Below are 57671 nucleotides of genomic sequence, written 5' to 3' on the forward strand. Positions count from 1 at the left end.
CCGCCCCCCCCGCCCAGGCCGCGGCCGCCGCACGGCCCGCCGCCGCACGGCCCGCCGCCGCACGGCCCGCCGCCGCACGGCCCGCCGCCGCGGCGAGCGACCCGTTCTATACCTACGGCGGCAGCACGCCACTGGCCTCGTTCGCGCCGGGTACCGTCCTCAGGACGCGGACCCTGCCGTACCACCTACTGGGGTTGCCCACCCCGGTGCAGGCGATCCAACTGCTCTACCGCACCACCGACGCCCAGGGCCGCCCGGCCGCCAACGTCACCACCGTGGTGCGGAGCCTGACGGGGGACGGCAGCAGGGCGGTCTCGTACCAGTCGTTCTACGACTCCCTCGACCCGCAGGACAGCCCGTCCCGAGCCGTCGCCGGTGACGTCACCCTCGGCGGGGTGATCCCGAACGCCGAGGCCCTCTTCCTGGTGCCGCTCCTGGCGCAGGGCTACAACCTGGTCATCCCGGACACCGAGGGACAGAGCGCCGACTTCGCGGCCGGCCCGGAGTACGCGACCAACACGCTGGACTCGATCCGCGCCGCGACCCGGTCCGCGGACACCGGCCTCGGCTCCGAGACCACCTTCGGTCTCATGGGCTACTCGGGCGGTGCCATCGCGACCGACTGGGCGGCCGCACTCGCCCCGGCCTACGCGCCGGACGTCAACGGCAAGCTGGTCGGCTTCACCGAGGGCGGCCTGCTCGTGGACCCGGCGCACAACCTCAGGTACGTCGACGGGTCCCTGGTGTGGAGCGGCGTCATCCCGATGGCGGTCATCGGGGTCTCGCGCTCCTTCGGCATCGACCTCAAGCCCTACCTGAGCGACTACGGCCTGACGGTGTACCAGCAGCTGGAGCACGGCTCGATCGTCGACGCCCTGGGCCACTACCCGGGTCTGACCTGGAAGAAGATGGCGAAGCCGCAGTACGCCGACCCGAACTCGGTGCCGGCCTTCCTGGCGGCGGTGAACCGGATCAACCTGGGCTCGGCCCCGGCCCCGACGATCCCCGGTTACATCGCCCAGGGCAACGGCGGCGTCCTGGAGGGGACCTTCAACAGCCCCGCCGGCATCGGGACCGGCGACGGGGTCATGGTGGCCGGCGACGTGCGGGCGCTGGCCCGGCAGTACTGCGCCGCCGGCACCGGCCCGGTCGCGTTCCAGCAGTTCGACCTGCTCAGCCACGTGGGCGTCCCCGTCGTCTGGGCGCCGCAGGCCATCGGCTGGCTGGGCGACCGGTTCGCGGGGCGGACCGCCCCCTCCGACTGCGGCCACATCCCGGCCGGCAACTCCCTGGCCCCGGAACAGCCGGCGCGCACCGGCTGACCGCGCCGCCCGGCCTCCCCGGGTAGCGGGCCCGGGCCCGCTACCCGGGGAGGACCTGGGTGAGCAGCAGGGCGATGTCGTCGGAGCGGTGCGCGGTGCGGCGGGCCTTGCGCAGGAGGTGATCGGCGAGTTCGTCCAGGCTCGCGGCGGGTGCGTGGGCCAGCTCGGCCCGCAGCTCGTCGATGCCCAGGTCGATGTCGCTGCCGCGCTCCTCGACCAGGCCGTCGGTGTAGAGGGCGAGCACCGAGCCGGGCACAAGGTCGAGTCGGGTCTGCGGGTAGCTGCCGGCGCCGTCGACGCCGAGCAGCGGGCCGCCCGCGAGCTCCAGCACTTCGGCGCTCCCGTCGGGACGGCGCAGCAGCGGGGGGCAGTGGCCGGCGCGGACGGCGTGGGCCCGGGCGCCGCCCGGCTCGATCCACAGGTAGCAGCAGCTGGCGAGCAGCCCGGGGTCGAGGTCGACCAGCAGCCGGTTGGTACCGGCCAGGACGGCGTCGGGCGAGTGGCCGGCCGTGACGAAGGCCCTTACGGCGCTGCGCAGTTGGCCCATGATGCCGGCCGCGGCGACGCTGTGGCCCTCGACGTCACCGACCACCAGGGCCACCCCGCCGCCGGTGGGGATCACGTCGTACCAGTCGCCGCCGATGTCCATCCCGCTGGTGCCGGGCAGGTAGCGGCCGGCGGTGCGGATGCCGGGCAGGTGGGGGAGCCGGTGGGGCAGCAGGGCGTTCTGGAGGCCGCGGGCGACGGTGGACTCCTCGTCGTAGAGGCGGGCGCGTTCGAGTGCCTGGGCGATCAGACCGCTGAGCGCGGTCAGGATGCCCCGGTCCCTGGCGGTGAAGTGGTGGACCTCGTCGAACCCGAGGACGCAGGTGCCGACCGGACGGTTGGAGGCGACCAGCGGCAGGTAGGCCCAGGCCCCGATGCCCTCCGCGGAGAGCGCCGGGAACCTGTCGTCGAGTTCCCGCCCGGACTCGACGAAGAGCGGGACGCCGGAACTCAGCGTCTCCGTGCCGGGCAGGGCGGTGTCCAGTGGACGGCCCTCCAGCCCGTGCAGGAACCGGTCGTGGTGGCCGCTGCGGAAGAGCAGGTGCAGCCGCCCCTCGTCGACCACGTGGATGGCCAGGTGCTGACCGCCGAAGGCCGGCAGGAGCTGGTCGGAGACGACGTCGCACACCTGGTGCGTGGTGACCGCCTCCGTCAGCGCGCTGCTGAGCTGCAGCACGTGGTAGATGGCACCCAGGCGCGCGGGCACCTCCGGCGGTGCGTCCGCCGGCGCGTGCGGTGGCGCGTGCGGTGACGCGTGAGATGCCTCGGCGGGGTCCGGTGACGGGTGCGGTGCGGCGGGCAGCACGGTGCCGGTCACGCCGTTCGCGTCCGGGTGCAGGGAGAAGGCGAGCCACCGGTCCGGCGGACGGTGGGCCAGGAAGGTGGTGGGCTGCTGGCCGACCATCGCGGCCCGGTGCCAGTCCTCGTAGCCGGGATCGGAGAGCCACGGCAGGACGTCCCAGGGGCGGCGGCCGAGCAACTCGCGGACGGGTACGCCGAGCAGCTGCTCCAGGCTGCGGTTGGCGTAGCTGACCCGCCCGTCCGGGGCGAGCGAGAAGAGCCCCTCGCGCAGCCGCTCCACGGCGGTGAGGGCGGCCGCGCCGGCCGACGCGTCGAGCACGCATCCGACCAGATGGGCCCGCGCCTCGTCCCCGGGCACCTCCGGTACGCGACCCCAGAGCTCGACGGTGCGGTACCCGTCGGCGACGCGGATGCGCAGGCGGCGGGCGAGCACCCGGCCGTTCGCGACGGCCTCGCGGGCCGCAGCCCGCAGCGAGGCCCGGTCGCCGGGGTGCAGCCGCAGGGCCAGAGTGTCGGCCCGGCCGTCGAAGGCGCCGGGTGTCAGACCGAAGATCGCGCTCAGCTCGTCGTCGGCGACCACCGCGCCGGTGTCGAGCCGCCAGTCGAACAGGCCGACGCGCACGGACGGTGTGGTGGCGGCCGGAACCTCGATGGGCACCGTGGTGGCGTCGTACTCGAAGGCACCGCCGCGCGAGCGGAGGTCGGCGAGGGCGGCGCCGAGCCGGTGGGCGATGGCCCGCAGGTGGCGCAGCCGGGCCCTGGACAGCCCTGGATGCCCGGGCGGCGCCGCCCAGACGACCGCCAGCGCCCCCAGCCGCTCCGGCCCGGCCCTGACCGGCACCGACGCCGACCCGAACGGGTAGGGCAGGGCCACCGCGAGCTGGGGGAAGCGTCGCATCGTCTCGCCGGCGTCGGCCAGCTGGATCGTGCGGCCCGACCGGTAGGCCGCCGCCACCGGGATCGGGCTGCTGACCGGGATCAGCCGCCAGCCGCCGAGGAGCGAGGGCGTCGCACCGCAGGTGGCGGCCAGCACGATCGAGCGGCCGTCCCGGGAGCGCAGGAAGACGCTCGCGGCGTGGGCGCCGGTGTCCGCGACGGCCTTGACGACGGCCGCCACCAGGGCGTCGTCGCGCTCCGCCGACAGACCGTCGGCCTCCCCGGCCCCGGTCCCGGCGTGTGGTGTCGCCCGTTCCACCGGTGTGCGCCGACTCATGTTCCCGCTGTACGTCCGGCCGGCGGCGCTGTCAAGGCGGCACCCTCACGGCGGCACCGTCAGGGTGGCGCGGGCGGTTCAGGCCGGGAGCGGGGCGTGGCGGTACTCCTCCATCGCGTCGAGGAGCCAGTCGGCCAGGTACTGCGCGAAGGACCCCCGCACCAGGAGACGGTAGGTCGGCCCGGCGTCGACCTGGTGCAGGATCACGGTGACCTTGGAGAGCAGCGTCTGCGCGCAGCGACCCGGCCCGAAGGCGCGCGGGTGCAGGTCGAGCGCGCAGCCCTTCTCCAGGACCGGGCGGGCGGCGGGGCCGGACAGTTCGAGTGTCGTGCGGTTGGCGGAGACGTCGACGACCGATCCGGGCTCGTCCCGCAGGGCTTCGCGCAGCAGGTCGGCGGTGGCGGGGCCGGAGCCGTCCGGGCCCACCACGAGCCACTCCTGCGGGCCCAGCCAGAGCACCCGCAGGTCCCCGGAGAGGGTCACGGTGTTCGGGGCGGTCGGCAGCGGCGCGCCGAGCGCGGCGGCGATCCGCCGCGCGGCCGGCCCGTCCGGGTCGAGCTGGACGTCGAGTTGCGCGAGGAAGGGCACCTCGCGCAGTCGAACGCCCCGCTCCGCGCCGGTCGAGCGGGCCGCGAAGACGTCGGACAGGTGTCCGAGCGGGCTGCGCCGCAGGTGGTCAGCCGTCACGGCGGGTTCCCTTCGGGTCGTGGAGGACGGTGTCGGTGACGGTGGCGGCGATCACGCCGCCGGGCAGCGGCGCGTAGACCGTCTCGCCCAGTCGCTCCCGCCCGCCCGCGACCAGGGCCAGCGCGAAGGTGCGGCCCAGTGCCGCACTGCGGTAGCTGGAGGTGACGTGCCCCAACGCCTTGGCGGGTGGTGACACCCCGGCGTCCGCCACCAGCTGCGCGCCCTCCGGCAGCAGCACGGTGGGATCCACGGGCAGCAGGCCGACCAGCTGCCTGCGGTCGCTGCGCGCGGTGTCCGGCCGGCTCAGCGACCGTTCGCCGATGAAGTGCTTCTGCCGGGAGATGACCCACTCCATGCCGAGGTCGCGCGGGGTGACCGTGCCGTCGGTGTCCTGGCCGACGATGGGGTAGCCCTTCTCGGCGCGCAGCACGTGCATGGTCTCCGTGCCGTACGGGGTGATGTCCAGCCCCTCGCCGGCCCGGACGACGCTCTCCCAGGTGGCCAGGCCGTACCAGCTCGCCACGTTGACCTCGAAGGCGAGCTCGCCGGAGAAGGAGATCCGGCAGATCCGGGCGGGGACGCCGTTCGCCAGCCGGGTCTCCCGGGCCGTCATGAAGGGGAAGGCGTCGTTGGACACGTCGAGGTCCGGCGCGAGCGCGGCGAGGACCGCACGGGAGCGGGGGCCGACGACCGCGATGGTGGCCCACTGCTCGGTCACCGAGGTGCACCGCACGCGCAGCTCGGGCCACTCGGTCTGCAGCCACTCCTCCAGCCAGTCCAGGACGCCGGCGGCGTTGCCGGTGGTGGTCGTCATCAGGTAGTGGTCGGCCGCCAGGCGCACGGTCACGCCGTCGTCGAGGACCATGCCGTCGGCGCGGCACATCACCCCGTACCGGGCGGAGCCGACGGCGAGCCTGGCGAAGCCGTTGGTGTACACGCGGTTCAGGAACTCGCCCGCGTCGGGGCCCACCACGTCGATCTTGCCCAGCGTGCTGGCGTCCATCACCGCCACGCCCTCGCGGGCCGCGCGGCACTCGCGCAGCACGGCCGCCTCCATGGACTCGCCGGGCCGCGGGTAGTACCGGGGGCGCTTCCACTGGCCGACGTTCTCGAGGACCGCGCCGTGCTCGTGGTGCCAGGGGTGGATCGCGGTGGTGCGCACCGGGTCGAACAGGGCGCCGCGCTCGCGGCCGGCCAGCAGTGCGAAGGAGACCGGCACGTACGGGCCGCGGTAGGTGGTGGTGCCGACCTCGCCCGGTGAGCGGGCGCCCAGCAGGCGGGCGATGACGCCGGTGGCGCTCACGCCGGACGCCTTGCCCTGGTCGTGCGCGGTCCCGATGGTGGTGTAGCGCTTGATGTGCTCGACCGAGCGCATGCCGGCCCCGATCGCGCGCCGGACGTCGGCGACCGTCGCGTCGCGCTGGAGGTCGACGAGGTGGTCGTGCCACTCGGCGGGCCCGCCCTGCTCGCCGGGCACGATCCAGACCGGCCGTGGCCGGGCGGGCGGGCGGTTCCCGGCCCCGGGCGCCCCCACCGCCGTACCAGGGCCGTCGCCGGCCGCGGTGCCGGGCAGCGTGGTCGGGAAGCCCGCCTGCGCGGCCGCCCCGGCTCCGGCGGCGAAGCCGTCGCCGAGGCAGCCGGCCAGGTCGAGCACGCCCCGGGCGGCGCCGACGCTGACGACGTCCTGCGCGGCCCGCGCGGGGACGAACGCGGCCGCCCCGTCGTCGTAGCGGCAGGTGCCCTGGGACTGGCTCCACAGGTGGACGGCCGGGCTCCAGCCCCCCGAGACGGCCAGCAGGTCGCAGGCCACCTCGCGGACCGGGCCGTCGATCGCGTCGTCGGCGTCGAGCGCGGCGATGCCGACCGCGGCGAGGCGCTCCGTTCCCCGGGTGCCGACGACGGCCGATCCGGCGACGACCTCGATCCCGGCGCCGCGGGCCGCGGCCACCAGGTCGGCCGGCGGCTCGGGCCGGGTGTCGACAAGCGCCGCCACCTGCGCGCCCGCCGCCACCAGGTCGAGCGCGGTGGCGTAGGCGTGGTCGTTGGTGGTGAGGACCACGGCCCGGCGGCCGGGGAGCACGGCGTAGCGGTTCAGGTACGCGCGCACGGCGGCGGAGGACATCACGCCCGGCAGGTCGTTGCCGGCGAAGACCATCGGCCGCTCGTGGGCGCCGGTCGCCAGCACCACCCGGCGGGCCCGCAGGTGCCACAGGCGCTGCCGGGAGATGCCGGGGACCGGGTGCGGGCCGAGGTGGTCGGTGCGGTTCTCGGCGACGAGCAGGTAGTTGTGGTCGTGGTAGCCGATGGCCGTGGACCGGGTGAGGATCCGGGTCTCGGCCTGCGCGGCGAGCTCCGCCCGGACCTGCGCCACCCAGTCGAGTACCGGCCGGCCCTCGATCGACGCCGGCGCGGCGACCGACCCCCGTCCCCCGACCGGCTGGTGCCCCTCGGTCGACTGCCGTTCGGTCGACTGGCGCTCCGCGAGCAGGGATCCCCCGAGTTCCGGCTGGTCGTCGACCAGCAGGACGCGGGCGCCGCCACGCCCGGCCGCGAGGGCCGCGGCGAGTCCGGCCGGCCCGCCACCGACGACCAGGACGTCGGTGTGCAGGTGCATCTTGTCGTACACGGCTTCGTCGGGGGTCGGGTCGAGGCGGCCGAGGCCGGCGATGCTCGTGGCCACCAGGCCCTCGTACAGCTCGATCGTGGTCGCCAGCCGGGTCGGCTCCGAGCACGGACCCTCCACCTGGACCAGGGCGTTGGGCTCCTCCACCCCGGCGGTGACGATGCCGCGCGGCCGTTTGCGGTACAGGCTGGGGGCGACGTGCAGCACGCCGTTGGCGAGCAGTGCGGAGGCGAGCGTGTCGCCGCGCAGGCCGGTGTACCCGACCCCGTCGAAGGTGAAGCGCAGCGGGGCCGAGCGGTCGACCCGTCCGCCGTGGGGGAGCCGGTGGGAGCCGGTCATGCGGTCACCGGCTTCGCGTGGCCGTCCGCCGTGGGGCCTTCGCCCTGCACGGACAGGATCCGGTGGGTGACGGTGTCGCGCACCACGCTGAACCAGCGCCGGCACCCGGCGGCGTGCGACCAGCGTTCCGCGAAGGGGCCCTTGGGGTTGTCGCGGACGAAGAGGTACTCGCCCCACTCGGCGTCGGACAGGCCCTGCGGGTCCGCCGGGTGGGCGACGTGGGCCTGGCCGCCGTAGTGGAACTCGAGCTCCTCTCGTTCGCCGCACCAGGGACAGGCGATCAGCAGCATGGGGACTCCGGCCGAATGAGGTGTTCAGAGGTGTCGGTGAGCCGTGGGGTGTCAGTGCGCCACGGCGGCGGCGCCGTGCTCGTCGATGAGCGCGCCGGTGGTGAACCGTTCCAGTGCGAAGGGCGCGGCCAGCGGGTGCGGTTCGCCGGTGGCGATGGTGTGCGCGTACACCCACCCGGAGGAGGGCGTCGCCTTGAAGCCGCCGGTCCCCCAGCCGCAGTTGAGGTAGAGGTTCTCGACCGGCGTCGGACCGATGATCGGCGAGGCGTCGGGCGTGACGTCGACGATGCCGCCCCAGGTGCGCAGCACGTGCGCCCGGGCGAAGATCGGGAACAGTTCGAGCGCGGCGGCCATCTGGTGCTCGATCAGGTGGAAGGAACCGCGCTGGCCGTAGCCGTTGTAGGCGTCCACGCCCGCGCCCATGACCAGCTCGCCCTTGTGGGCCTGACTCACGTACACGTGCACGTGGTTGGACATCACCACGGTGGGGTGCACGGGCTCCAGCAGTTCGGAGACGAGCGCCTGCAGGGGGTGGCTCTGGAGCGGGAGCCGCAGTCCGGCCAGGTCGGCGAGGACGCTGGTGTGTCCGGCGGCGGCCAGCGCGACCCGGCCCGCGCCGATCGGTCCCCGGTTGGTCCGCACGCCGACCACGCGGTCGCCCTCGCGCAGGAATCCGGTGACCTCGCAGCCCTGGATCAGGTCGACGCCGTACTCGTCCGCCCTGCGGGCCAGCGCCCAGGCGACGTGGTCGTGCTTGGCGATGCCGGCCCGGGGCTGCAGCGTCGCGCCGAGCACCGGGTGGCGCACGTCGGGCGAGGTGTTGACGATCGGGCAGAACGCGCGGACCTGGTCGGTGTCCAGCCACTCGGCGTCGACCCCGCCGAGCCGGTTGGCGTTCACCCGCCGGGTGCCCTCGCGGACGTCCTGGAGGGTGTGGGCGAGGTTGAGCACGCCGCGCTGGCTGAAGAGGAAGTCGTACTCCAGCTCCTGCGGCAGCACCTCCCAGAGCTTCAGCGCGTGCTCGTACAGCGCCGCGCTCTCCTCGCAGAGGTAGTTGGAGCGGATGATCGTGGTGTTCCGGGCCATGTTGCCGCCGGCCAGCCAACCGCGTTCCAGCACGGCGACGTTGGTGATGCCGTGGTTGCGGGCGAGGTAGTAGGCGGTGGCCAGCCCGTGGCCGCCCGCGCCGACGATGACCACGTCGTAGGAGCGCTTGGGGTCGGGGGTGCGCCACAGCCAGTCGGGGTGCTCGGGCAGCTGATGGGACATCGCGGGACTCCTGGGGAGGGGGCGGCGTCGGTGTCAGTGGAAGGCGGCGTGTCAGGGGCGGGTGACGGTGCGGGCGCCGCGAGCAGGACCCGGCGCTGCGCGTGCGGCGTTGTTTCAGACTACGCACACTGTTGCGCCCAACACAACAGTTCGGCACGCGGGGTGGAGGGGGCCTTGACGGGCCCGGAGTGGGTCCCGAAACTGTTGCGCACTATGAGCGCAGTTTCGCCTGGAGAAACTCGTCGCCCAGGTGCCCGGTCGGCCGTCGCGCCTCACCCGGGCCTGCCCGACCGGCCGTAGGCCCCGCAGACCCCGCACCGCAGCTTCTCGCAGCCCCCGCAGCAACCTCGCCAGACTCGCAGAACCGGCGTCAGCGCCCCGAGAGCAACGGCAGGAACCCATGACCTTGCAGCAGCAGTACGACTTCATCATCGTCGGCGGCGGTTCGGCCGGCTGCGCGCTCGCCGCCCGGCTCAGCAGCGACCCGGCCAACCGGGTCCTGGTCCTGGAGGCGGGCCGGCCGGACTACCCCTGGGACGTCTTCATCCACATGCCCGCCGCCCTGACCTTCCCGATCGGCAGCCGCTTCTACGACTGGAAGTACGAGTCCGAGCCGGAGCCCTTCATGAACGGGCGGCGGATCTACCACGCCCGGGGCAAGGTGCTCGGCGGCTCCAGCAGCATCAACGGCATGATCTTCCAGCGCGGCAACCCGCTCGACTACGAGCGCTGGGCCGCCGACCCGGGGATGGAGAAGTGGGACTACGCCCACTGCCTGCCGTACTTCAAGCGCATGGAGAACTGCCTCGCCGACCCGGACGGCGCCTTCCGCGGACACCAGGGCCCACTCGTCCTGGAGCGCGGACCGGTCACCAACCCGCTGTTCTCGGCCTTCTTCGAGGCCGTCCAGCAGGCGGGGTACCCGCTCACCGACGACGTCAACGGCTACCGCCAGGAGGGCTTCGCCGCCTTCGACCGGAACCTGCGCCGCGGACGGCGGCTCAGCGCCGCCCGCGCCTACCTGCACCCGGTCATGAGCCGCCGCAACCTCCAGGTGCGGACCCGGGCGCTGGTCACCCGGGTCCTCTTCGAGGGCCGGCGCGCGACCGGTGTGGAGTACAGCCGGGGAGGGACGACGCACCGGGTGAGCGGCGGCCGGGTGATCCTGTCCGGCGGCGCCATCAACTCCCCGCAGCTGCTGCAACTCTCCGGCGTCGGCAACGCGGAGGAGCTGGACGCGCTCGGCATCCGCACCGTCCACGACCTGCCCGGCGTCGGCGAGAACCTCCAGGACCACCTGGAGGTCTACGTCCAGCACGCCTGCAAGCAGCCGGTCTCCGTGCAGCCGGCCATGAAGCTGTGGCGGCGGCCCTTCATCGGCGCGCAGTGGCTCTTCCTGCGCAGCGGCCCGGGCGCGACCAACCACTTCGAGGGCGGCGGCTTCGTGCGCAGCAACGAGGACGTGGGCCACCCCAACCTGATGTTCCACTTCCTGCCGATCGCGGTGCGCTACGACGGCTCCGCGCCGGCCGGCGGGCACGGCTACCAGGTGCACATCGGCCCGATGTACTCGGACGCCCGCGGCTCGGTGAAGATCCGGTCGAGGGACCCGCGCGAGCGCCCGGCCCTGCGGTTCAACTACCTCTCCACCGCGCAGGACCGCCGGGAGTGGGTCGAGGCGATCCGGGTCACCCGCTCGATCCTCGGGCAGAGCGCCTTCGCCGCGTTCAGCGACGGGGAGATCTCGCCCGGACCCCAGGTGGAGACCGACGAGCAGATCCTGCAGTGGGTCGCCCAGGACGGCGAGACCGCGCTGCACCCCTCCTGCACCGCCCGGATGGGCACGGACGGGATGTCGGTGCTCGACCCGGCCTCCCTGCGGGTGCACGGACTGGAGGGGCTGCACGTGGTCGACGCCTCCGCGATGCCGTACGTGACCAACGGCAACATCTACGCGCCCGTGATGATGCTCGCCGAGAAGGCCGCCGACCTCATCCTCGGCAACACCCCGCTCGCCCCGGACCACACCGAGTTCTACCGGCACCGCAAGGCCGCCTGACCGGCACCGGCTCCTGCCGTCTCACGGCACGAGCGGCACCATCGGCACCAGCGGCGTGAGCGTGCGGCGGAGCCGGGTGAAGGGCTTGGGCCGGTTGACGGCGAGCACGGCGACCTCGTGCCCGTCGCGTCGGTAGAGGGCCACGAAGGACCGGCTCGCCACGTCGCCCTCGACGACCTCGGGCCGGTCCTTCGGGCCGACGTGACCGGCCAGCTGGATCCGGACCCGGTACTGGTCCGACCAGAAGTACGGCGGCCGCGCCGGCGCGGGGACCGAGGTGCCCGACAGCAGCGTGCGGGCGGCGGTCCCCGCCTGCTCCGTCGCGTTGGTCCAGTGCTCCACGCGGTCGTGGCGGCCGGTGAACGGGTCGGGGCAGCGGGCGACGTCGCCCACGGCGACGACCCCGGGGACGCCGGTCGCGCAGCCGGCGTCGCACACCACCCCGTCGTCCACCGTGATCCCCGAGCCCGCCAGCCAGCCGGTCACCGGCCGCACCCCGACGCCGACCACCACCACGTCGGCCGCCAGCAGCCGCCCGTCCGTCAGCCGCACGCCGGTGACCCGGCGCTCGCCGGTGAGGCCCGCGACGCCGGTGCCGCAGAGCAGGCGCACCCCGTGGTCGGCGTGCAGCGCGGAGCAGACCAGTCCCATCTCCCGTCCCAGGGCCCGCTCCAACGGCACCTCGGCGGCCTCCACGACGGTGACGTCCAGGCCCAGCGCGTGCGCCGTGGAGGCGACCTCGGCGCCGATGAAGCCCGCGCCGACGACCACGACGCGGGGCCGGCCCCGGCGCAGGTCCGCGCGCAGGGCCAGGGCGTCGTCCAGGGTGCGCAGCGTGTGGACGCCCGCCAACCGGTCGGTGCCCGCCAGGGTGCGGGGGCGCGCGCCGGTGGCGATCACGACGGCGTCGGCGCGCACCTCCCGGCCCCCGGCCAGCGTGACCGTGCGGGCCGCGGGCTCCAGTCGCACCGCCCGCTCGCCGAGCAGCCACCGCACGCCCAGGTCCGCGTACTCCTGCGGGCTGCCGAGCGCGAGCGCGTCGACGTCCAGGTCGCCCTGGAGGAAGCCCTTGGACAGCGGCGGCCGGTCGTACGGGTGGTGGCGTTCCTCGCCGATGACGGTGATCGAGCCGTCGTAGCCCTGCGCGCGCAGCGCCCGCACCGTGCTCAGGCCGGCCAGCGAGGCGCCGACCACGGCGACGGACCTCATGCCGCCTCGCCCACCGCGACGTGCAGGACGACGAACCCGTCCTCCACCGTGACCTGGTGCGTGCGGAGCGGCGACTTGGCCGGCAGGCAGGTCGGTTGGCCGGTGCGCAGGTCGAAGGAGGCCGCGTGCAGCGGGCACTCGACGAAGCAGTCCTGCAGCCAGCCGTCGGCGAGCGAGGCGTCCTGGTGGGTGCAGGTGTCGTCGACGGCGTAGAGGGTTCCGTCGGCGTTGAACACCGCGACCGGCGCGGGTACGCCCTCGGTGATGCGCAGCGCCTCGCCGGGCGGCAGTTCGTCGATCCGGCACACCGTGATCATGGGAACCTCCAGCTTCCGATCACCGACCCCGCTCGGGGCTTGTATCGCATGACACAACACGATGCGTATGACGCAACATGCTTTCCGGCCGCCGAGGGGTTGTCAAGGGGGCGGCTGCCCGCGGCCGGAAGGTGTGCATAATGTTGCGTCATGAGCAACAATCTGAGCGGTGGGTCCCCCGGGGGGCCGGGCTCCTCGCGGCAGACGGAGTCCCCTGTGCAGTCCGTCGACCGGGCGGTGACGATCCTGGAGATCCTCGCCCGCCGTGGCGAGACGGGTGTCACCGAACTCGCGGTGGAGCTCGGTGTCCACAAGTCGACGGCCTTCCGCCTCGCCGCCGCCCTGGAGATGCGCGGCCTGGTCGAGCAGCCGGGGGAGCGCGGCAAGTACCGCCTGGGCCTGGGGCTGGTGCGGCTGGCGGGTGCCGCCACGGTCCGGATGGACCTGTCCCAGCAGAGCCGTCCGGTCTGCGAGCGGCTCGCCGTCCAGGTCGCGGAGACGATCAACGTGGCGATCCTCGACGGCAACGAGGCCGTCAACATCGACCAGGTCTTCGGCCCCTCCGCGCTGACCACGCACAACTGGGTCGGTCAGCGCACGCCGCTGCACGCGACCTCCAGCGGGAAGGTGCTCATGGCGTACCTGCCGCAGGAGACGCTGAAGGTGCGGCTCGCGGCCCCCCTGGAGCGCTACACCCCGCGCACGGTGACCGACGCGGCCACCCTGCGCACCCAGTTGGAGCAGGCCGTGGCCGACGGCTTCGCCTGCTGCGTCGAGGAGTTGGAGCCGGGACTGAACGCCGTCGCGGCGCCGGTGCGGGCGCACAGCGGGCAGGTGGTGGCGGCCATCAGCGCCTCGGGGCCGTCCTTCCGGCTGACCGAGCGGCGGATCCCCGAGGTGGCGGCCGCGGTCCGTGCCGCGGCCGAGGAGGTCTCGGCCCGGCTGGGGTACCTGCCGCCGCGGTAGCCGGCCGCGGGACCGCTCGGCAGGGTGGGGCGCCGGGTGTGGCGCCGGCGCCCCGCTGCCGTTCCCGCAACCGAGGTCCGGCGCAGGCTCAGCCCTCGGCCGCCAGGGCCTCGTCGGCCGCCGGCCCGACGGTGGCGGGCCGCGCCGGGGCGCCCGGGCGGCCGCGGTAGCGCAGGTACAGCAGCCCGCCGAGGGCCGAGATCGCCCCGGTGAAGACGATGGCGCCCCAGGTGTAGTACCAGTGGTCGTCGCCGTAGACGGAGGCCCGCGGCCAGGCCAGGTTGACGGTCATGGCCAGCCCGTAGACGACGGCCAGCAGGTTCACCGGCAGGCCCCAGCGGCCCAGGCTGAAGTGCGGACCGTGCTCCGGCCCGGGCCACCGGCCGCGCAGGCGGCGCAGCAGCATCGGGGCGGTCACCAGCAGGTAGGGGACGTAGAAGAGGATGATGGCGACCGAGGTCAGGATGTAGAAGACCCGCTGGTTGCCGATGTTGACGAGCAGCAGCGCGATGGTCAGCGCGCCGGTGACGAGGGCGGGCAGCACCGGGGTGCTGGACCGGGGGGAGACCCTGGCCAGGGCGGCGCCGAAGGGCAGGCGCCGGTCGCGGGCCATGGAGAAGAGCAGCCGGATGGCCGCGGTCTGCACGGCCAGGCAGCAGACCGTGACGGCGATCGCCGAGCAGACCAGGAAGGCGTCGCCCAGCGTGGTGCCGAGGGTGGACTTGATCAGGTAGGGCATGCCGAGCGTGCCGAGCTCCTTGGCGCTGATGTTTCCCACCGCCATCATCCCCACCAGCATCAGCAGGCCGCCGGCCAGGAAGGCGGCGGTCAGGGCCCGCAGGATCGCCCGGGGGGCGTGCCGGCGCGGCTCGGTGGTCTCCTCGGCCAGCATGCCGGCCGTGTCGAAGCCGTAGAACACGTACGCGCTCATGATGGAGGCCACCAGGAAGGCGCCCAGGTAGCCCCAGGAGTGCCCGGCGCCGGTGCCCGCGGTCTGCAGGACGACCTGCGGGCCGCGCCGGATGTGCACGGCGAGCATGACGATGAGCAGGGTGACGCCGATGAGCTCGACCGCGACACCGATGTTGTTGATCTTCGCCATCAGGCGGACGCCCACGATGTTGACGATCGTGGTGAACACGACCAGGCCCAGGGCCAGCAGGATCGCGTTCTTCGCGCCGTCGGGGGTGGTGGTCACGCCGGCGTCGGCGGCCCCGCCGACGATCTGGAAGGCCGACGAGACCTGCGGCAGGATCACCTGGTACGCCACGGCGACCGCGGCCGCGGTGACGATCGCGCCGATGGTCATGATCCAGCCGGCCATCCACGAGGTGACCGGTCGCGCGATCTGCTTGGACCACTGGTACACGCCGCCGGCCAGCGGGAACTGGCCCGCCATCTCGGCGAAGCACAGGGCGACGGCTCCCTGGCCGATGAAGACCAGCGGCCAGGTCCAGATCACGGCCGGGCCGCCGGAGGCGAAGCCGAAGCCGAAGAGCTGGAAGACGCCGGTCATGATCGAGATGTAGCTGAAGCCGGCGGCGAAGCTGGAGAAGGAGCCGAGGGAGCGTTCCAGCTCCTGCTGGTAGCCGAAGCGGGCGAGGTCGGTGGTGTCGTCGGTCGTGTCGGCGCCGGGTGGCGGCGCGCCGGTGGTTCCCGAGGTGCTCAAGGTCGCTCCAGTGGCAGGCATGGGGGAGGGGAGGAGGTGCTTGCTGCGCGGACCGGTGGAGTCGTCAGGTGCGGACGGACGGGGAGGGGGGAGTGATGTGACGCCGCGTCAGCCGGCGAACCAGTGCTGGGCGGCGGGGCTGGTGGTGCGCCAGACGTGCTTGGTCTCCTGGTACTCGCGCAGGCCCGAGGGGCCGAGCTCGCGGCCCGTGCCGGACTGCTTGAACCCGCCCCACTCGGCCTGCGGGACGTAGGGGTGGTAGTCGTTGATCCAGACGGTGCCCAGGCGCAGCCGGGTCGCCACCCGCTCGCCGCGTCCGGCGTCCTGCGTCCAGACGGCGCCCGCCAGGCCGTACGGGGTGTCGTTGGCCAGGGCCACCACCTCGTCCTCCTCGTCGAAGAGTTCGACGGTCAGGACGGGTCCGAAGACCTCCTCGCGGACCACCGTCATGCCGGCGTCGCACCCGTCCAGGACGGTGGGCCGCAGGAAGAAGCCCGCCTGCAGCTCGGGCTCGGTGGGCCGGCCGCCGCCGGCCAGCAGCACCGCGCCCTCGGCGAGCGCGCCCGCCAGCAGGCGCTCGACCTTCTCGCGGTGCTCGGCGGTGACCAGCGGGCCGGTCTCGGTGCCCTTGTCGAGTCCGTTGCCCAACCGGATGCGGTCGGCGCGGCGGGCGAGTTCGGCGGTGAAGTCGGCGTGCAGGCTGCGGTGCAGCAGCAGCCGCGAGCCGGCCGAACAGACCTGGCCCGAGTGCAGGAAGGCCGCGGTGAGCGCGAAGTCGACCGCGGCGTCCAGGTCGGCGTCGGCGAAGACGATGTTGGGGTTCTTGCCCCCGAGCTCCAGGGCGACCCGCTTGACCGTGTCGGCCGCCGCCCGCATCACCGAACGGCCGGTGGCCAGCCCGCCGGTGAAGGAGACCAGGTCGACCCCGGGGTGGCGGGCGAGTGCCGCGCCCACCGCGCCGCCGCCCAGCACCAGGTTCACCGTCCCGCTCGGCGCGCCGGCCCGCTCCAACTGCTCCTGGAGCAGCTGGAAGAGACGGATCGTGGTGAGCGGGGTGACCTCGCTGGGCTTGGCCACCACGGTGTTGCCGGCCGCCAGGGCCGGGGCCAGCTTCCAGGAGATCTGCAGCAGCGGGTAGTTCCACGGGGTGATCAGGGCGCAGACGCCCACCGGTTCGTGGACCACCCGGCTGATCGCGTCGGGCCGCCCGGTGTCGATGGTGCGGCCGGCGTCCGTGGTCGTCAGCGCCGCGTAGTAGCGCAGGACGGCGGTGGCGTCGTCGACGTCCATCCGGCTCTCGGCCAGGGTCTTGCCGGTGTCGAGCGTCTCCAGCCGCGCCAGTTCCTCGCGCCCGGCCTGGAGCGCGTCGGCGGTGGCGGTGAGCACGCCCGCGCGCCGGGCGGCCGGGGCGTGGGCCCAGGAGCCCTCGTCGAAGGCGGCCCGGGCGGCGCGGACCGCGCGGTCGGTGTCGGCGTCGCCAGCTTCGGCGACCGTGGCCAGCGTCGAGGCGTCGAAGGGATTGACGACCGCTCGCCGTCGGTCGTCCTCGGCGGGCGTCCAGGCGCCGTCGATCAGCAGACCGGCTGGGTCGAGGGATGGGGGCACGGACCGCCGCCTTTCTCATGAGTTGCGCGATACGAGACGTTTGTCTCCATGCGCAACTTGCGGCGAGTATGGAAGGGCCTCAAACCCCTGTCAAGAGGGCCGACTTGGCCGAGCCGTCGACGCCGCCCCGCGATGGCCGGCGGCGGGCTCTTGACAGCCTGCGGCGCGGGCCCGACTCTGTTTCTCATCGCGCAAAGAGATGCGCCATATGCAACTCGTGCACTGTCCTGGCCGTTCGGGGCCCCGGAACGCCGGCCCACCCGCAGCCCGCCGCAGCCACCTTCCGAGGGGACGGATGCTTTGACAGTCCAACCGAGAGTCGTGATCGTCGGCGCCGGCATCGTCGGCTGCGCCCTGAGCGAGGAGCTCACCGCGCGCGGCTGGACCGACGTCACGGTGCTGGAGCAGGGCCCGCTCTTCGCCACCGGAGGGTCGAGTTCGCACGCGCCGGGGCTGGTCTTCCAGACCAACTCCTCCAAGACCATGACCGAGTTCGCCTCCTACACCGTCCGCAAGTACTCCTCGCTCACCCTCGACGGCCAGTGGTGCTTCCGGCAGGTCGGCGGGCTGGAGGTGGCCACCACCCCCGAGCGGCTCGCCGAGCTGAGCCGCCGGCACGGGCTGGCCACCTCGTGGGGGGTGGCGGGCGACCTGCTCGACCCCGGGCAGTGCGCCGAACTGCACCCGCTGCTGGACCGCGACGCGATCCTCGGCGGCTTCCACGTCCCCACCGACGGCCTGGCCAAGGCGGTGCGCGCCGGCGAGGCGCAGGCCCGGCTGGCGATCGGGCGCGGCGCGCGGTTCCTGGCGCACCACACAGTCACCGGGATCGAGTCCGCGCACGGCCGGGTGCGCGCGGTCGTCACCGACCGGGGCAGCTTCCCCGCCGACGTGGTGGTCTCCTGCGCGGGGTTCTGGGGACCGAGGATCGGTGGGATGGCCGGGCTCACCGTCCCGCTCGTCCCGCTGGCCCACCAGTACGTCAGGACCACCCCGGTCCCGGCCCTGGCCGGCCACACCACCGAGGAGCTGGAGGCCGTCAAGCCGATCCTGCGCCACCAGGACCGCGACCTCTACTACCGCGAGCACGTGGACCGGATCGGCATCGGCTCCTACGCCCACCGCCCGATGCCCGTCGACCTCGACGCGGTGCCGGCCCCCGGTGGCCCGGTGATGCCCTCGATGCTGCCCTTCACCGCGGAGGACTTCGAGCAGTCCTGGGCCGACTCGCGGGCGCTGCTGCCCGCGCTCGCCGGGAGCCGGATCGAGGAGGGGTTCAACGGCATCTTCTCCTTCACCACCGACGGCTTCCCGCTGCTGGGCGAGTCGCCCGAGCTGCGCGGCTTCTGGGTCGCCGAGGCGGTCTGGGTGACCCACTCCGCGGGCGTGGCCCGGGCGATGGCGCAGTGGCTGGTGGAGGGCACGCCGCGCACCGACCTGCACGAGTGCGACCTCAACCGCTTCGAGCCGGTCCAGCTCGCCCCCGCCTACGTGCAGCGGCGCGGCTGTCAGAACTTCGTCGAGGTCTACGACGTCATCCACCCGCTGCAGCCCATGGAGGAGCCGCGCCCGCTGCGGGTCAGCCCCTTCCACGCGCGCCAGCGGGAGCTGGGCGGGTACTTCCTGGAGGCCTCCGGCTGGGAGCGGCCGCACTGGTACGAGGCCAACGCCGAGCTGCCCGAGCTCGCCGGCATCCCCGGACGCGGCGCCTGGGCCTCGCGCTACTGGTCCCCGATCGCGGGCGCCGAGGCGCTGGCCACCCGCCGGCGCGTCGCGATGTACGACATGACCGCGCTCAAGCGCCTGGAGGTCACCGGCCCCGGCTCGCTGGACTTCCTGCAGTACCTGACCACCAATCAGCTCGACAAGCCGGTCGGCTCCGTCACCTACACCCTGCTGCTGGACGAGAGCGGCGGTGTGCGCAGCGACCTGACGGTGGCCCGGCTGGGCCGCGGCGGCGGATTCGGCGAACGCTGGCAGATCGGCGCCAACGGCAACCTCGACCTCGACTGGCTCACCCGTCACCTGCCCGGCGACGGGTCGGTCCAGGTCCGCGACATCACCGCCGGCACCTGCTGCATCGGCCTGTGGGGCCCGCTCGCCCGCGACCTGGTCCAGCCGCTCGCCGACGCGGACTTCTCGCACCGGGGCTTCGGCTACTTCAAGGCCAAGCAGGCCCACCTCGGTCACGTCCCGGTCACCGCGATGCGGCTGTCCTACGTCGGCGAGCTCGGCTGGGAGCTGTACACCACCGCCGACCACGGGCAGAAGCTCTGGGACACGCTCTGGGCGGCCGGGCAGCCGCTGGGCATCGTCGCCGCCGGGCGCAGCGCCTTCAACAGCCTGCGCCTGGAGAAGGGTTACCGCTCCTGGGGCACCGACCTGACGGCCGAGCACAACCCCTACGAGGCGGGGCTGGGCTTCGCCGTGCGGATGGACAAGGGGGACTTCCTGGGCCGCGAGGCCCTGCTCGGCCTGAGCGAGGAGACGGTGACGCGCCGGCTCGTCTGCCTGCTGCTGGACGATCCGCAGGCCGTGGTCATGGGCCGGGAGCCGGTCTTCGTGGACGGCGCCCCCGCCGGTTACGTCACCAGCGCCGCCTACGGCTACAGCATCGGCGCCTCCATCGCCTACGCCTGGCTGCCGCGCTCCGCCGCCGAACCCGGGTGCCGGGTGGAGGTGGAGTACTTCGGCGAGCGGCTGAGCGCCACCGTCACCGCCGAGCCGCTGTTCGACCCGAAGATGTCGCGCATCCGCCGCTGACCGGGCATCCCCCTGACGAAAGGCCCACCGCCGTGACCTCGACCGAGCTCCCGTCGAGCCTGATCCGCACCCTCCCGGGCACCGCCTACACCGACCCGCAGGTCTTCGCGCTGGAACAGGAGAAGCTCTTCGAGCAGCTGTGGTTCTGCGCCGTGCGCGCCGGTGACCTGGCCGGGCCGGGCAGCTTCGAGACCGTGCAGGTCGGCCGGGAGAGCGTGCTGATCACCCGGTCCCGGGACGGCGGCGTCAAGGCGTTCCTCAACATCTGCCGCCACCGCGGCGCGCGGCTGTGCACCGAGGAGAAGGGCGAGGTCAAGCGCGCCTTCCAGTGCCCGTACCACGCCTGGACGTACGGCCTGGACGGCCGGCTCGTCGCCGCGCCCAACCTCACCAGCATGCCGGACGTCGACCGCACCGGCTACGGCCTGCTCCCGGTGCACGTGCGCGAGTGGCTCGGCTACGTGTGGGTCTGCCTGGCGCAGGAGCCACCGTCCTTCGAGGCCGAGGTGATCGGCGCCGCGACGGAGCGGCTGGGGGACCCCGAGGCGATCGGGCGCTACCAGACCGAGGGGCTCGCGGTCGGGCGCCGGATCCGCTACGAGGTGCGGGCCAACTGGAAACTGATCGTCGAGAACTTCATGGAGTGCTACCACTGCGCCACCATCCACCCCGAACTGACCGAGGTGCTCCCGGAGTTCGCCGGCGGCTACGCGGCGCAGTCCTACGTCGGCCACGGTGCGCGGTTCGCCGGCGACGTCGAGGGGTTCACCGTCGACGGCAGCGCGGGCGTGGACCGGATCCCGACCGTCTCCGAGGACCAGGACCGCCGGTACTACGCGGTCACGGTCAAACCGCAGGTGTTCATCAACCTGGTGCCCGACCACGTCATCGTGCACCGGATGTTCCCGCTCGCCGCCGACCACACCGTCGTGGAGTGCGACTGGCTCTTCCTGTCCGACGTCGTCGCCTCGGGCCGCGACCTGGACCCCTCGGTGGAGCTCTTCCACCGGGTCAACGTCCAGGACTTCGAGGCCTGCGAACGCTGCCAGCCCGCCATGACCTCGCGCGCCTACCGCTCCGGCGGCGTCCTGGTGCCGAGCGAGCACCACATCGGGGAGTTCCACGCCTGGGTCACCGACCGACTCGCCGGCTGAGGCGGGCCACGCCGGGCGCCGTCGGGGTGTGCGGTCCGCCTGCGAGGGGCAGGGTGCCAGGGTGATCCCCTTCGACATCTCGACCGAGGCGGGCCGCACGGCGGGGGTCGACGACCGCTATCCGGTCCCGGGCAGCGTGGTCGCGGCCGCCCACCGGCTGGTCGCCGCCCGTCCGCGGGAGTGCCGGCTGCGGGTGGTCGGCGCCTCGCGCGGTGGTCGGCCGCTGCACCTGCTGTCGGTCGGGTCCGGGCCCCACCAGGTACTGGTGGTGGCCGGGGCGCACGCCAACGAGCCGGTGGGCGGGGCGACGGTGGTGGAGCTGGCGCACCGGGTGCTGGCCGACCCGGTCCGTTGGGCCGGGGTCACCTGGAACCTCCTGCTCTGCGTGGACCCGGACGCGGCCGCCCTGGCCGCGGGCCGGGGCGGACACCCCGGCGAACTGCGCGGCTACTTCCGGGACTTCTACCGTCAGGCGCCGGAGGACCAGCCCGAGTGGGCGCCCTCCGTCGGCGTGCTGCCGCCGGAGAGCGCGGCGCTGCTGAGCCTGATCGAGGAGTTGCGCCCGTTCCTGCAGTGCTCGCTGCACGGATCCGAGGTGGGCGGCACCTTCCTCCAGAGCACCCGTGAACTGCCGGGCCTGGCCGAGTCGTTCAGCAGGTCCTCGGCCGGACTGGGGATCCCGGTGGACGCCGGTCCGTACGACACGTTCTACTGGCCCAGCCTTGGACCGGGCGTCTACCTGATGCCGCCGGTGCCCGAGGTCGAGCGTTCCGCGCCCGCCTCGTGGGCGGTGGGCACCACCACCTGGCACGCACCGCACCGCTTCGGGGGCACCACGGTGATCGTGGAGGTACCGCACTGGACCACCGAGCGGATGGCCGACGTCACCCCGATCGCCGACCCGGTGGCGGGCCTGGCCGCCGCCGCCGACCGCATGCGGCTGGGCGTCGGGCTGGTCGAGGAACTGCTGACGGTCGCCGGCCCCCACCTGCCCGACGGGTCGGACCCGCTGCTGCGTTCGCTGCGCGCCAGTCTGACGGCCTGCGCACCGCTGGCCGACGACTGGGATCCACGGGTGCCCCAGCCGGAGGCGCCGCCGTGGCCGGCGATGACCGCCGCCCGCCAGGCCGGCCTGGAGGCGTGGGCGCTGCGCCTGCCGCTGCGGTCGGCCGCGATGCTGCGGCGGGTGCTGGCCGCGGGCCCGTCCGCGGTCGCGGCGCCGCGCGCGGAACTGGACCGGTTGATCGAGCGGTGGTGCGCCGAGTACGAGGCGGCCTTCCGGCCCAGGTGGCTTCCGGTCGCCCGGCAGGTCGAGCAGCAGATCAACGTCGTGCAGGCGGCCGTCGAGCTCGCCCGTCCCGCCTGACCCGGGCGCCGGTGAGGCGGTGGTCGGGCGGTGAGGCCGCGGGCCGGGAGGGTCCCGGCCCGCGGTGCGGTCAGGTCAGCTGTTGAGGGTGGTGATGTTCCACCAGCGCTCGTCGCCCAGGTCCAGGGTGATCGGCACGGGGGAGCCCGGGCCGCGGTGCAGGAGGGCGGGGTAGGAGCCGTCGGGGAGCGGGCGGGTGGTCCACGGCTGCCCGCCGTGACCGCCGTCGGGGACGGAGGGGAGGGTGACTTCGACGGCGCCCGCCAGGTCCGCCGCGGTGACGCCGCTGGGCACCCGCCGCAGGGTGATGATCTGCTCGTAGTGCGGGCGCTTGACCAGGCGGTGGGCGAGGTGGGCCTCGTCGCCGGCGCCGTAGAGCAGGTAGGTGAGGTGGGCCGGGAAGTCCTCCTCGCTGAAGCGGCGGAAGGTCAGCACGCGCTGGATGCGCGCCGTGAAGCCGCCCGAGATCGGCTCCCAGACCCGGTCCTCGCCGTTGCCGGTCTGGGTGACCCGGTCCAGCCGGGCCGGGTACTCGGTGACGGTGCCGTCGCCGATCGGGGGCAGCACCATGTCCTCGGTGTTGCGCACCGCGTGCCAGCTCTCGGGGTGGTCGGCCCGGTCCTTGAGGTAGCGGTCGACGATGTCGGCGGGCAGGTCGTACCCGAGCACCACCTGGTAGCGGTGCTCGGCCATGCCGAACATGGCCAGGTGGTAGCCGAAGACGGCCTCCCGGCCACTGAGGATGAAGGAGTGGACGGACGGGTCCTCGTGGTCGTGGTCGTGCCGGGTGGTCATGGGGTTCCTTTCAGCGGAGGGCGGTGGGGCGGCGGCGCCGCCAGAAGGGCCGGTCGGCCCAGCGGGGTTCCGCGGCGTACACCGTCCGGTGGTTGTGCCGGTACGCGGCGAGCAGCGCGCCCACGTGGGCGCGGTAGGTGTCGAGGGCGGTGGGGTCGCCGTCGAGGTGGGCGTGGACGGCGTGGGCGCCGGTCATGCCGGTGTGCAGGGCGGTGAGGATGCCCTGGGCGGAGATCGGGTCGAAGGCGGCGGCCGCGTCGCCGACCGCCGTCCACCCCTCGCCGCTCGGGGAGCCGAGGTGGGAGGAGTGGGCGGACGCCCGCCGCGGCGCCCGCCCGGGCGGCACCTCGGTGGGCGCGGGGTGCCGCCCGGCCCGGTCCGCGACGTGCCGGGTGCCGCGCAGCAGCCGCAGGAAGGCCTGCGGTCCGGGCAGCGGCGGCGCCAGGTCGGCGTCGGTGAAGTAGGCCACCAGGCGCCGGCCGCCGGGCAGGAGCGCGGTGTACCACCAGCCGTCCTCGGCGGACTCGACCAGCGACGATGCGTCCAGGGCCCCCGCCCCGCCGCCGGGGGGCAGCGTCAGGTAGGCGGCGACCAGCCGGTCCGTGCGGTGCCGGGTGGCGCCGCACCGGGCGGCGACGGCCCGGCGACGTCCGGTGGCGTCCACCAGCCAGCGGCACCGCACCACCCCGGCCCCGCCGGGGCCGCGCAGCGCCACCGACCAGGTGCCGTCCGCCCGCCGGGTCACCCCGCGCACGGCGGTGCGTGCGGCGAACCGGGCACCGGCCCGCTGGGCCGCCGCCCGCAGGGCCCGGTCGAAGCGGGCCCGGTCCAGGTGCCAGCCGGGCCCGTTCGGGTCGTGGATGAAGTCCGTGCCGCCCAGCAGCGGTGATCCCCAGGCGGATAGGTTGGCGTAGCAGGTCAGGTGACCGGAGGTCAGCGGCCCCTCGCCGGCGCCGAGGTCGTGCAGCAGCAGGCGCGCGGCCGACGGCAATGCCTCGCCGACCCGCGGCGGACCGGTGCCCGCGTCCGCGAGCAGCACGGTGCGGCCGGCCCGGGCGAGCGTCAGGGCCGCGGCCGCCCCGGCCGGGCCGCCCCCGGCGACCAGCACGTCGCAGGACTCGGGGTCTCGGCCGGCGGAATCGGCGCGGCCGACGCGGCCGGGCATCAGGCGCGGTCGCGGAAGGGCGCGACCTTGTCGATGAAGCCGGCCGTCACCTCGTCGGCCGAGTAGCCGCTGACGGCGATGGCCTGGTCGATGGCCACCGCGGCGAGGACCGGGTCGGCGGCCTGCGGGACGTGCAGGGTCACCAGGTTCTGGGTGTGCGAGACGCCGGTGAGGTCGATCGACGGCGTCGACTCCACCTGCATCCGCTCGGGGAAGCCGGCGGCCCCCTCCCGGACCTCGACGATGCCCAGCTGGTACCAGTCGTCGATCATCTGGCCGAGCTGGTCGGCGTTCTGGCCCCTCAGGCCGCGCAGCCACACGGCCCGGCGCTCGAAGGCCTCGGTGCGCTCGGCCATCGGCCGACCCTGGTCCGTGACGACCGCGTAGTCCGCCTCGGTGAGCACGTGGTTGGGGACCCGGGCGGGCCAGAAGGTGGGCAGGTAGGGATCGTGGCGCGGGCCCAGGGCCAGCTCGTAGCCGGAGCGGCAGCTGGCCGTGTCGGTCTGCCACGGCACCGCCATCCAGCGGGTGAGGTCGCCGGGCCCCTGGGCGTACAGCGGACCGTTGACGGACAGGGCCGTCTCGGGCGTGAGCACCGTGCCGTACGAGGGTTCGGGCCGGTCGGCGGGCCGGTGGCGGATCCGGAACGGCGCCATGTACATCGAGGGGTGGCGGATCGGCCAGGTGACCTCGCAGCCGGGATGGAAGGCGTCCGCGAGGCAGAAGTCCAGCGCCGCGCGGTCCAGGGCCGCGGGCCGCTCGCCCAGCGCCAGCTCGCCGAGCTCGTGCGCCGGTTCGACCGTGCCCCAGTCGTCCTCGAAGTCGCCGTCCGCCCAGTACTGGAACATCCGGTACTGGGTGGGGGAGAGGGCCATGTGCTGCAGCGGGGTGCGCGGCGGGACGGCCATGCCGTCCCCGTACAGCCACGGCCACGGCACCGGCGAGCCGCCGTCGCGCGCGAAGTCCCGCAGCGCGTTGAAGACCTGACGGCGCAGCGGCTTGCGCCCGGGGGCGGTGCTGCTCAGGCGCCGCAGCCCCTCGGGGGTGACGAAGGGGGCCAGGCCCTGGTGCCCGTAGAACCCGGCGAAGCCCTGGTTGACCCACTGGTGGTCGCAGAACCGCTGCAGCACCGGTGCGATGTGCCGGCTGAAGGAGACCCGCTCGGGGAACGGCAGGGTGCCGTTGCTGACGAACACGTCGAACAGCAGGTCGTGCAGGGTGCGGATGCCCTTGAGCGCCGGCGCGTAGTTGGGCGGGGCGACCAGCACCCAGGCCGGGTCGACCGGCAGTTCGCGGCCGCCGACGGTGACCGTGGCGGTGACCGGGCCGTCGCCGGTGTCGTCGTGCCAGCCGTCGTTGTTGGCGTACGTGGTCACCGGGGCGCCGTTGTAGGAGGCGGACGCGCCGAAGCCGCCGAACACCAGCAGGTGGCCGTCCTCGTCGGTGCGCAGCTCGCCGAGGTAGACCTCCTTGCCCATGAAGGTGCCGCTGCGGAAGTGGTAGTCGGGGCCGGCCACGCCGCGGCCGCTCACGCTGACCGGTCCGGGGTCGATCACCAGGCCCTGGCGCCGGTCCCCGGTCACGTCCTTGTTGCGCAGCTCGGCCGGCTTGGCCAGCGGGGCGTCCGCGATGTCGAGGGCGAGCTGGAACTGGTACCAGGCGGCCTTGCGGTTCGCCAGGTGCGCGGTCCAGCGGATGTCGGCGTTGTCGGGGGTGAGTTCGGCCACGACCTCGCCGGCGGCGTCGTAGCCGTAGATCCGGAAGCGCGCGGCCTCGCGCTTGATCGCACCGGCGGCGTCCTTGTAGAAGCCCGGCTGCTGCGGGTGCGGGTCGGGGACCTCCGGTCCGACGTAGTACTCCTCGGGCGAGTTGCCCACCCGGGCGATCCCGATGGCGGGGTGGATCGCCGCCCGCACGACCTGGTCAAGCATGGGGGTGCCTCCCGTTGTCCGGTGCACGGCCCGCGACGCGGTCCGTTCGTGGACGAAGGCTATGGGGTGGACGGTTGACCCAATCGGACTGACACGAACGATCACCTGGATGAGTGAACGGGTGCGCGAAAGGTCGGCGGGGGTATGGAGTTCGAGCCGGTGGCGTTCGACCCCTGGCGTTCCGCCGCCGAGTCACTAACATGAGGTGTTCTCGCGTTTGAGCGAGTGGAGACGAGCAGCAGCGTGCGGCCGGTCGTCGTCGGCCGGGCGTGTCCAGCGGAGGTGGGTGGGTCCTTGAGGCTCCTGGAGCAGGGCGGTGGCCCGCAGGCGGTGGCCGGTCGGCCGGCGTCGCCGGACGCGTCGTGAGAGATGAGCGGAGCTCGTGATATCGGACGACCGGCCGCTGCCCGGTGCGCTGTCCGGCGCGCTGTCCGGCGCGCTGTCCGAGCCGACGGTCCGCGTCTCGGCGCGTTGGACGGCTTCGCTCAGCCTTGCGAACCTCGCGGTCTTCCTTGGTTTCTTCACTCCCATCCAGATCCTGCTGCCCGAGCAATTGGAACGCCTGGACGCCGCCCACAAGGCGGGCCTGCTCTCCTGGGTGACCGGGGTGGGTGCCGCAGTCGCGATGCTGGTGAACCCGCTGGCCGGAGCCATCTCGGATCGGACGACGAGCCGGCTCGGTCGTCGTCGTCCGTGGATCCTCGTGGGCGCCCTTCTCGGGGCTGCCGGGCTGCTCCTCACGGCGACGCAGCAGGGACTTGCGGGCATTGTTGCCGGATGGGCTCTTGCTCAAGCAGGTCTGAACATCATGCTCGCCGGGGTCAGCGCGCCGGTAGCCGACCAAGTACCGCTCTCGCAACGCGCGGTGGTGTCCGGGTGGACGGGGATCTGTCAGTCGCTGGGCCTGCTGGTCGGGGCGCTGCTGGTGACCGTGGTGGTCAGCGGCGTGGCCGCCGGGTACGCGCTGACCGCCGGGTTCACGGTCGCGCTGGCGCTGCCGTTCGTGCTCGGGTTCCGGGAGCCGGTGCTGCCGCGCTCGGCCCGGCGCCCACTGAACGTCCGGGCGCTGCTGGCCGGTTACTGGGTCAGCCCGCGCCGGTACCCCGACTTCGGCTGGGCCTGGCTGACCCGTTTCCTGATCAACCTGGGCAACGCGATCGGCACCCTCTACTTGCTCTTCTACCTCACCGACGCCGTCCACTACCCGGCGCCCGACACCGGTGTGCTGATCCTGACCGCCGTCTACACCCTGGCCGCGCTGCTGAGCGCCGTCCCGTCCGGGATGGTCTCCGACCGTACCGGGCGGCGCCGCGTGCTGGTGCTGCTCTCCTGCGTGGTGATGGCAAGCGCGGCGCTCGTCCTCGCCCTCTTCCACAGCTGGCCGGCCACCGTACTGGCTGCGGCAGTGCTCGGCGCGGGCTACGGCATCTACCTCGCTGTCGACCAGGCCCTGGTCACCCAGGTGCTCCCGGCAGCCGTCGACCGGGCGAAGGACCTCGGTGTGATCAACATCGCCAACTCCGGCCCCCAGGTCCTCGCCCCGGCGGTGGCCGCCCCCATCGTCGCCCACCTTGGCGGCTACTCGGGCTTGTACGTCGTCACCGCCCTGGTCACCCTCCTCGCGGGCCTCTTGGTCCACCGCATCCGCGGCGTCAGCTGATCGGGCGAGAAGCCGGCACGGGTCGAAGTCGACACCAGAGCCAGGGCCGCCATGCTTCGGAGGGAGTGGTCGGCCCCGACCGGAAGCTCCGGAGAGCCGGTCGGGACGCCCGGCTCGGCTGGCTGCTGCTTCCCTGACGGCGCGTCCGCCCCGAGTCACATTCCAGGCGTCGCGCTCGGCGGCCGGCGTGCGAGCGCGCGGAGGAGGCGTACGGTCGGAGTCCAGCGGGCCGGGCGGGCCACCGTGCCCGTGCAGGCGAGTTCGGCACGGTCGAGACTGTCCTCCAGACAGGCGTCGTGCATCGGGCGATAGGCCAGGGGCCAGGTCAGGCGTGCCAGGCTGCTGGTCCTCATCGCGAGGGTGTGCCGCAGCACGGTGCGTTCGTCATCGACGGGCAGCGCTGCGAACTCGTGGAAGCCGTGGAACCCGCGCGGCCCGCTGAAGGTGAAGCGGACCCAGATCCCGGGCACGTACGCGCTGACCGTGTAGCGGACCGGGCCGTGGCCGCCGGCCGCGCCCACCGCCAGCGGGCGGTCGAACTCCATCGCGGGCCAGTGCGGGTGCGGCCAGAGCCGGTCCGCTGCGCCGCCGGACAGGCTGTCGATGAGCGCGCCCACCTCGCTGCCGTTGGCCGCCAGCAGGCGCTCGTGCACGTTGTAGACGCCCATGCGCCCTCCCCTTCGGATTATTGGAGGTAACCCTCTAATAATCTGGAGAGTACTCTCTGATTCATGGCGAGACCACCCCGATTCGACACCGACCAGATCCTCGACGCGGCCGTCCGGCTGGCCGCCTCCGCCGGGCCGGCGGGCGTGACCATGTCCGCCGTCGCCCAGGCGATCGGCGCGCCGAGCGGGTCCATGTACCACCGCTTTCCCGGCCGTACCGCACTGCTCGCCGAGGTGTGGCTGCGTACCGCGGAGCGCTTCCAGGAGGGGTATGTCGCCGCGCTCGGCAGCGCCCCCGACCCTCGTGCGGCCGCCCGCGCGGCCGCCCGGCACGTCGTCTCCTGGAGTCGCGCCCACCTGCGGGAAGCCTCGCTCCTCCTGTATGGCGCCGAGGAGTTCGGCCGGTCCGACTGGTCCGAGCAGCACAAGGAGCGCGCGGACCTGGGCAACCAGCGCGTGTTCGGGTCCCTCGGCTCGCTGGCCGAAGCCCTCGGCGCCGTGGACCCCAAGGATCACGAGCGCGTGGTTCTGGCCCTGATCGACCTGCCGCTGTCCGTGATCCGCCGCCATCTGCGCGCCGGGCAGCCACTGCCGTCGCACGCGGAGGACCTCGCCGAGGAATGCGCGGCGGCCCTACTGCTGACCATCACCCGGCCCGTGGCCGCGGGGTCGGAGAGGCTTCGTCAAGGTCGGTCTGCAGGAGCCCCGGGATGAGCTGGGATCCGGTCACCACGTCCGCCCCTCTGACTCCACGAACACGAGGGGCGGCCCCGGCGAACCGGAGCCGCCCCTGGGGCGAACGTGACCACGGCGACCTGCACAGATCGGCACCGGGTTTGTGTGTGGCGTGGTTCAGCGGGCGCTGCCGAGGTTGCGGTCGCCGTCGGAGCCTTCGAGCAGGAGGGTGGTCTCCTCGATGCGGCGGAAGCGGCCGTCGGGAGCGAACTCGGCGAACAGGTAGACCTCCATGCGGACGGTGGAGCCGTCGGCCTTGTCGACCTCCATGGTGTGGCGGTCGGCGTAGCGGGTGCCGTCGGTGAGTTCCTCGTGGACCTGGACCGAGCCGCCGGCCAGGACGGTGCGCAGGTGGGCGATGTGGGCGAGGAGCTCGGTGCGGTCGGCCCAGCTGCCGTCGGTGCGCTGGCGGTAGTCGGGGGCGAAGTGGCGGTCGGCGGCCTCGTCCAGGTCCAGGCCCGGAGTGAGGAGCAGGTCGGTGAGGGCGGTGCGGATGTCGGTGTGGAGAGCGGTGCGGGTCATGGCAGGTCCCTGAGTGTGGTTTCGAGTGGGGGTTTGCGGAGCGGTGCCCGGTGCGGCGGTGCCTGGCGGGCGTCAGGCGCTGGTGGCGGCGAGGGTGTCGTCGAGCCAGTCGAAGATGCGGGCCAGAGCCGTGCGCATGGCGCCGGGGTGGCAGTGGGCGCCGGCGCCCTCCGCCACGGTGAAGTGCATCAGGGTCTTGGGGCAGGTGAGGTGCTCGTAGAGCTGTGCGGGCTGGCCCTTGAAGAACTCGTCCTCTTCGGCGTCGCAGACCAGGGTGGGGCACTGGATCTGCTCGGCGATGCCGTCGGCGAGGGTGTAGTCGAGGTAGGCGGCACCGAAGGCGCGGGGGGTGTCGACGCCCATGACGTACATGCCGTGGTTGAACGCCCAGCGTGCGGTGGCGTTGTCGGCCATGACCGAGTCGAGGGCGGCGTCGAGTTCGGGGGCGTGCTCGGCGCGCAGCAGGCGCTCGGCCTCCTCGCGGTCGTGAGGGGTGAAGCGGACGGAGACCTGGCCGAGGTCGAAGACGCCGTCGACGGCTATGCAGGCGGCCAGCCGGTGCTCGAAGGCCGCGGCCCTGGGGGCGAGCAGGCCGCCCATGCTGGAACCCAGCAGCGCGATCCGGCTGTTGTCGACCTCCGGGAGGCTCTCGGCGAAGTCGATCACGGGGGTGATGACGTTCTCCCAGTCGGTCCGGAAGACCAGGCCCTGGCGGTGGAGCGGTCCGGGCTGGCCGGGACCGTCGAAGGCCAGCACGGTGTAGCCGCGCTCCACGGCCGCCAGCGCGCCACCGAAGTGCATCTCCTCGGCGGTGCCGTCGAAACCGGAGTGCATGATCACGGTCGGGCGCGGCGTGCCGGAGGTGTCGACCCGGTAGAGGTAGCCGGGCAGCGTCGTGCCCTCGTAGGGGATCTCGACCGGCTCGATGACCGGGGTGAACAGCGCGGCCGCCGCCCGGAAGCAGACGACGCTGCGGTCGTAGGCGTGGTCGTGGCGCGGGTCGCACGGGTGGCCGTGCAGGAAGAACTCCGCCGAGCGGTAGTAGTTGGAGGCCCGCAGGAACCCGTCCCGGGCGCTGACCTTGTGACCGGCCTTCAGCGCACGCTCGGCCTCGTCGGCCACCCGGTCCGCGGTGGCCAGCCACTCGTCGTGCCAGCTGTCGTAGTCGCCCTCGACGATGCGCTCGCCGGTGGCGACGACCTCGCCGAAGTCGGCGCCGCCGTAGGCGATGTGGCTCATCGAGCGCAGGGTCTCGTACCAGAACTGGGTGTTGTTCGGGAACAGCAGGTTCTTCATGACAACCTCCTCGGCGTTAAGCACTGATCTGTGCTTGTGGTGAGGACTGTAGACCCATGGAGCGCCATCAAGCAAATATCTGTGCTTGGGGCGTAGGATGAGGAGGTGACTCCGAAACAACCCTCCGAACGCATCCGCAAGAGCCCCGAGCAGGTCCGCGCGGCCGTCCACCAGGCGGTCATCGACCTGCTGACCGCCACCGACGGCGCCGACCCGACCATCCCGGCCATCGCCCAACGCGCCGGCGTCAACCACACCAGCATCTACCGGCGTTGGGGCAGCCGCGAGGCCCTGCTCGCCGACGTCGTCACCACCCGTCTCGAACGCGACTCGCCGCTGAACGACACCGGCAGCCTGCGCGGCGACCTCACCGCCTGGGTGCGGGCCGGCGTCGACAGCATCCGCACACCCGAGGGCCGCCTCCTCATCCGCGCCGTCGCCCTGTCCATGCCGGGCAGCGCCGACGCACAGACCGAGCGCGACCAGCACTTCCGGCGCCGCCTGCAGTCCATCGAGAACATCCGCGAACGCGCCACAGCCCGCGGCGAGACCCCCCCGCCCCTGGACCAGATCCTCGACCAGCTCCTCGCACCGCTCTACATCCGGGCGATCTTCGGCATCGACCCGCCGGCCTCCGGCTACCCCGAACTCCTCGTGAACCGACTGCTCGGCACCTGACCGTTGTCCCTCGGTGGAGGCGGCCGCCGTCGCGGTCGCCGAGCACCGCCCGATGCCGGGAACCGTTGCGGGAGTTGACCCGGTCCCTCTTCACCATCAAGCGCAACAGGTCCGGACCCGCCGAGGCGAGGTTCTCCTCCAGCAGCGCGGCGGACGACCGCTGTCAGGTGCGGTCATCGTGTTGGTCTCCTCCTCGAACGTCCCTGGACGCAACACCGCTCCTGCGCCCACGCGGAGGTTGCCCGGGTCTGCGCGCGGATGAGCAGGTCCCGGTGGTCCTGTGCGCCGGGTCCGCGGACGCCCGTGGGGCCGGCGGAGTGGGAAGTCGGCTGGTCCGACCTCCCACTCCGCCGGCCCCCGTGTAGCCCTCCGGCCGTCCACACCACGATGTTCTGCCCGGCTCACCTCGTCGCGGCGTCAGTCGATCGACCGCGCAGCCGCGCCGTCCCCTTCCGGTGCCCCGTCGCAGGCCAGTGCGCGCGCCCGCATGTCGTCGGCGCGGGAGCTTCCGGCCTCGCCCAGCAACTCCGCGGCCCGCAGCCAGCTCGCACGAGCCGCGCGACCGTCCCCGAGGTCCCGCTGGGCCTCGGCCAGATGGTCGAGCACCTCGGCCTGGTTGTACGGGTTGAGGACCTCCCCGTAGAGCCGCAGAGCGTTCTCGAAGTGGTGGACGGCCTCGCGTAGTTCGCCCAGGTGGTACAGCGCGTAGCCGATGCTGTCCCAGGTCGCGGCCTCGCTGAAGCGGTTGCCGGTCTCCTGCAGCAGGGGCAGCGCCTCCCGGCAGACGGCCACGGCCTCGCAGTGCCTGCCGAGCAGGGTCAGGTACCAGCCCACGGCGTTGAGTTCGCGCGCTACGAGGTTGGGATCCGCCGAGTCCCGGTAGATCGCCAGCGCGGCACCGGCGTGGTCGAGGGCCTCCTGGTAGCGCCGCTGGCGCCCCCGAACCCAGCCGATGCTGCGCTGCGCATGGGCCTGGTCGAGCTCCGGCAGGCAGTCGAGCTGACGCCCGATCAGCTCGACGAGCCGATCGGCCTCCCCGCCCTGACCGGTCTCGGCCAGGGCGCGGGCCAGGCTGGAAGCGGTGATGCTGACTGCCACCGGGTCGTTGAGGACGACAGCGGCATCGAGGGCCAGCCGCTGCATCGCGATCTCGTCGGCCCACTGCCCCTGGGCGGAGAAGTACGGGACGCAGTCCTTGGCGAGGCCCAGGCGGAAGTGGAGCAGCCTGGGGTCGTCGGTCTTCCGCAAGGCGGCCAGGATGGTGCGCTCTTCCTGCTGGAACCAGGCGATGGCCTGCTCACGGTTGTCGAACGGGAGCAGGGCGACCCTGGGGTCCGGATCCTGGTCCAGATCGAGGACGAGGCGGGTCTCCAGCGCCCGAACCGCCGCGCGGGCGTTGTGGCGGAGGTATTCGAGGAGGCGGAGCTCGGCGGCGTGCCGGTCGTCGGACTCCCGGTCGAGCAGATCGGCGGCATGTTCGCGGACGAGGTCGTGCAGCACGAAGTGCCCGTCCGCGTCCCGGGTGAGCAGGCTGGCCGAGGTGAGGCAGCGCAGCAGCCGGCGTGCGGTCGCGATCGGCTCGCCCACGGTGGAGGCCGCCGCCTCGGCGGAGAACACCGGGCCCGGGAGCAGGGTGAGATGCCTGAACAGGCGGGCGCTCGCCGGGTCGAGCGCCCGGTAGGAACAGGAGAAGACGGCGCGGATGTCCGTGCCGGGGTCGTCCGTGCTGAGGGCGTCCAACCGGGAGTGAGTGCGGGTCAGTTCGTCGGCCGCGACACGCAGGGAGAGCGCGGGCTCCGCGGCGAGTTGGGCGCCGAGGATGGCCACCGCAAGCGGGAGCCCCCCGCACTGCTGCGCCAACTCGGCCGCACTCGTGGGATCGACGGCCGCGCGCTCGGCGCCGATGCGTGCGGAGAGGACCTCGACGGCCTCGCCGGCCGTCCACAGGCCGAGGTCGATCAGATGGGCCTCGTCGGTCGCGGCGAGTCCGGTCAGATGATTCCGGGAGGTGATCACCGTGAGGCAGCCCGACGTCTTCGGAAGCAGCGGCCGCACCTGCTGGGAGTCGCGGGCGTTGTCCAGGACCACGATCATCCGTCGGTCTGCGATCTGTGCCCGGAACAGGGCGGTGCGCTCCTCGGTTCCGTCGGGGATCGACGCACCGGCGACACCGAGCGCCGTGAGGAATCCGCCCAGGACCTCGCCGGGGTCCAGCGAGCTCGCCGACGGGTCGAAGCCACGGAGGTTCACGTAGAGCTGGCCGTCCGGGAACCGGTCGGCGACCCGGTGGGCCCAGTGGACGGCCAGGCTGGTCTTGCCGACCCCGGCCATGCCGCCCACCGCGGCGACCGGCGGGTGCCCTGCGGCTGCGTCGCTGCCGCAGCCGATGCGCAGGAGCCGCGTCAGTACGTCCTGTCGCCCGCGGAACGCGCGCAGGTCGGGTGGCAGTTGACGTGGGATCCGGCGTTCGGGGACCGGACCGCCCCGGCGTGCGGCTGACTCCAGGGTCCGGCGCCCGGTCTCGTCGAGGTCCAAGGCGTTCAACAGCTCGGTGAGCGTGCTCGGCCGGGGAAGGCTGCGACCGCGTTCCATGTCGCCGATCGCGCGGACGCTGACACCGGACGCGGCGGCGAGTCCCTCGAGCGTGAGCCGGCTGCCCTCGCGCGCTCGGCGCAGCAGCTTGCCGAAGGTCGCCTGCTCCACCCTGTCACCCCCCTGACCGCCCGTTCTGCGGAGATCATCGCACTGCCCGAGGCGGTTCGCGAAGCTGCCTGCCAACTGCCTGCCAACCGCCTGGTCCCCGCGGGGCGGGGAGGCGATGCTGATGTCCCGCGAAGCGCTCTCCCACCCGGAGCGAGTGGGACCCGAGGCCGCCGGGCGAGTGCGCTGCCGTGACGAACCACCCCCGTCTGGAGGAGCGGCAGAACCATGGAGTCCGTTGCCACGCCCCTCGTCGGTCGGGAAAGCGAACGATCGGTGCTCTCCTCGTTCCTGGCCGCGCCCCAGGGGCAGGCCCTGGTTCTCAAGGGCGAGACCGGCGTCGGCAAGAGCGCTCTGCTGGAGCAGCTCGCGCAGCAGGCGACGGGAGCCGGCTTCCGGCTGGTCCGAGCGGTCGGCGTCGAGGCGGAATCGGACCTGCCGTTCGCCGGCCTGCACCAGTTGCTCTTCCCGCTGCTCCCGCACGCCGTGCAGCTGGACAGCATGCGCAGGGCCGCGTTCGACGTGGTCTTCGGACGCAGTGGCGAGAAGGCTCCCTCCGTCATGGCGCTCGGAATCGCCGTCCTCGACCTGGTCATGGTCGCGGCTTCGTACGGGCGACTCCTGTTGATGCTCGACGACGGCCAATGGCTGGACCCGGCCAGCGCCGAGGTCTGCGGGTTCGTCGGCCGCCGGCTCGCCGGCAACGGCGCGAAGCTCGTGGTGGCCCTGCGCCCCGAGAAGTCCTCGGGCTTCGACGCGGCGGCCCTTCCGGTACTGCCGGTGCCGCCACTGTCCGAGGACGCCGCGGCGCAACTGCTCGACGCGCGCCATCCGCGGGTGGACCCGCACGTCCGCCGCGTGACCCTCGACCAGGCGCAGGGCAACCCCCTCGCCCTCGTGGAACTCCCGCCGTACCTCGCCGCTCAGGTCCCCCCGGCCGCTCCCGCCGGGTCGTCGGGACACGGGCTCGTGCCGCTGCCGGATCGATTCCGGCAGGTGTACGGGGCGCGCCTCGCCGCCCTTGGGCCGGCGCTGCGCGCAGAACTCCTGCGCGGCGCGTTGGACGGCGTCCACGCCGGAGCCGTGGCCGGCCCCGTCCGCGCGGTGCGGTACCGCATGAGGGATGTGGACGAGGCGGTCGCGGCGCAGGTGCTGGACCTGGACGCCGTCACCGGGGAGTTCGTGTTCCGGCATCCCCTCGTGCGGTCGACGGTCGTACGGTTGGCGACCCCGAGCGAGCGCCGGTCGGCGCACGGCGTGTTGGCACAGGTGCACCGGGAGGACATCGAGCGGCGGGCCACGCACCTGGCCGGCGCCACGGTTGATCCGGACGAGGAGGTGGCGGCCGCGCTGGAGGAGGCCGCCGCATCGGCGACCCGGCGCGGTGGGGCGGCGGCCGCGGTGACCTGGCTGACCCGTGCGGCGGAACTGAGCCCCGGCCCGGCGGACCGCGCCCGTCGGCTCGGTGACGCGGCGTTCGTCGCCGGGTTCGCGGGACGCCTCGACCAGGCCCGGCGCCTCGCCGACACCGACGGGCTGACCGGCGGGGCGGGCAGGCCGGCCGCAGTCGTGGCCTTCGCCTACGGAGCCCTGTACCAGGACGGCGACGTGCGGTCGTCGCACCGCCAGGTGGTCGCAGCCATCGAGGGGATCCGCGACAGCGGAGCCGCGGGGCCGAGCCCTGAACTGACGCGGCTCGTGAACCTCCTCATGGCTGTCAGCCAGTTCGCCGGCGACCGCGAGTCATGGCGGCGGACTCATCAACTCCTCGCTTCCTTGGGTGACTTGGTGCCCACAGAATCGCGCATCTACCAGGACGCCTGGTGCGACGTCGTCCGCCGTGGCGCCGGTGTCGCGGAGCGGGTCGCCAAGGCGTTCGCGGTCTTTCCGAGCCTGGACCCGTGGGACGTCACCCGACTCGGCGTCGCTGCCTACCACGTCGACACCCTGAACCACTACCGCACCCACCTGGTGCGCAGCGTGGAGCGCGAACTGCGGACCGGGGCCGTGGGGACCGCCATGACCATGCTGCACCTGATCGTCCTGGACCAGATCGCGTCGGGCGAATGGGATGCGGCCGAGCGGACCGGGCAGCAGGTGCTGGAACTGACGCAGGCGCACGGTCACGTGCTCTTCGTCCACCAGAGCCAGGCCTATCTGGGTCTCCTCGCGGCCCTTCGCGGGGATCTGGACCGGGCCCGGGAGCTGCGAGCCGTTGTCGACCGCTGGGCCAGGCCGCGCGGGATCGGCTTCCTCGTCCAGGTTGCGGACGCGGTGGCCACCACCGCGGCGCTGAGCGACGGGGACTACGAGACCGCTTACCTCCACGCGCTCGGCATCACCGCGCCGGAGTCGTTCGAGCCCTGTGCGCACCAGGCCCCGCGGACCCTGCTCGACCTCGTGGAAGCGGCCCTGCACACGGGTCGTGTCGAGATCGCCCGCCGCCATGCCCGGGCGGCGCAGGCGGCGGGCCTGCCGCAGGTATCCCCGCGCCTGGCGCTGACCACCATCGGGGCCCTTGCCATGACGGCCGAGGACGACGACGAAGCGCTCGAGCTGTTCCGACGGGCCGAAGCACATCCGGCGGCCGCGGACTTCCCGTTCGAGTCGGCGCGGATCCGCCTGGCCCACGGCATCCGGCTGCGCCACGGACCGGGCCCCAGAGGGGCTCGTCCGGTGCTGGGGGAAGCCGCCGAGACGTTCGAGCGGCTGGGCGCCAAGGGCTGGGCCGGGCGGGCACTGGCCGAGTTGCGCGCCTGCGGCGGGGCAGCGCCTTCTGCTGCCACGAACGTGGCGGCGCTGACCTGGCAGGAGCGCCGGATCGCCGACCTCGCCGCGAGCGGCCTGACCAACAAGGAGATCGGCGAGCGGACCCACCTGTCCCCCCGGACCGTCAGCTCACACCTGTACCGGGTGTTCCCCAAGCTGGGCGTCACCTCGCGGGCAGCCCTGCGCGATGCGCTGGCCGCGTCCCCGGAGAGGGCCTAGGCGGCCGGGCCGGAGGGAGTGTCCCGTCGCGGTGATCCAGACGAGCGCCGCGCACGTGAAGGCCGCACCGGCGAACACCAGCGGGCGCACGATGGAGTCCTCGCGCCCGCTCGCCGGCAGCGCTGCCGCCGCGGCGAGGGCCAGCGGCGGCAGCGCGCGGGAGCGGCGGGCGCCGGCCCGCTCGCCGCGGTCGCCCCGCACACCCGGCTCGCCGCGTGGGAGCAGCGCGGTGGCCGTGGCGTGGCAGGCGCAGGCCAGCAGGGTGGCGCCGAGGTCGTCGCCGGGCCGGTGCCAGGAGAGTGCTTGCACGGCGCCGGCGGTGACGGCGAGCCAGAGTGCGCCGAGGGCCGCGACGTACGGTCGGGCGCTCGGGGAGGCGACGACTGCGGCCCCGAGAGCGAGCCCGGCCGTGATGGCGGTGGTGCCGCTGGGGAAACTCGCGCCGGTGAGTGCCTGCGACGCTGGGACGAGCCCGGGACGGGGCAGGACGGCGTGCAACGTCATCGCGGTCGCTACGGTGGCCACCGCGATCCCGATACCGGCGGCGCCCTCGCGCCAACGTCGGCGTAGCAGCGCTACCGCCGCGATCAGGAGGACGCCCCCGGCCAACGCCGCCGACCCCCGCTTCAGCGGCGGCAGGCCGGCCGCCAGGCTCCAGTGGAGGATCGCCGCCCCGCCGGTCTGCCCGCCGACCAGCGCGTTCTCCGTCGACTGCCCGATCGCGCTCCAGACCGCGAGGCCGTAGAGGCCGGCGAGCGCGAGCAGGAACCACAGGGCCGGTCTGAGTCGGGTGACCCGCCCGTGGAACGAGGCCGACTCACTTCGACGACCCGATCCGGCCCTCAGTCCCGCCGACGCGGCGTCGGAGCGCGTGCGGGCCGCGATGGGCTGTTCCTGGTTGTGCATCGTCACCTCCTCCTCGTCCGTTCGACGCGGACAGTCCTGCGGCGATCAGGTCGCGTCCTCGCTGCCCGGGCACCACGCCGATCACCGTTGCGCCGCCGCTCTCGGCGGGCAGCTCGGACCGGAACGTGAAGCAGCTCGCTGCCGCGTCATCGGAGCCGTCCTCACGCCGACGAATCCGATGGTGCCGCGCATGCTACTCGGGGCAGCGCGGCATCGACGCTCCCAGGCCCACGTCGTCACCGGCCGTGCCCGCAGCCACGCTTCCGCCCATGGGCCGGGCTCCTGCTGCCCTCCGGCAGCGCCTGCCCGGGCGAAACCCTCATCGATACGAGGCGACATGTCTTGACGAAGGTGTGGGGTGACGCCAGGATCGTAACCGTTCAAAACGGTTACGGATTTCACTCGCGCCGCTCCCCTCACCCATGTCCGACCGGCAAGGCATGTCGATGCGAGCGGCCCCGTGCAGTGACGGCGGTCGCCGACCGCAGGTTGCCCGCCCGGTCAGTGACCGGAGCGGCAGGCGGCGCAGACCGCTCCGGACCCGTCGCTGGCGCCGGCGCCTGGGAAGGGGGCATTGCACATTCCCGTGTCACTGGTCAGAATGGTGACGTGATTCATGCCTTCCCGTGCGGAACCCTACCCCTCGACTTCCTCGGCACCCTGCGTGCGCGGCGCAATGCGGCGCCGCTCGAGATGCTGGCCGTTCCCCGGCAACTCGACGCGTGGTTCGTCGAGGCGGGGATGTTCGATGCCGCGCCCGGCGCCGACGGGACCGACCTCGCCATCGCGGTGGATCTTCGGGAGTCGATCTACTCGCTGGTCGCCGCGCGCCTCGACGGGCGACCGATGCCGGACCGGGCGATCGCCGAGGTGAACAGGCACGCCGCGGGTTTGCCGGTGACGCTGCGCCTGCACAGGGACGGGACGACCAGGACCGGCACCGTGGCCCAGGGGCTCGCCGCACTCGCTCGCGAGAGCGCCGAAATCCTCGGCGGCGACGATGCGGCTCTGCTTCGTGAGTGCGCCCGCCCGGAATGCACCCAGGTGTACCTCGACCGCTCGCGTGGCCACCGGCGCGAGTGGTGTGCCATGAAGACCTGCGGCAACCGGGTCAAAGCCGCCAGCTACCGTGCGCGCCAGCACGGTTCCTCCGACATGTGAGCGCGGCCGTGGCAGCTGCCCGGCGAGCCGGGGTGAAGGTCGGCGTCCTGTCGAACTCGGTCGGCCGGACACCGTGGGACCTCTCCGCCGGCTAGGACCTGGACCACGACGCGGTGGTGATCTCCGAGGACCACGGCCTGCGCAAGAGCGAGCCCCTTCTCCGGCCCCGTGGGCGGCGGCGGTGCGCCGGTCCGGTCCGTCCCGGCGCGGCAGGTCCGTCAGCGGCGCAGCAGGTCCGCCGCTCGCTCCGCGATCGCACAGACGGTCGCACTGGTGTCATGTCGTAGCTGGATCGAACGTTCACGGTGCTCCGTCCTCGGTGCGGTGCTGTCGCCCGGGTCAAAGGGCCGGCCCGCCCGGGCCGTCGGTGCTCTCACGGCGGCGCGGGCGGGCCGGGAACGGCGGCGTCAGGCGGTCACCGCGGTGGCGTTGATGGTGACCGGGATGTTGCCGCGGGTGGCCTTGGAGTAGGGGCAGAGCCGGTGGGCGGCATGGCCGAGTTCGACCGCGGTCTCCTGGTCGACTCCGCCGAGTTCGAGGTTGAGGACGGCGCTCAGTGCGAACTCGTCGTCGTCGCTGTGGGTCACGGTCGCCTCGACCGTGATGGCGGTGCTGGTGAGCCGGACCCTGCGTTCGGCGGCGGCGCGGCGGACGGCGCCCAGGAAGCAGGCGCCCCAGCCGGCCGCGAACAGCTGCTCCGGGTTGGTGGCACCACCGGCACCGCCCAGCTCCTCGGGGATGGCGAGGGAGGTGGCCAGGTGGCCGTCGCTGGCGGCGATCTGCCCGCCGTTGCGGCCCTCTCCCGTCACCGTGACCACACCGGTGTAGCTGACTGCCATGGCCCTGTCTCCTTGTTCGTGGCGATCCGATGAGGCGTCCACCGTCACCGGTTTAACTGGTTACGTACTCTGTCGGCCCCGCGCGGGCCTGTCAAGGGGACCCGATCGGCGTTGCCCGTGCTCACAGGGCTTCGCGGGGAAGGGATTTGCGCCGGCTGGCGACACGTGTCCGGAAGTGCCTGGTCGGTTGTCCGTCGGCGGCGTCGACGTCCTTCACTCTCCGTCCTGTGGGTGTGCCTTGAGATCAGTCAGATGACGGTCAGCCCGACTGCGCATGCCCGGGGCGCCCCTGCGACGGCAGCGGTCCCTGAGTGCCCCTGTCGGGCCGGCCGACCTGCGGCGTGGCCTTGCGCCCCGCCGCATCACCTGTCAGAGTGGTTACGCGCCGGATGGCGGCAGCAACCCCCGGTCTCGAGGGACACGAGCCCGTACCCCGCTCCGGGGGACTCGGGCGCGATGATGCGCCTTGACGGGGGACGAATCCCCAGCTCAGAACGGGATTTGCAGCATGCGCCAGATGGCGCGCCGCCGGAATTCAGTCCCCGTCGGCGGTCAACTGACGGAGGCGCTCCGCCTCCGCCGTGACCAGAGTGGTACCGCCGACACACCGGCCTGCGGACTGCAGCGATCTCGTACCCACACCCATGGAGCTCCCATGACCGTCGTCAACTTCCACCTCACCTCCTCGCTCAGCCCCTCCGGCGTGCTGGAGGTGCTCACCGACTTCAGTCCGGCCCGAGCCAGGACGTGGCCCGGCATCGACAGCGAACACTTCGAGGTCCACGGCCTGGGCGAGAACTGGGCCGAGGTGACCGAGGGCACCAGTGCGGCCTGGGAGCGGGCGCGCTACGACTGGGAACCCGGAGGAAGCGAGGTGACCGTCACCACCCTCGACTCCAAGTTGTTCGGGGCGGGGGGAGGGTGGGTGTTCCGGATGACCCCGCAGGCAGAGGGCACCCGAGTCGACATCCAGTTGACCAGGACGCCGAGCACCCTGAAGGGAAAGCTCCTGGCGTCGCTGCTCCCCGCCGTCGCGCCGTCGTCCCTGCGCAAGTCCTTCGCAGGCCCGCTGCAGTCCCGATGACGCCGGTGGTCAGCTGTCGAACCGTCCCAGGCCTCGGGGCGTGCGGAACCGAACGGCTGCGCCGACCTCGTGTGGCTCAGTGCCGGATACCTTCCGGTCTCGCTCCCCGGCGCAGCTCGTGGACGAGCTCAGGCGAGGCGGGGCCCTGGTGCCGGTCGGCCGAGCCGCCCGTCGGCGAGCTCCAGGTGCCGCTCCACCTTGATCGCGTCCAGGAACCGCGTGTCGTGGCTGATCACGACGAAGGCACCTTCGTAGGCGTTCAGAGCGTTCTCGAGCTGCCCGACGCTCACCAGGTCCAGGTTGTTGGTCGGTTCGTCCAGCAGCAGCAGATGCGGCGCCGGCTCGGCGTAGAGGACGCACGCCAGCGTCGCCCGAAGCCGCTCGCCACCCGACAGCACCCGCACCGGCAGGTGGATCCGCGGGCCGCGGAACAGGAACCGCGCCAGGATGTTCAGCCGGCGGGCCTCCGGCAGCGATGGGGCGAAGGCCGCGAGGTTCTCCGCCACCGTCCGGTCGTCGTCGAGCAGATCGAGCCGCTGGGACAGGTACGCGACCCGACCGTCGGCGCGCCGGACGGTTCCGGAGTCGGGTTCGAGGTCGCCGTGCACGAGCCGCAGCAGGGTCGACTTGCCGACCCCGTTCGCTCCCGACAGCGCGATGCGCTCCGGCCCGCGGATGGCCAGATCGATGCCCTCGCCGGTGAAGAGCTCAGTGTCGCCGAGGCGTTTGCGCAGGTGCTCCCCGTCGAACAGGGTGCGCCCGGCGGGAACCCGGGTGTCCGGGAGCTCCAGGGCGATGCTCTGCTCGGTGCGCACGGCGCGGGCCGCCTCGCTCGCGCGCTCCTGAGCCTCGCTGACGCGGGCGGCGTGCATCGTTCGGGCGGTGCCGGCGCTCTTCTCGGCCGAGCGCTTCAGACCACCGGCGACGATCCGCGCCAGCCCGGCGTCCTTCAGGTTCCGCTGCGCGTTCCCGGCACGGCGTTCGGACCGCTCCCGAGCCTGCTGCATCTCCCGCTTCTCGCGCTTGACCCGCAGCTCCGCATCCCGCAGGTTGCGCGCCGCGGCCTCCTGCTCGGTGGCCACGACAGTCTGATACGCACTGAAGTTTCCGCCGTAGAACCGCATTTCGCCTCGATCCAGCTCGGCGATGCGGTCCATGCGGTCCAGTAGCCCACGGTCGTGGCTGACGACCAGGATGCAGCCCCGCAGGCCGTCCAGCACCTCGTGGAGCCGGTCGCGCGCCGCACGGTCGAGGTTGTTGGTCGGCTCGTCGAGCAGCAGCACGTCGGGCCGCTTCAGCAGCAGTGCGGCCAGGCCGAGCCCGACGATCTGGCCCCCGCTGAGCCGGCCGAGCCGGTCGCGCAGCACGACGTGGCCGAGGCCGAGCCGCTCCAGTTCGGTTCGCGCCCGGTCCTCCACGTCCCAGTCGTCGCCGACGGCGGTGAAGTGGTGCTCGGCGGTGTCGCCGGACTCGATCGCGTCCAGCGCCGCGATGACGTCCGCGACGCCGAGAACCTCGGCGACCGTCCGGTCGGCCGTCAGCGGCAGGTCCTGCGGCAGGTAGCCCGGCACACCCGCCACCGCGATCGAGCCGGCGGTCGCGGTGAGACGCCCGGCGATCAGCCGGAGCAGAGTGGACTTGCCGGCACCGTTGGGGGCGACCAGGCCGACTCGCTCGGCTTCGAGGCTGAAGGAGAGGTGCCGGAAGACCGGGGTGTCGTCCGGCCAGGCGAACGACAGGTCGGAGACGACGACGGGGGAGGATGACATGACTGCGCCCTTGGAGGAGCCTGCGGAGCGGCACGCTCGATCGCAGGTGGAGTAAGAGGGAGGACCAAGCGGCACCGAGCAGCGGATCGTCGATCAGAACGCGGTCGGGGCCGGGGCATCTCAGTGCGAGATGTCGTCGTCGCTCAGCATGTCGAACTCCTTCTTCGGGGCGTCTGAAACGCTAACACGGGCGCCCGGACAGGCGCCGGAATTTCGAGGCGCGATGAGCCGGGAGGGCGGAGGGGAGACGGAGCACGCCCTCCCGGCGTTCGAAGGCTGGTCCGAAGGGTCGGGAGTTGACGGTGGATCAGCGGGTGGCGCGGGAGGCCTGCTCGATGACGCCGGCCACCAGGTTGGGGCGGGAGACCGCGACGGAGTGGGAGGCGGCCACCTCGGTGGTGTGGGCGTGGGCGCGCTCGGCCATGAACCTCTGGGCCGCGGGCGGGATGTTGAGGTCCTCGGTGGTGATGACGTCCCAGCTGGGGACGGTCTGCCAGGCGGCGGTGGTGGCCTTCTCGCTCAGTGCGGCCTGGGCGATCGGCCGCTGCGCGGCGGCCGCCAGTGCGGCTTGGTCGGCCGGGACGTCGGCGGCGAACTGGGCGCGGAACTTGTCCTGCTGGATGTAGAGGTCGGTGCCGGTGCTGCCGTCGGCGTTGGTGAACGGGACCGGGTCCAGGGTGCCGGGCAGGGTGGAGCCGGGGAACCGGTCGGTCAGTTGCAGGGCGGTCTCGCCGGGCGCGGGCAGGAACGCGGCGACGTAGACGAGGGCCTTGACCCGCGGCTCGCCGGCGGCGGCCTCGCTGATGACCGAACCGCCGTAGGAGTGGCCGACCAGGACGACGGGGCCCTTGACGTGGTCGACGAGGCTGCGCAGTGCGGCGGCGTCGGAGGCCGGGCCGCGCAGCGGGTCGGCGGCGGCCACGACCGGGTAGCCGTCGCGGCGCAGCTTGGTGATGACGCCGTTCCAGCTGGAGGCGTCGGCGAACGCGCCGTGCTCCAGGACGACGGTCGGCTTCGGGCCGCGGTCGGCGCTCGCCGTGCCGGTCGCCGCGTCGGCGGTGCCGGTGACGGCGAGGGCGCCGATCGCGGCGAGGGTGGCGACGGCAGCGGCCGTCCCCGTGACGAACCGCCGCCTGCGGCCGTTCTCGATGCCTGACATGGGCCACGCTCCTGGGATGAGGGGGATCGGAAGGGGTGGCCTTCACTGTCGTCCGTGGATCTTCTCGGCCGCATCGGTCATGTGACTTCAACCTTGTGCCTGTGCGGGCGCCGCGTGCCGCGTGTTCGACTCAGCGTCAGCTGACTGATGTGCCGCAGCCGGTGTGCCGACGACAGTGATGTCGCCATCCCCGAATCCCGAGGAGAGATCATGAAACGACGGCTTCTGACGCTCGTGGCGGCCGGTGTGCCGCTGGCGGCGGCCGGTGCCATCTGCACACCGGTGAGCGCGTCGGCCGGTCCGGTGCCCACCGCCGGTGCGACGTCGTTCGCCTGCAGCCAGTTCCGACTGTCGGAGCCGGACGGCACCGCGGTGGAGTCGGTGACCGCGACGGCCGCGCCGGCGGGCACGTTCCAGGTGCCCGGTGGCGCTCCGCTGGGCGGCTACCCGGTGCCCGACGTCCCGGCGCACTGCGAGGTGACGGTCACGCTGACCCACCCGGGCGCGAACGACCACGCCAAGGTGCAGGTCTGGCTGCCGCAGTCCGGCTGGAACGGTCGCTTCCAGGCGGCCGGCGGTGCCGCCTACGCCGCCGGGAACATCGGCTCCGTGGCCGCGGCGATCAAGCAGGGCTACGCGGCCGCCACCACCGACGCCGGCGTGGACACCAGCGGCCTGGACAGCAGCTGGGCACTGGACTCCCAGGGCCGGATCAGCAGCGCACTGCTGCAGGACTTCGCCTCGCGCTCGGTGCACGAGATGGCGATCATCGGCAAGCAGGTCGTCGACGACGTCTACGGCCGCGCCGCGTCCTACTCCTACTTCAACGGCTGCTCCACCGGCGGCCGCCAGGGCTACCTGGAGGCGCAGCAGTACCCCACCGACTTCAACGGCATCAACGCCGACGCCCCCGCCATCAACTGGAACCAGTTCGAGGTGGCCACCCTGTGGCCGCAGGTGGTGATGAACGAGGCGCACACCTACCCCACCACCTGTGAGTTCAACGCCTTCAACCAGGCCGCTGTGAAGGCCTGCGACAAGCTCGACGGCGTGGTCGACGGCCTGATCGGCGACCCCAACCGCTGCGACTTCGACCCGCGACGCCTGATCGGCACCTCGGTCGTGTGCGACGGCAAGCAGTACACGATCACCGCCGCCGATGCGGAGGTGGTCCGCAGGATCTGGGACGGCCCGCGCGACGCGAACGGCAAGCGGCTCTGGTACGGCCTGCCCGTCGGCGCCGACTTCGGCTACCTGGCGGCCAGCAAGACCGATGCGAACGGTGTCACCACCGGCTCGCCGTTCATCGTGCCGGCCCAGTGGGTCGCCAACTTCGTGGCGAAGCAGCCCTCGTTCGACACCGCCAAGCTCGACTACGCGCAGTTCGACGAGATCTTCCAGAAGGCCCGCGCCGAGTACGACACCGTCATCGGCACCCGTGACGCGGACCTCTCCGCGTTCCGCGACGCCGGCGGCAAGCTGCTCACCTGGCACGGCGACGCCGACCAGTTGATCCCCACCGCGGGCACGGTCGACTACCGCAGGCGCGTCGACGCCCTGATGGGCGGCACCAGGAAGGTCGACGACTTCTACCGCGTCTTCCTGGCCCCGGGTGTCGCGCACTGCGGCCTGAACGGCGGCAACGTCGACGACCTGGCCGCGCTGACCGCCTGGGTCGAGCACGGCCAGGCGCCGAACGTGCTGCACGCCACCCTGCCCACCGCCACCGGTGGTTCCGTCGCCCGCGACGTCTGCCGCTACCCGATGGTCTCCCGCTACAAGGGCCAGGGAGATCCGAGCGCCGCGAGCAGCTTCCGCTGCGTCCAGTCCTCGCGCGGCTGACCTTCTCGGCCCCCAGCACGTTCGGGTCCGCCCCCGGTTGGGGGCGGACCCGAACTTCGTTGTCAGAGTCGTTCAGCGGGTCGGGTGTTCTCGCCGCCCGGACCGACGCCGGGTGATGCTCGACCCGCCGTGATCAAAGACCCAGATCCGCCGCCAGGCAGGAGAACCTGACGGCCAGGCCGTCGGGGTCGTAGGCGTCCACGGCCCGATGCGACGACGGTACGGGCTTGTCCTCGACCATGTCCGCGAAGGCGACCCGCTCCGGGAGCGCGCCGAACCGGGCCCTGCGGACTTCCGAGGCCGGCTTGTTCGTGCCGGGGTCACTCACTTCCGCACCTCCATGGGGTCGACACGCCTGTGGTGTCACAGCCGGTCGGCGTCCACCACGGCCTGGGCGAACGCCGTCGGCGCCTCCTGCGGCGCATTGTGGCCGATGCCGGTGAGCACGCGGTGCGAGTACGGACCGGTGAAGAACCTCCGGTACCCCGTGCCGTCGGTGGTGGCCAGGAACGGGTCGAGGGCAGGGTCCAGGGCGATGGTCGGCACCGTGATGACCGGCCGGGCCACGAGCGGCTGCTCGTAGCGGTCGTAGCGGCGCTCGCCGTCGGCCAGGCCCAGGCGCCAGCGGTAGTTGTGGATCACGATGGCGGCGTAGTCGGGGTTCTCGAACGCCGCGGCCGTGCGCTCGAAGGTGGCGTCGTCGAACGTCCAGGTCGGGGAGACCTCGTCCCACACCAGCCGGCACAGGTCGTGCCGGTTCTGCCGGGTCTCCATCGCCAGGCGGCCGCGGTCGGTGGCGAAGTAGTACTGGTACCACCAGGTGTGCTCGGCCTTCGGCGGCAGTGGGTTGCGCTGTGCGGCGAGGTCGGTGATGAGGTAGCCGCTCACCGCCACCAGGGCCTTGACCCGTTCCGGCCACAGGGCCGCGACGATGCCGGCGGTCCGTGAGCCCCAGTCGAAGCCGGCCAGCACCGCCTTGTGGATCTTCAGGGCGTCCATCAGGGCGATGACGTCGAGGGCGATCGCGGACTGCTGCGCGTTGCGGGCCGTGGACGCGGACACGAAGCTCGTGGTGCCGTGGCCGCGCAGGTACGGCACGATCACCCGGTAGCCGGCGTCCGCGAGCAGCGGCGCCACGTCGACGAAGCTGTGGATGTCGTAGGGCCAGCCGTGCAGGCAGATGACCACGGGCCCGTGCTTCGGCCCGGCTTCGGCGTAGCCGATGTCGAGCACGTCGGCCCGGACCTGCTTCAGGTCCGTGAACGCGGTGTGGGTGCCCGGGGCGATGGTCGGGATGGTCGGGGCCGGTCGGCCGGGCCGGTCGGCACCGGTCGCGGAGGCGGTGGGCGCGTTCGCCGCCGCACTCACCGACACGGCCGCGGCGCCCACGCCGAGACCGACCGCCCTGGTGAACGTACGCCTGTTGATCATGTCCGATCCTTCCCGGAGAGTCGCTGATGCCTCCACTCTTCGTCGGCAGCCGGCCGGACGCATCAGTCACATGACGTCGAGACGTTCGAAGTGGCACGAGCGACCTGTCGGCCCGTCGGATGCAGTCATCCGACTGTTCCCGCCCGTCACTACCGCTGGGCGGCAACCCGGCGCAGATGACGACTCACGTCGCCGACCAGATCGATCCGGACCCGTCGCGCCACGAAGCGCCATCGCCCCTCCCTGCGCTCGAAGCGGTCGTGATACCGACCGCCGGCGATGGGTTGCAGCGGCAGGTCCGGCAGAGCCTGCAACACCGTGACGTACGAACGAGCGACCGCCGTGCCCGCCTGTTCGTCGACCTCGATGGCGACACTGGTGGTGACATGCTGGGTTCGCGGCGTGCCGTCGGCGTAGACGATCAGAGTGTCCCGGAACATCTGTTCGATCGCGTCGCGCCCGCTCACCGGCTCGCCGCTGCCGGTGAAGGTGGCGTCAGCGAGCAGAACGCCGAGTCCGGCGAAATCGCCGTCGTCCACGAGCTCGGCGTAACGGGCGATCAGGTTCTCGACAGCCCGGTCGCTCGGCGTCGGATCGGCGGGCCTGCGGGTGGCTGCGGACATGGTCTCCCCCGGTGGGACGAATGATCTTCCGTGTGCTGGACCCGGTGATTACGACAACAAGTCTGTGAATCAGCCGAGTTGTGGCAGGTGGTCGGCGCTGCCGCAGGCTCACTCCACCAGGGTGGCGGCTATCCGGCGGACCATCTCGCGGCGCTGCGTCCGGTCGGCGAGGTCTACCACCGCCAGCACCTCCGGGTTGGCCGCCGCCCACAGCATCGCGAGGTGGACGAGCAGGGGGAACAGGACCTGGGGCTCGAACCGGGTCGAGACCAGGCCCCTGGCCTGCGCCCCGGCGATGGCGGCAGTCCTGATGCGCACCTCGGCGACCCCGAGCTCGTTGAGCGCGTCGCCGCGCTCGAGCCGCTGCCAGGTGATGATCCGGGGCATGTCCGGGTACTCGGCGTAGAGGTCGCTCAGGCCGGCCGCGAACCCGGGCAGGTCGTCCGCGTCGAGCGGAACGCCCACGACGATCTGCTCGACCAGCTCGTTCCAGACCGCGTCGAACAGCCCGGCCTTGTTCCCGAAGTAGTGGTAGATCTGCGCCTTGTTGCTCTGCGCGGCGATGGCGATGCGGTCGACGCGGGCGCCGTTCAGCCCGTGCGCGGCGAACTCGGTCCGGCCGGCCGCGATGAGTCTGCGCTTGGTGGCTTCGGCGTCGCGCTCCATGTGCCCAGCTCCTAACTAACCGTTTACTTGACAGGTGAACCAGGGCACAGTCTAATCAACTAACCGTCCAGTTGGCTGTGATCGCCCATTTTGGGGGCTGTGATCGCGGCTCCTCGGGCAGGGGGAGGGAGCCGGGCATGGAACCGGGCATGGTGATGGTCGGTCGGGACAGCGAGCGGGCGCGGCTGTCCGCGTTCGTGCGGGCCTCCGACGGACAGGCCCTGGTGCTCAGGGGAGAGGCGGGCGTCGGCAAGAGCGCCCTGCTCGACCTGGCGGCGCAACTCGCGGCCAGGGACGGCCACCTGGTGATACGCGCCACCGGGGTCGAGGCGGAGACCGGGCTGCCCTACGCCGGTCTGCACCAGCTCCTCTACCCGCTGCTCCCGGACGGCGGGCAGCTCGGGGACGGAGGGCCGGCCAGCCCCGCCCGCCTGGCGTTCGACGCCGTGTTCGGTCGGTCGGCCGGCCGGCCGGCGTCGGTCATGGACCTCGGCATCGTCGTCCTCGACCTGCTGTGCTCGACGGCTGAGCAGCGGCCGCTGCTGCTCGTCATCGACGACGGCCAGTGGCTGGACGACGCCAGCGCCGACATCTGCGGGTTCGTCGGCCGCCGGCTCGCCGGCAGCCCGGGAGTCAAACTCCTCGTGGCGGTCCGCGGCGACATCGCCTCGCGGTTCGACACCGCGGGGCTGCCGCAGGCGCCGGTCGGCGCGCTCGCGGACGCGGACGCCGGGTGCCTGTTGGACCGCCACCACCCGCAGTTGGGCCGGCGGCTCCGCGGGCTGGTGCTGGACCAGGCCCGCGGCAACCCACTGGCCCTGCTGGAGTTGCCCGCCCACCTCGCCGCCCGATCCGGCGAACGCGCAGCGGAGGACCTGTTCGGTCCGTACGGCGTCCCGGTGCCCCGGCGGATCCAGGAGATCCACGCCGCCCGTCTCGCGTGCCTCGGCGACGCCGTCCGGGCGGAACTGCTGACGGGCGCCATCGACGGTGCGACGGCGAGGGCGGGCGAGGGCCCGGCCCTGACCGCGCGGTACCGCATGCGCGGCGTCGACGAGGCGGTCGCGTGCGGCCTGCTGGTCGTCGATCCGGCCACCGGCGAGCTCGCCTTCCGGCATCCGCTCGTGCGGTCGAGCGTCGTCCAGCTGGCCACGACGGACCAACGCCGTGCCGCCCACCTCGTGTTGGCGCACCTGTACCGGGAGAACCCGGGTCGGCGCGCCACGCACCTGGCGGCCGCCGCCGTCGATCCCGACGAGGACGTGGCCGCCGCCCTGGAAGCCGCGGCCCGGTCGGCGACCCGGCGTGGCGGTGCGCGCAAGGCGGTGTCCTGGCTGGCCCGCGCCGCCGAGCTGAGCGAGAACCGGGCCGGACCGGCTCGGCCGGGCCTGCGGCCTCGCGCTGGCCGCCTCGCCACCCGGTTCGGACGAGAACCCCGACGAGGTCCTCGCCAACGCCTACCTCGCCCTCTACCGGGACGGCGACGTGCGGGCCACGCACCGTCAGATCACGGCGGCGGTGGAGCGGCTGCGCGACGGCGCAGCGGCGCGACAGGACCTGGGCCGCACCGGCGAGGCGCTCGACCGGCTGATGAGTCTCCTGCTCGCCGTCAGCCAGTACGCCGGGAGCCGTACCGTGTGGGCGCGCACGCACGAGGTCCTCGCCTCCCTCGGCGACCTCGCCACCGAGCGGGCATGGCTGTACGGCAGCACCTGGAGCGACGTGGTCCGGCACGGCGCCGGCTGGTCCGAGCCGGTGGAGCGCGCCGCGGCGGATCTGGAGGACCAGGAGCCGTGGAACGTCACGCGCCTGGCCGTGTCGGCCTACCACCTCGACGTCCTGAGCCCGCTGCGCCCGTACCTGGAGCGCGTCGTGGACCGTGAGCTGGACACCGGCGCCATGTCCAGCGGCATCGTCATGCTGCACCTGATCATGCTCGACCAGATGACACTCGGCGAGTGGGAGGACGCCGAGCGCACCGGACACCGCGCCCTGGCCGTGGCGACCGAGCTCGGCCACGGACTGTTCGCGCACCAGGCGCGCGCTCGCCTGGCCCAACTCGCCGCCGTGCGGGGCCGGGTGGCGGAGGCGCGCGACCTGCGGGCCGCAGTTGACGCGTGGGCCCGCCCACGCGGCATCGCGTACCTGACCCAGCTCGCGGACGCCGTCGGCGTGAGCATCGCGCTGAGCGCCGGCGACTACGAGACCGCGTTCCGCCACGCCGTCGGCATCACGGCGCCGGGCGGGTTCCGGCCCTACAACCAGCAGGCGTCGCGGACCCTGCTCGACCTCGTCGAGGCGGCCCTGCACACCGGGCGCGCCGAGCAGGCCCGGGCCCACGCGCTGGCCGCGCGGGACACCGGCCTGCCCGACATCTCCCCGCGCCTGGCCCTGACCACCTACGGGGCCCTGGCGATGACGACCGACGACGACGGCGAAGCGGCTGACATGTACGCACGCGCCCAGTCCCACCCGGCCGCCGAGCGGTTCCCGTTCGAGCTGGCCCGAATCCGGCTGGCGCACGGCATCCGCGTGCGCCGCACCCAGGGCGGCGCGGCGGCCCGCACGTTCCTCGCCCCGGCGGCCGAGACGCTCGAACGGCTCGGCGCCACGGCGTGGGCCGAGCGGGCCCAGGCCGAGTTGAGGGCCGCCGGGGTCGCGTCCCACACCCCGGCACCGACCGCGGTGCCGCTGACGTGGCAGGAGCTCCGGGTCGCCGAGCTGGCCGCCGGCGGCCTGACGAACAAGGAGATCGGCCGGCAGATGCGCCTGTCCCCCCGCACCGTCAGCGCCCACCTCTACCGCGCCTTCCCCAAACTCGGCATCACCACGCGCGCCGCCCTTCGCGACGCCCTGACCAGGATGGACGAGAGCGCCACTGCGTCCTGACCCGGTCCGGCAGCGGGCCGTGGAGGTCGCGGACCCCGAGGGTGGTGTTCGGGCTAGCATCATGAACACAGTCCAAGCCTGTGAACATGAGGGGATCACCCGATGGCGCTGCCGAACACTGCCGCATCCGCCGGTGCGAACGTCAAGTCGGCCGTCCGCACGGTCGAGCTGCTGGAGTACTTCGCGGGCAGCCCCGGGCTGCACACCCTGGCCGAGGTGCAGGAGGCGGTCGGCTACCCGAAGAGCAGCCTGTACATGCTGCTGCGCACGCTGGTCGAGCTCGGCTGGGTGGAGACCGACGCCACCGGTACGCGCTACGGCATCGGGGTGCGCGCGCTGCTGGTGGGCACCTCCTACATCGACGGCGACGAGGTGGTCGCCGCGACGGCGTCGGTCCTGGACCAGCTCGCGCAGGAGACCACCGAGACGATCCACCTGGCCCGCCTGGACGGTACCGACGTGGTCTACCTGGCCACCCGTGCCTCCCAGCACTACCTGCGCCCGTTCACCCGGGTCGGTCGCCGGCTCCCTGCCCATGCGACCGCACTCGGCAAGGCCCTGCTGGCGACCTACGACGACGCGCAGATCGAGGAGTTGCTGCCGCCGGACCTGCAGCCGACGACCGAGCACACGCACACCTCGCGGGCCGCTCTGCTGGAGGACCTGCGCGCGATCCGCGAGCGCGGCTACGCGGTGGACCGGGAGGAGAACACCCTGGGCCTGTGCTGCTTCGCCGTCGCCATTCCCTACCGCACGCCGGCCAGGGATGCGGTCAGCTGCTCGGTGCCGGTGGCCCGGTTGACCGAGAGTCACGAGCGGACGGTCCGGGAGGCGCTGATCGCCGCGGGCGACCAGCTCGCGCGGGTGACGCGGCGGCTGGCGTAGCCCGGGCGCCGGTGGAGGCCTTGCCGATGGGTGAACTCTGCTCGTAATCTGTTCAGGAGTGTATCTACTGTTCTCATATCTGAACCTATTCAAAGGGGCGGCTGTTGAGTTCGCCGAAAGTCACCGATGTCGTCGTCACCCCGGTCGCGGTCATGGACCCGCCGCTGCTGAACGCCTCCGGCGTGCACCAGCCCTACCAGTTGCGTGCCGTCATCGAGCTGCACACCGACGCGGGGATCACCGGCCTCGGTGAGGCCTACGGCGACGACCCGACGCTCGCCAACCTGCGGGCCGCGGCGCCATTCCTCCTCGGGCTGGACGTCTTCGACCTCAACGCCTTGACGCGCCGAGTCGAGGGCGCGCTCGTCGACGGGATCCGCACGGAGGGCCTGACGGAGCTCATCGGCGTGTCCTCCCGCGAGAAGTCCGTCGCGCAGACCGTCGCTGCGTTCGAGGTCGCGTGCTACGACGCTCAGGGGAAGGCGACCGGGCTGCGGGTGTGCGACCTGCTGGGCGGTGCGGTGCGCGAGGCCGTCCCGTACAGCGCGTACCTGTTCTACCGCTGGGCCGCCCACCCAGAGGGGGCGGTCCCGACCGGCTATCCGGTGGACGACTGGGGCGGTGCGCTGGAGCCGGGCGGGATCGTCGCCCAGGCCCGGCGGATGGTGGCGGCCTACGGGTTCCGCTCGCTCAAGCTCAAGGGCGGGGTCTTCCCGCCCGAGGCGGAGGCGGAGGCGATCGCCGCGCTGCGCGAGGCGTTCCCCGACCATCCGCTGCGCCTGGACCCCAACGCCAACTGGTCGGTGGCCACGGCCGTGCGCGTCGCGCCGCGGCTGGAGGGCCTGCTGGAGTACCTGGAGGACCCGACCCCCGGCAACCCCGGGATGGCCCAGGTCGCCCGCGCCACCAGCCTGCCGCTGGCCACGAACATGAGCGTCACCTCCTTCGCGGAGATCCCCGAGGCGGCCGCACTGGGCTCGGTCTCGGTCGTGCTCTCCGATCACCACTACTGGGGCGGCCTGCGGGCCTCCCAGCGGCTGGCCGGCATCTGCGAGACCTTCGGCTGGGGCATGTCCATGCACTCCAACACCCACCTCGGCATCTCGCTCGCCGCGATGACCCACCTGGCCGCGGCGACCCCGAGCCTCGGCTACGCCTGTGACACCCACTCGCCCTGGCAGCGCGAGGACGTCGTCCAGCCGGGCGCACTGGTCTGGTCACAGGGGTCCCTCGCGGTCCCGGCCGCACCCGGACTGGGCGTCGAACTCGACCGCGGCGCGCTCGCGCGCCTGCACCGGCAGTACCTCGACTGCGGGGTGCGCCGCCGCGACGACCACGCCGCGATGCTGCTCGCCGATCCGAGCTGGACCAGGCAGGCGCCGCGCTTCTGACGTGACGTGGCGCCCGGCCGGTCGGCCGGGCGCCAGGCAATGGTGACGACCGGTCAGCCCGCCGTCCGGGCCACCGTGGCGCGGATCGCGGCCAGGTCGGCCCGCGAGGCCAGGCCGGCGTGGTAGACCCGCAGCTCGGCCGCGCCGGCGGCGACCAGGTCGGCGCACCACTGCGGCAGGTCGTCGGTGTCGGCGCCGAGGCCGCGCACCGCCGACACCGTGGCCACCACGCGCCGCCCGGCGCCGACGTGGGCGTGGACGGACTCCAGGGCCTGCGCCGAGCGGACGTTGCACGGCAGGACCGGTCCGTCGGCGACCCGGTGGAGCTCCCCGGGCGCGACGCCCGGGCAGGCGCCGGTGGCGAGCGGGTCGGGCCGGCTGTGCAGCAGCACCGGCAGGTCCGGGCGCTCGGCGTGCACCGCGGCCAGCACCCGGGCGCGGAGCCGGGCGGCGACGGCCGTCCGCATCCGGGTGACCGCCTGCTCCGCCTCCGGGTCGAGCCGGGCGTCCTCGGCGTGGCCGGTGAACACCGCGTCGAGCGCGTCCCGTACGGCGGCGCGCAGGAGTACGGGGTCGGCGTCGGCGGCGTGGTAGGCCTCGGCGCAGTGGACACAGAAGCAGAGCGAGAAGAGCAGTGCGGCGCGCGCCGACAGCGGGACCCCGGCGGTCTTGTCGTGGGCGTGCAGGTGGTCGAAGCCGTACCAGCCGCAGGACTCCAACTCCAGTCCGGACAGACCGGGTTGGCCGGCGGCCTCGGCTGCCAGGGTGGCGCAGTACTGCTGCACCGAGGGGTTGGCTATGCACAGCGCCCAGGGGTAGTGGTCGCCGTGGGCGTTGACCACGGCGATCTGCGGGTGCAGCGTTCCCAGGCGCTGGTTGTGCGCGAGGACCGCCCAGCCGTACACCTCCAGGCCGGCTTCGGTCAGCGCCCGGGTGGCCTGGCCGAAGGAGCCGGCAGCCCAGTGGGCCGCCACCGGCCGGATCCGCTGCGGCCCGGCCCAGCGGGTGGCGTCGATGCGGTAGTAGGCGGCGGAGTGCGCGGCGGTGACCACCTTGTGGTCGGGGTGATGCGGCGTCAGCGCGCGGACGGTGTGGTACGCCGCCGCGAGGGTGACCCGGTCGACGCCGAGCGAGGCGATCCGCTCGGCGCAGCCGGGGTCGCCGACGACGTCCCACGGGTAGAGGTTGACACCGGACTGCACGGGCGGCCCGGCGGCCGTGCTCGGGCCGGTGCTCACGCCAGTGCCCCGCGCACCCGGTCGAGCAGCTCGAGCAGGGTGCGCAGGTGCTCGGGCTCCGGCTCGGTCAGGGGGGCCCGCACCGAGCCGACCGGGTGCCCGGCGGCCCGGGTGGCGGCCTTGACCAGGGAGACCGCGTAGCCGGGGCGCAGCCGGCGCAGTTCGACGTAGGGGCGCAGGAAGACGTCGGTGATGGTGGCCAGGGTGGCCGAGTCGCCCTTCTCCAGCGCCTGGTGGAAGGCCCGGGCCAGGTCCGGGGCGAAGCAGAAGATGGCGGAGGAGTACAGGGGCACGCCGATCGCCCGGTAGGCCTGCTGGGTCATCTCGGCGGTGGGCATGCCGTTGAAGAACAGGAAGTCCTCCCGGCCGGCCGTGCGCACGGCGCTGACGATGCGCAGCATCAGGTCCAGGTCGCCGCGGCCGTCCTTGAAGCCCACGATGTTCGGCACGGCCGCGAGTTCGGCGACCGTCGCGGGGGTGAAGGCGAGGTGGTCGCGCTGGTAGAGGACGAGGTCCAGTTCGGTGGCCTGCGCCAACAAGGTGTAGTGGCGCAGCAGGCCGTCCTGGCCGCTCTCGGCGTTGTACGGCGGCAGCACCAGCAGGCCGTCGGCACCCGCCCGCTCCGCGGCGCGCGCGTACTCCACGGCCAGCGTGGTGCCGTAGCCGGTGCCGGCGAGGACCGGGACGCGTCCGGCCACGGCCTCCACCGCGAGGCCGACGCAGCGCTCGTACTCGGCGGGCGCCAGGGCGGGGAACTCGCCGGTGCCGCAGGCGGCGAAGACGGCGCCCGCGCCGTCGTCGATGCGGGCCTCCAGGTGGGCGCGGTAGCCGGACGGGTCGAACGCCCCGTCGGCGTCGAACGCGGTCACGGGGAAGAACAGCAGGCCGGACAGGCGGCTGGAGAGCGGCGGGGCGGCATGAGCGGGCACGGTCGCGGGTCCCTTCACTGGCAGTCTCGGTGGTCATATATATGAACGGTGTGCATGTCTATGAACATCCAAAGCGTAGGCGTGGCCTTCCGGGGGCGTCAAGGCAGTGGGATTTATATATGTGAATGATGCCCATACTTGTGAACTCCACGCGCTTCTGTGAGCATGAGGAGTCCCCGTGCGAGCGAGACAAGGGAGGCAGGAAGCCACCGTGAACCGCATTCTGATCACCGGCGCGGCAGGCGCCGTCGGCACGCTGATCCGGCCCCGGCTGGCCCGTGCAGGCCGCGTGCTGCGACTGCTGGACGTCGCCGAACTCCAGCCCGCAGCAGGCGAGGAGGTCGTCCGGGCCTCGGTGACCGACCTCGCCGCCATGGAGCGGGCCTGTGCCGGCGCCGATGCCGTGATCCACCTCGGCGGCATCTCGTTGGAGGCGCCCTGGCAGGACATCCTGGACGTCAACATCAACGGCACCTACACCGTCTTCGAGGCCGCCCGCCGGGCCGGTGTGTCCCGCGTGGTCTACGCCTCCTCCAACCACGCCGTCGGCTACCACACGCCGGACGAGTATCCGTTGACCGCCGCGACCCTCCCGCTGCCGGACACCTACTACGGGGTCTCCAAGGCGGCCGGCGAGGCGCTGGGCGCGCTCTACCACCACCGCTACGGGCTCGACGTGATCTGCGTGCGGATCATGACCTGCTTCGCCGAACCGCCCAACCCCCGGGCGCTGTCCACCTGGCTCTCCCCGGACGACTGCGCCCGCCTGCTGGAGGCCTGCCTGGCCTTCCCGGAACCCGGTTACCGCATCGTCTACGGCGTCTCGCCCAACACCCGGGGCGGCTGGGTCTCCCTCGACGAGGCCCGCGCCCTCGGCTACCGGCCCACCGACGACGCCGAGGTGCACGCGGCGGACGTGCTCGCCGAGCACGGCGACCCGGCCGCCGACGACCCCGTCTTCGCCCACCTGGGCGGACAGTTCACCTTCCCCGAGCTCGACGCCGACCGACTGTGAGGAATCTGCCATGAGCCGGCCCACCCTGGAGGAACACGCCCCGGTCCAGGGGTACGACCCCCGGACCGGGGAGCCCGTGGGCGCCCCGGTGCCCGCCACCCGACCCGACGAAGTCGGCCGCGTCTGCGACGAGTTGGCGGCCGCCGCGGCGCGGTGGGCGCAGACTTCCGACGAGCGGCGGGCCCGGGCGCTGGAGGCCGTCGCCGACCTCCTCGACGCGCACGTGGACGAACTGGCCGCACTGGCCGACAGCGAGACCGCGCTCGGCCTGCCCAGGCTCACCGGCGAGGTGGCCCGCACCACCGGCCAACTGCGGCTCTTCGCCGAGGTGCTGCGTGACGGCGGGTACCGGGACGTGGTGATCGAGCCCGCCGGGCAGGGTCGCCCGGACCTGCGCCGGACCCGGCGACCCACCGGCCTGGTCGCCGTCTTCGCCGCGTCCAACTTCCCCTTCGCCTTCTCCGTCGCGGGAGGTGACACCGCCTCGGCGCTGGCCGCGGGCTGCCCG

The 57671-nt window shown here is 73.1% G+C and carries 44 protein-coding genes and 1 pseudogene (1 of these 45 running past the window's edge); 19 read left to right on the forward strand and 26 right to left on the reverse strand.

Annotation, left to right across the window (positions count from 1 at the left end):
- Positions 1–1322: lipase family protein (locus ABD323_RS07120; protein ID WP_344440364.1), on the forward strand; the 1322-nt coding region annotated here is incomplete at its 5' end.
- Between the two features lie 40 nt (positions 1323–1362).
- Here the strand turns inward: ABD323_RS07120 and ABD323_RS07125 are convergent.
- The 5 genes from ABD323_RS07125 to ABD323_RS07145 all read right to left on the reverse strand — a co-directional run bounded on the left by ABD323_RS07125 (position 1363) and on the right by ABD323_RS07145 (position 9090).
- Entirely contained in the window at positions 1363–3882 is a 2520-nt protein-coding gene (locus ABD323_RS07125) for a SpoIIE family protein phosphatase (RefSeq protein ID WP_344440365.1), read from the reverse strand.
- Between the two features lie 78 nt (positions 3883–3960).
- Entirely contained in the window at positions 3961–4569 is a 609-nt protein-coding gene (locus ABD323_RS07130; protein WP_344440366.1) for a sarcosine oxidase subunit gamma, read from the reverse strand.
- Complete coding sequence (locus ABD323_RS07135) at positions 4559–7531, reverse strand: 2Fe-2S iron-sulfur cluster-binding protein (RefSeq protein ID WP_344440367.1); 2973 nt, start codon at positions 7529–7531, stop codon at positions 4559–4561. Before ABD323_RS07135 ends, ABD323_RS07130 begins: the two co-directional genes overlap by 11 nt.
- Positions 7528–7821: a sarcosine oxidase subunit delta gene (locus ABD323_RS07140; protein WP_344440368.1), complete on the reverse strand. Its 294-nt coding sequence runs from the start codon at positions 7819–7821 to the stop codon at positions 7528–7530. Before ABD323_RS07140 ends, ABD323_RS07135 begins: the two co-directional genes overlap by 4 nt.
- Before the next feature lie 51 nt (positions 7822–7872).
- Positions 7873–9090 (reverse strand): sarcosine oxidase subunit beta family protein, encoded by a 1218-nt coding sequence (locus ABD323_RS07145; RefSeq protein WP_344440369.1) that lies wholly within the window; start codon positions 9088–9090, stop codon positions 7873–7875.
- Positions 9091–9490: 400 nt separating this feature from the next.
- On the opposite strand from ABD323_RS07145, the gene betA reads away from it, so the two are divergent.
- Positions 9491–11149, forward strand: a complete 1659-nt coding sequence (gene betA, locus ABD323_RS07150) for a choline dehydrogenase (RefSeq protein WP_344440370.1) — start codon at positions 9491–9493, stop codon at positions 11147–11149.
- Positions 11150–11170: 21 nt separating this feature from the next.
- Here betA and ABD323_RS07155 read toward each other — a convergent pair whose 3' ends face one another.
- A complete protein-coding gene (locus tag ABD323_RS07155; RefSeq protein WP_344440371.1) occupies positions 11171–12358 on the reverse strand; it encodes an NAD(P)/FAD-dependent oxidoreductase in 1188 nt (395 codons plus the stop codon).
- Positions 12355–12675 (reverse strand): bifunctional 3-phenylpropionate/cinnamic acid dioxygenase ferredoxin subunit, encoded by a 321-nt coding sequence (locus ABD323_RS07160; protein WP_344440372.1) that lies wholly within the window; start codon positions 12673–12675, stop codon positions 12355–12357. Before ABD323_RS07160 ends, ABD323_RS07155 begins: the two co-directional genes overlap by 4 nt.
- Positions 12676–12891: 216 nt before the next feature.
- Between ABD323_RS07160 and ABD323_RS07165 the strand changes: the two genes are divergently transcribed.
- Positions 12892–13641 (forward strand): IclR family transcriptional regulator, encoded by a 750-nt coding sequence (locus tag ABD323_RS07165; protein WP_344440419.1) that lies wholly within the window; start codon positions 12892–12894, stop codon positions 13639–13641.
- Positions 13642–13729: 88 nt separating this feature from the next.
- Here ABD323_RS07165 and ABD323_RS07170 read toward each other — a convergent pair whose 3' ends face one another.
- Positions 13730–15310 (reverse strand): amino acid permease, encoded by a 1581-nt coding sequence (locus ABD323_RS07170; protein WP_344440373.1) that lies wholly within the window; start codon positions 15308–15310, stop codon positions 13730–13732.
- 108 nt (positions 15311–15418) lie between these two features.
- The gene (locus ABD323_RS07175; RefSeq protein ID WP_344440374.1) at positions 15419–16915 is read right to left on the reverse strand and encodes an aldehyde dehydrogenase family protein; all 1497 of its coding nucleotides are present in this window, start codon (positions 16913–16915) and stop codon (positions 15419–15421) included.
- A gap of 321 nt (positions 16916–17236) precedes the next feature.
- Here ABD323_RS07175 and ABD323_RS07180 point away from each other — a divergent pair, with 321 nt between their 5' ends.
- The 3 genes from ABD323_RS07180 (at position 17237) to ABD323_RS07190 (ending at position 22198) form a co-directional block, all read left to right on the forward strand.
- Positions 17237–19678: a GcvT family protein gene (locus tag ABD323_RS07180; protein WP_344440375.1), complete on the forward strand. Its 2442-nt coding sequence runs from the start codon at positions 17237–17239 to the stop codon at positions 19676–19678.
- Between the two features lie 32 nt (positions 19679–19710).
- On the forward strand, positions 19711–20832 hold the full coding sequence (locus ABD323_RS07185) for an aromatic ring-hydroxylating oxygenase subunit alpha (protein WP_344440376.1): 1122 nt from the start codon (positions 19711–19713) through the stop codon (positions 20830–20832).
- A gap of 61 nt (positions 20833–20893) precedes the next feature.
- Positions 20894–22198 (forward strand): M14 family zinc carboxypeptidase, encoded by a 1305-nt coding sequence (locus tag ABD323_RS07190; protein ID WP_344440377.1) that lies wholly within the window; start codon positions 20894–20896, stop codon positions 22196–22198.
- 75 nt (positions 22199–22273) lie between these two features.
- Here the strand turns inward: ABD323_RS07190 and ABD323_RS07195 are convergent, their stop codons facing one another.
- Genes ABD323_RS07195 through ABD323_RS07205 form a run of 3 tightly spaced genes read right to left on the reverse strand, consistent with a single transcriptional unit; the run spans position 22274 to position 26089 of the window.
- Positions 22274–22993: a hypothetical protein gene (locus ABD323_RS07195; protein WP_344440378.1), complete on the reverse strand. Its 720-nt coding sequence runs from the start codon at positions 22991–22993 to the stop codon at positions 22274–22276.
- Positions 22994–23003: 10 nt separating this feature from the next.
- Complete coding sequence (locus ABD323_RS07200) at positions 23004–24158, reverse strand: NAD(P)/FAD-dependent oxidoreductase (protein WP_344440379.1); 1155 nt, start codon at positions 24156–24158, stop codon at positions 23004–23006.
- Positions 24158–26089 (reverse strand): LodA/GoxA family CTQ-dependent oxidase, encoded by a 1932-nt coding sequence (locus tag ABD323_RS07205; RefSeq protein ID WP_344440380.1) that lies wholly within the window; start codon positions 26087–26089, stop codon positions 24158–24160. Before ABD323_RS07205 ends, ABD323_RS07200 begins: the two co-directional genes overlap by 1 nt.
- A gap of 385 nt (positions 26090–26474) precedes the next feature.
- Between ABD323_RS07205 and ABD323_RS07210 the strand changes: the two genes are divergently transcribed.
- Complete coding sequence (locus ABD323_RS07210) at positions 26475–27749, forward strand: MFS transporter (RefSeq protein ID WP_425555897.1); 1275 nt, start codon at positions 26475–26477, stop codon at positions 27747–27749.
- A 155-nt stretch (positions 27750–27904) separates the two neighbouring features.
- Here the strand turns inward: ABD323_RS07210 and ABD323_RS07215 are convergent, their stop codons facing one another.
- Positions 27905–28417: an SRPBCC family protein gene (locus ABD323_RS07215; RefSeq protein WP_344440382.1), complete on the reverse strand. Its 513-nt coding sequence runs from the start codon at positions 28415–28417 to the stop codon at positions 27905–27907.
- Positions 28418–28480: 63 nt separating this feature from the next.
- On the opposite strand from ABD323_RS07215, the gene ABD323_RS07220 reads away from it, so the two are divergent.
- Positions 28481–29131: a TetR/AcrR family transcriptional regulator gene (locus tag ABD323_RS07220; protein WP_344440383.1), complete on the forward strand. Its 651-nt coding sequence runs from the start codon at positions 28481–28483 to the stop codon at positions 29129–29131.
- A 138-nt stretch (positions 29132–29269) separates the two neighbouring features.
- Here ABD323_RS07220 and ABD323_RS07225 read toward each other — a convergent pair whose 3' ends face one another.
- Together ABD323_RS07225 and ABD323_RS07230 are read right to left on the reverse strand one after the other, a co-directional pair.
- On the reverse strand, positions 29270–29674 hold the full coding sequence (locus tag ABD323_RS07225) for a nuclear transport factor 2 family protein (protein ID WP_344440384.1): 405 nt from the start codon (positions 29672–29674) through the stop codon (positions 29270–29272).
- A gap of 72 nt (positions 29675–29746) precedes the next feature.
- On the reverse strand, positions 29747–30970 hold the full coding sequence (locus tag ABD323_RS07230; RefSeq protein WP_344440385.1) for an alpha/beta hydrolase family protein: 1224 nt from the start codon (positions 30968–30970) through the stop codon (positions 29747–29749).
- A gap of 105 nt (positions 30971–31075) precedes the next feature.
- Here ABD323_RS07230 and ABD323_RS07235 point away from each other — a divergent pair, with 105 nt between their 5' ends.
- Positions 31076–31648: a TetR/AcrR family transcriptional regulator gene (locus ABD323_RS07235; RefSeq protein ID WP_344440386.1), complete on the forward strand. Its 573-nt coding sequence runs from the start codon at positions 31076–31078 to the stop codon at positions 31646–31648.
- Between the two features lie 417 nt (positions 31649–32065).
- On the opposite strand, the gene ABD323_RS07240 is transcribed toward ABD323_RS07235, so the two are convergent.
- Positions 32066–34351: an ATP-binding protein gene (locus tag ABD323_RS07240; protein WP_344440387.1), complete on the reverse strand. Its 2286-nt coding sequence runs from the start codon at positions 34349–34351 to the stop codon at positions 32066–32068.
- A gap of 225 nt (positions 34352–34576) precedes the next feature.
- On the opposite strand from ABD323_RS07240, the gene ABD323_RS07245 reads away from it, so the two are divergent.
- Positions 34577–37336, forward strand: a complete 2760-nt coding sequence (locus ABD323_RS07245) for a helix-turn-helix transcriptional regulator (RefSeq protein ID WP_344440388.1) — start codon at positions 34577–34579, stop codon at positions 37334–37336.
- Here the strand turns inward: ABD323_RS07245 and ABD323_RS07250 are convergent.
- On the reverse strand, positions 37247–38242 hold the full coding sequence (locus ABD323_RS07250) for a phosphatase PAP2 family protein (protein ID WP_344440389.1): 996 nt from the start codon (positions 38240–38242) through the stop codon (positions 37247–37249). The genes ABD323_RS07245 and ABD323_RS07250 overlap by 90 nt on opposite strands.
- Before the next feature lie 609 nt (positions 38243–38851).
- Here ABD323_RS07250 and ABD323_RS07255 point away from each other — a divergent pair.
- Positions 38852–39403 carry a CGNR zinc finger domain-containing protein gene (locus tag ABD323_RS07255; RefSeq protein WP_344440390.1) on the forward strand — a complete coding sequence of 184 codons (552 nt, stop codon included), beginning with the start codon at positions 38852–38854 and terminating at the stop codon, positions 39401–39403.
- 407 nt (positions 39404–39810) lie between these two features.
- On the opposite strand, the gene ABD323_RS07260 is transcribed toward ABD323_RS07255, so the two are convergent.
- A complete protein-coding gene (locus ABD323_RS07260; RefSeq protein WP_344440391.1) occupies positions 39811–40242 on the reverse strand; it encodes an Ohr family peroxiredoxin in 432 nt (143 codons plus the stop codon).
- Positions 40243–40897: 655 nt separating this feature from the next.
- Between ABD323_RS07260 and ABD323_RS07265 the strand changes: the two genes are divergently transcribed.
- Positions 40898–41326, forward strand: coding sequence for a hypothetical protein (locus ABD323_RS07265; protein ID WP_344440392.1), 429 nt, complete (start codon positions 40898–40900; stop codon positions 41324–41326).
- Positions 41327–41454: 128 nt separating this feature from the next.
- On the opposite strand, the gene ABD323_RS07270 is transcribed toward ABD323_RS07265, so the two are convergent.
- Complete coding sequence (locus ABD323_RS07270; RefSeq protein WP_344440393.1) at positions 41455–43095, reverse strand: ABC-F family ATP-binding cassette domain-containing protein; 1641 nt, start codon at positions 43093–43095, stop codon at positions 41455–41457.
- 307 nt (positions 43096–43402) lie between these two features.
- Positions 43403–44254, reverse strand: coding sequence for an alpha/beta fold hydrolase (locus tag ABD323_RS07275; RefSeq protein ID WP_344440394.1), 852 nt, complete (start codon positions 44252–44254; stop codon positions 43403–43405).
- 210 nt (positions 44255–44464) lie between these two features.
- Here ABD323_RS07275 and ABD323_RS07280 point away from each other — a divergent pair, with 210 nt between their 5' ends.
- Entirely contained in the window at positions 44465–46096 is a 1632-nt protein-coding gene (locus tag ABD323_RS07280; RefSeq protein ID WP_344440395.1) for a tannase/feruloyl esterase family alpha/beta hydrolase, read from the forward strand.
- 133 nt (positions 46097–46229) lie between these two features.
- Here ABD323_RS07280 and ABD323_RS07285 read toward each other — a convergent pair whose 3' ends face one another.
- The 4 genes from ABD323_RS07285 to ABD323_RS07300 form a co-directional block, all read right to left on the reverse strand.
- Complete coding sequence (locus tag ABD323_RS07285) at positions 46230–46424, reverse strand: hypothetical protein (RefSeq protein ID WP_344440396.1); 195 nt, start codon at positions 46422–46424, stop codon at positions 46230–46232.
- A 35-nt stretch (positions 46425–46459) separates the two neighbouring features.
- Positions 46460–47527 carry an alpha/beta fold hydrolase gene (locus tag ABD323_RS07290; protein WP_344440397.1) on the reverse strand — a complete coding sequence of 356 codons (1068 nt, stop codon included), beginning with the start codon at positions 47525–47527 and terminating at the stop codon, positions 46460–46462.
- 149 nt (positions 47528–47676) lie between these two features.
- The gene (locus ABD323_RS07295; RefSeq protein ID WP_344440398.1) at positions 47677–48150 is read right to left on the reverse strand and encodes a nuclear transport factor 2 family protein; all 474 of its coding nucleotides are present in this window, start codon (positions 48148–48150) and stop codon (positions 47677–47679) included.
- A 108-nt stretch (positions 48151–48258) separates the two neighbouring features.
- A complete protein-coding gene (locus ABD323_RS07300) occupies positions 48259–48816 on the reverse strand; it encodes a TetR/AcrR family transcriptional regulator (RefSeq protein ID WP_344440399.1) in 558 nt (185 codons plus the stop codon).
- A 155-nt stretch (positions 48817–48971) separates the two neighbouring features.
- On the opposite strand from ABD323_RS07300, the pseudogene ABD323_RS07305 reads away from it, so the two are divergent.
- From ABD323_RS07305 to ABD323_RS07320, 4 genes and pseudogenes are all read left to right on the forward strand, one after another.
- Positions 48972–49367, forward strand: a pseudogene (locus ABD323_RS07305) (AAA family ATPase); the annotation flags it as partial.
- A 934-nt stretch (positions 49368–50301) separates the two neighbouring features.
- Entirely contained in the window at positions 50302–51705 is a 1404-nt protein-coding gene (locus tag ABD323_RS07310) for a LuxR C-terminal-related transcriptional regulator (RefSeq protein WP_344440400.1), read from the forward strand.
- A gap of 102 nt (positions 51706–51807) precedes the next feature.
- Positions 51808–52590, forward strand: a complete 783-nt coding sequence (locus ABD323_RS07315) for an IclR family transcriptional regulator (RefSeq protein WP_344440401.1) — start codon at positions 51808–51810, stop codon at positions 52588–52590.
- 101 nt (positions 52591–52691) lie between these two features.
- Positions 52692–53981 carry an enolase C-terminal domain-like protein gene (locus ABD323_RS07320; protein ID WP_344440420.1) on the forward strand — a complete coding sequence of 430 codons (1290 nt, stop codon included), beginning with the start codon at positions 52692–52694 and terminating at the stop codon, positions 53979–53981.
- Between the two features lie 53 nt (positions 53982–54034).
- On the opposite strand, the gene ABD323_RS07325 is transcribed toward ABD323_RS07320, so the two are convergent.
- On the reverse strand, positions 54035–55219 hold the full coding sequence (locus tag ABD323_RS07325) for a hypothetical protein (protein WP_344440402.1): 1185 nt from the start codon (positions 55217–55219) through the stop codon (positions 54035–54037).
- A complete protein-coding gene (locus ABD323_RS07330) occupies positions 55216–56148 on the reverse strand; it encodes a 5-dehydro-4-deoxyglucarate dehydratase (RefSeq protein ID WP_344440403.1) in 933 nt (310 codons plus the stop codon). The genes ABD323_RS07325 and ABD323_RS07330 overlap by 4 nt, the downstream gene beginning before the upstream one ends.
- Before the next feature lie 211 nt (positions 56149–56359).
- Between ABD323_RS07330 and ABD323_RS07335 the strand changes: the two genes are divergently transcribed.
- Together ABD323_RS07335 and ABD323_RS07340 are read left to right on the forward strand one after the other, a co-directional pair.
- Positions 56360–57163 (forward strand): NAD-dependent epimerase/dehydratase family protein, encoded by an 804-nt coding sequence (locus ABD323_RS07335; protein WP_344440404.1) that lies wholly within the window; start codon positions 56360–56362, stop codon positions 57161–57163.
- A gap of 10 nt (positions 57164–57173) precedes the next feature.
- Positions 57174–57671: the beginning of an aldehyde dehydrogenase family protein gene (locus tag ABD323_RS07340; protein WP_344440405.1), read on the forward strand. It continues 981 nt past the right edge of the window; only the first 498 of its 1479 coding nucleotides appear in the window; it begins with the start codon at positions 57174–57176; its stop codon lies off the right edge, out of view.

The organism is Kitasatospora nipponensis (assembly GCF_039528135.1).
Classification (GTDB): Bacteria; Actinomycetota; Actinomycetes; order Streptomycetales; family Streptomycetaceae; genus Kitasatospora; species Kitasatospora nipponensis.

What these genes read in the sequence shown, in the direction of transcription:
- ABD323_RS07125 (WP_344440365.1), bottom strand. Translation starts at nt 3,882, where the DNA reads ATGAGTCGGCGCACACCGGTGGAACGGGCGACACCACACGCCGGGACC.
- ABD323_RS07135 (WP_344440367.1), bottom strand. Translation starts at nt 7,531, where the DNA reads ATGACCGGCTCCCACCGGCTCCCCCACGGCGGACGGGTCGACCGCTCG.
- ABD323_RS07140 (WP_344440368.1), bottom strand. Translation starts at nt 7,821, where the DNA reads ATGCTGCTGATCGCCTGTCCCTGGTGCGGCGAACGAGAGGAGCTCGAG.
- ABD323_RS07145 (WP_344440369.1), bottom strand. Translation starts at nt 9,090, where the DNA reads ATGTCCCATCAGCTGCCCGAGCACCCCGACTGGCTGTGGCGCACCCCC.
- betA (WP_344440370.1), top strand. Translation starts at nt 9,491, where the DNA reads ATGACCTTGCAGCAGCAGTACGACTTCATCATCGTCGGCGGCGGTTCG.
- ABD323_RS07155 (WP_344440371.1), bottom strand. Translation starts at nt 12,358, where the DNA reads ATGAGGTCCGTCGCCGTGGTCGGCGCCTCGCTGGCCGGCCTGAGCACG.
- ABD323_RS07160 (WP_344440372.1), bottom strand. Translation starts at nt 12,675, where the DNA reads ATGATCACGGTGTGCCGGATCGACGAACTGCCGCCCGGCGAGGCGCTG.
- ABD323_RS07195 (WP_344440378.1), bottom strand. Translation starts at nt 22,993, where the DNA reads ATGACCACCCGGCACGACCACGACCACGAGGACCCGTCCGTCCACTCC.
- ABD323_RS07200 (WP_344440379.1), bottom strand. Translation starts at nt 24,158, where the DNA reads ATGCCCGGCCGCGTCGGCCGCGCCGATTCCGCCGGCCGAGACCCCGAG.
- ABD323_RS07205 (WP_344440380.1), bottom strand. Translation starts at nt 26,089, where the DNA reads ATGCTTGACCAGGTCGTGCGGGCGGCGATCCACCCCGCCATCGGGATC.
- ABD323_RS07215 (WP_344440382.1), bottom strand. Translation starts at nt 28,417, where the DNA reads ATGGGCGTCTACAACGTGCACGAGCGCCTGCTGGCGGCCAACGGCAGC.
- ABD323_RS07220 (WP_344440383.1), top strand. Translation starts at nt 28,481, where the DNA reads ATGGCGAGACCACCCCGATTCGACACCGACCAGATCCTCGACGCGGCC.
- ABD323_RS07225 (WP_344440384.1), bottom strand. Translation starts at nt 29,674, where the DNA reads ATGACCCGCACCGCTCTCCACACCGACATCCGCACCGCCCTCACCGAC.
- ABD323_RS07230 (WP_344440385.1), bottom strand. Translation starts at nt 30,970, where the DNA reads ATGAAGAACCTGCTGTTCCCGAACAACACCCAGTTCTGGTACGAGACC.
- ABD323_RS07245 (WP_344440388.1), top strand. Translation starts at nt 34,577, where the DNA reads ATGGAGTCCGTTGCCACGCCCCTCGTCGGTCGGGAAAGCGAACGATCG.
- ABD323_RS07250 (WP_344440389.1), bottom strand. Translation starts at nt 38,242, where the DNA reads ATGCACAACCAGGAACAGCCCATCGCGGCCCGCACGCGCTCCGACGCC.
- ABD323_RS07260 (WP_344440391.1), bottom strand. Translation starts at nt 40,242, where the DNA reads ATGGCAGTCAGCTACACCGGTGTGGTCACGGTGACGGGAGAGGGCCGC.
- ABD323_RS07265 (WP_344440392.1), top strand. Translation starts at nt 40,898, where the DNA reads ATGACCGTCGTCAACTTCCACCTCACCTCCTCGCTCAGCCCCTCCGGC.
- ABD323_RS07270 (WP_344440393.1), bottom strand. Translation starts at nt 43,095, where the DNA reads ATGTCATCCTCCCCCGTCGTCGTCTCCGACCTGTCGTTCGCCTGGCCG.
- ABD323_RS07275 (WP_344440394.1), bottom strand. Translation starts at nt 44,254, where the DNA reads ATGTCAGGCATCGAGAACGGCCGCAGGCGGCGGTTCGTCACGGGGACG.
- ABD323_RS07280 (WP_344440395.1), top strand. Translation starts at nt 44,465, where the DNA reads ATGAAACGACGGCTTCTGACGCTCGTGGCGGCCGGTGTGCCGCTGGCG.
- ABD323_RS07290 (WP_344440397.1), bottom strand. Translation starts at nt 47,527, where the DNA reads ATGATCAACAGGCGTACGTTCACCAGGGCGGTCGGTCTCGGCGTGGGC.
- ABD323_RS07295 (WP_344440398.1), bottom strand. Translation starts at nt 48,150, where the DNA reads ATGTCCGCAGCCACCCGCAGGCCCGCCGATCCGACGCCGAGCGACCGG.
- ABD323_RS07300 (WP_344440399.1), bottom strand. Translation starts at nt 48,816, where the DNA reads ATGGAGCGCGACGCCGAAGCCACCAAGCGCAGACTCATCGCGGCCGGC.
- ABD323_RS07315 (WP_344440401.1), top strand. Translation starts at nt 51,808, where the DNA reads ATGGCGCTGCCGAACACTGCCGCATCCGCCGGTGCGAACGTCAAGTCG.